The sequence below is a fragment of the Pseudomonas sp. 58 R 3 genome (assembly GCF_900006605.1).
GTDB lineage: Bacteria > Pseudomonadota > Gammaproteobacteria > Pseudomonadales > Pseudomonadaceae > Aquipseudomonas > Aquipseudomonas salomonii.
This window is the reverse complement of record NZ_CVTT01000087.1, coordinates 120,733-171,002: the sequence shown is the minus strand read 5'-3', so window position 1 is coordinate 171,002 and position 50,270 is coordinate 120,733. Positions and strand designations below refer to the sequence as shown.

Genomic DNA, 50,270 nt, shown 5'->3' with positions numbered 1-50,270 from the left:
AGTCGGGCAGCCGATGCTCCCATAGAAATCCAAAAACCAGCGCCGCTAACGTCTCAATCACGAGCACTTGTCCGCTTAGTGCCAGTGGTAGAAGTCGGCTCGCCTGATTCCAGCACGCATTACCCACAACCGAAGATAAAAACGCTACGCCACCGGCTACCATGACAAAGTGTAGCCATTCGGAGTTGTCATGCGTTCCGACCTGCCAGCCCAGGACAGGTACCGCCAAAAGCAGTGACTGAGCGCCAGTCATGACCCCTGTCAGCAGTGCCCAGTCATGGGCGGAAACGCTGGTTACCTGAGCCAGCCGCCGAGCGTTGCTCACTGCGAACCAACTCCATGTCACTAACGCGCCCGCTGCGCATAGAATTCCGGCCACGTTTGTCAGTATATCTGGCTTGTCGCCGTTGATCAGTGCGTGCCAGCTGATGAGTACGACCCCGCCCACAGCGCAGAACAGCGAGGGAGTTAGCTTGCGCAAAGAAATTGCGTTGACGTCATGACGACCTGCCAGCGTGACGAACACGGGAATGAGTCCGACGATCAGAGACGTTGTGGCAATGCCAACCAACTGCACACCGGTGCCCACTAGCGTGTAGTAAATGAGGTTCCCAATCAGGCTAAGCCAGAAGAGTGACTTCCAGTCGGCGATAGTGAGATTGGCGCAAACGCGCCTCCAGCGGGGCATAAGCAAGGCCACCGAAATCGCGCCGTAGCAGAGAAATCTCAGAACGGCGAATTGCAGTCCGCTCAGCCCCGGGGTGAGCTGGGGGCCGAGGAAGATCACTCCCCAACACAGGCCCGCGCAAACTCCGTAGACAATGCCCTTTAGCAGTAATCGGTCAGCAAACATTTCATCCGCGCTCCAAAGCGTTATGGGTAAAGTCTGGAGCAACTGATTCGGGGAGTATTGTCGGTAACTACGGGATTTTTTACCCAGACTGTTTTTGCGTTTTACGATAAACCGCCGGGGTCGTGGCCCTCACGCGCTGCATGGCACGGGTCAGCGATGCCTGGTCGCTAAAGCCGGCACGCAAGGCAATCTCGGATATGGTCAATGAGGTTCCACGCAACCATCGTTGAGCTTCTTGCAGGCGTAAATCAGTCAACCAAACTTGCGGACTCATCTCGAACATTAGCCGGAAACGTTGGTGCATCTGACTCATGCTCATTTTTGCTACTTGAGCCATGCGTTCATTGCTCCAGTTCGCTCCAGGATCCGCCTGAATACGAGCGATCAACTGCTTCATGGGGTCTGGAAAGCGGGAGATATCCGGATTTAGAGACGATAAAAGCAGAGGCCCCAATTGGGAGGCCGCGATGGACAATTGTGCATTGCCGATTAGCTCAGCGAACTCTATAAGCCGACGAGTAGCGGGGGAAATGGGCACATATATTTTTTGAGCAAGACGCTCGATCTGGAGCGTTTCCATAATCGTCGGCGCACAGTCCAAAACTAAAAAACGGCTATCGAGGTTAGTCTGCTGCGAATGGATCGAGCCAGGTGTCACAAGCGCTGCCAATGACTGATCAATGCAGCCGCCGCGACCGTTTACGTCAATTTCCATTTCGCCACGAATCGGCAGTACCAATTGAGCATGCTCGTGGTGGTGGTGACGGTCTTCCCTCTCATAGCTGCGAACTTCAAGACTAAGAAACATTACTGCACCTTCCGGCCCGTCTGGTTATCCAAGGTTGACGTCCCAAAACGCCCAATGCGCGCCCGCGTTAGGTCAGACTTGCCACTGATTCTAACATCTACGGATCAGACCGTTGATCGCACAACCTGTATTGGCCATACACTTACGGAACAACAGCGTATCAGGCCGGCATACAGGCAAATCATGTAAAGAAGGTTACTTAAGCCACGATGATTATGTGGGATTAATCGCAGAGTCGATTCGACCCAATGATTTCAAGTACAAAGATACGACTGTTCCCTTGTCGGGTGCATTATCAACCATGACGGTGCCCCCAGCGTTCTCTGCGAACTTACGGACTTGCGATAAGCCCAAGCCCGTACCTTTTCCTCTTTCCTTTGTGGTGAAAAAAGGATCAAAAATTTTAGCCGCCAGGTCATCTGGTATACCTGGCCCGGTATCAGTGACGCTGAGCACGACGTAATTGCCTCCAGCCAGTGTTACGTCATCATCAACCCGCATCAGTCGCGTTGAAATGCAGATACTTCCTGCTGACCCGAGCGCATCCCTGGCATTTGTGAGAAGGTTCAAGACAGCTGCATTCAACTGGGCTTCTTCACACATCACTGCGGTGTCGGGGGCTGACAGGTCGAAAGTCAGCTCAACACTTTCGGTCGCGGTGTGAAACAACAAATCGCGCATTGCATCAAGTCGAGCATTAACGTCAACGCACACCAAATTTGGGCTGTCGAGTCGAACACAAGAAAGCAGATGATTGACCAACTGCCGTCCCTGTTCGACCGCCTGCAATCCGGTATCACTAAATTGCTCGACGGCTTTTGGTCGTCTGGCGCGCAAGCGGATCATCTGCAAACTTGCGCTTAGCGCTTGAAGAATATTGTTGAAGTCGTGCGCAATACTGGCCGTGACCATTCCCAAGGAGGAGATACGCTTGGCGTGACGCAGTGACTCTTCGGCCACTTGATTAAGTGCATTCGCCTGAGCCAGTTCTTGTTCAAGCATTTCTGCTCGACGCTCTATTTGATGTCTGAGCAGGCGCAATTGCAACAACGAAGCGGTCTGTCTCGCCAATGCCAACAATGCCGTGCGCTGTGGTGCTGTCAGGGTTCGCGGCTTGGTATCAATCACGCACACCGTACCCAGAGCGTGCCCCGTATCGTCAATGATAGGAGCTCCCGCGTAAAAGCGAATGTAGGGCGGGCCAAGCACCAGCGCGCTGTGTTCAAAGCGCGGGTCGAGTCTGGCATCTTCGACAGTCAACACATCGGCGGGAGCCAGGATCGCGTGCGCGCAAAACGCCAGATCCCGATGCGTCTCCCTCACGTCCAGCCCGACGCACGCCTTGAACCACTGACGTTCTCTATCCACCAGAGAAACCAGCGCGACCGGTACTTCACACAAGGTGCTCGCGAGCACGACGATATCGTCGAATTCTTTCTCCGGAGCTGAGTCCAGCACCCCGAGATGCTCTAGCGACAGGGCTCTTTCATCCTCGTTCGGAGGAAAGGGGGCAGGAATGTGGGGCATCTGATTATGCATCGCTGAGGGCAGTAGGGCGATCATGCTGTTTTGATAGCTTGGACAGCAAGAAATTGTTTCTCCATCCGAACAGCCATGTATCTGTTTCCAGATAGCACTCGAAGGGCCGGCGACGAGTGGTAGTCGTCAACCGTGGAACTCCCGGTCGCAGTCGCCAGTCAATTTTTCTGTCCAGATAGGACACCTATTCCTAACCGGGAGACAACCATGAGTGGTACTTCAGACAAAATCAAAGGCCTGGCCAACGAAGCTATCGGTAACGTGAAGCAAGGTGTCGGCAAGGTCACAGGCAATGAGAAGCTACAGGTCGAAGGTGCCATCCAAGAAAAGAAAGGTGAAGCACAGCAAGTGGCTGGCAAGGTCAAAGACGCCGTAGACAAAAAGTAGTTCTAGGCGGTAACACCGTTTCGCTGCGATGGCTATCGGATGGTAGCCATCGCAGTTCACTCATTCTGAGCTTCCAACTTATACGAAGGTTTAATCAATCATGAGAAGTGAGCAGGTAGAAGGTGTTGTAGAAAAGGTTGCCGGTAAAGCCCAAAGCGCAGTCGGAAAACTGCTTGGTGATTCGAAGCTGGAAGCCGAAGGTGCGGGACGCCAAGCTGCCGGTCAGCTGACTCAAACCTATGGCGATGCCCTGGACAGCGTATCCACGTTCGTTAAAGAGAAACCAGTTGCTGCAATCGCGATTGGTGCAATTGCTCTGCTGGTTCTAGACCGTCTCTTTCGCCGCTGAGTAAGGAAAGGACGTTTCGACAGGGGGGCTCCCTTTAACGTTTATCGCCTCCGTCCCCTAGAACTGTCCATCAGCGGGCTGCGGGGGTACGAGGGCAGGTATGCACAACTCACTTCCATCCTAGCAGCACGTCCAAATTACGACGAGGCTATTGGGCCACAAATCTTTTGGATGGGTGACTTGGGGTCAGTAGCAAGCGGAGCGCGCAAGCCGGATGATGGAAGCCCACAGGGCCAAGACTCGGCAACATCGAGGCTTGTTTTACGACAGCCGTCTTCGTAGAGGCCCGTTCGAACTTGGCTCCCTAGAGCGCTTTCAGGAGACGCTCAAGCGTCTGATGTTCCCAAGTGCTGAGCAACGCTATTGGGTCAGTACCAAAGCGATCTCCAGAGTCAAACGACCAGCGTCGCCCATCAGAGCTGATGCACTCTTCGCAGTAGTCGAGCGTGTCACATTCGTTGTAGATCGATATCCGCCAGCCCTCGACGCTCACCACGAAATAGCCCGCATAAATCTCATCCCAAGATTCCTGGCTCACCTTGGTCATCATCCGTCGCTCGAAGGTGACCTCCCGCAATACTTGGCATACCTCTCTCGCTGACAGCTCAGCCGCAGTGCTATTGCTGACGCTACTTACCTGGGATGAACGAGCTGCCGCTCTGGCCTCTTCCAGCCTTTGCTCAGCGTACATAGCCGGATCATCAACTGGCAGCGGATAGCCTGCAGCTGAGAGAGCTTCGGCGCGCTCTTCAATGAGCAAACGCTCGGGATTGCGAACTGCTTGGTAGGCTCTGTCTGGCACGCGCTGAGTTACGTCAATTAGCGGCTCCCCAGGACTCACTTTCCAGCCGGCGTCGTCTGGGTATTTGGTTAGCTTGTAGCCACAGCAGTTAGGCACGTGGTTGGTGATCTCATACTCGCGCCACTCTGTCATTGCCTGGCCATCGATTGTCAGCGGGTTGCGCTCGATCAGCCACGCTACGGCATTGATAAGTTGCCCATGCGAAAACACTACGATGTCATGAGCAGGATGCTCTGCAAGTCGATCCAAGAAAGACTGAGCCCGAGATATAAAGTCCAGGAAAGACTCGGCACCTTCACCATCCGTGAATGCGGGGTCTGCTTTGGCCCAATATGCTTCCACCCAATCTCGCCTCTGAGCAATGGTCGTGTTGATACACCGTGCGGGCTCAAGGTAGGTGAACTCTTGGATAGGCCATATTTCAAACGGCACTGAAGGGAAAGCAGCCACTGTCTGCATCGCAGTTGCTTGAGCTCTGGAAAATGGAGACGCAACAATCAGATCTGGGGCCTGGGCGAATGACCCTGCCACTAGGCTCGCTTGTCCCACGCCCTTTGGCGTAAGAGGGATGGTCGCGTGATCCAGGCTTGCTTCGCCGGCGTTAGCCGCACTTTCCCCGTGTCGGATTAACCTGACATGCTTCATCGAATTCTCTCACGGCCTGGTACGCATAGCGTTCTATCCATTGCTGATCTTCAGGACTGAAGTAGAGCCAAGGATTATTGCTGCAACGATATCAGAACGCTCTGATCAGTAATGCTGCACGGGTAAATCAGGATGGGGTGATGCGCAAAGCCGCTGCGGATCTTACTGCGCTTTAGTGAGGAAATTATTCTTTGTGCCAGTACCTTTGCACGGTGGAAGCAGGTAAACCGAGCTTCACGACTGTCTCACGCTGAGTCATGCCCGCAACCTTGCACTCTCCTACAGCAGCCAATTTTTTCTGGGAAAGGCGATACCCCAGTCGCTGTTGCGACAAATATGAATCAGCTGTTTTCAGGCCACGTGCTTTGCAGCGACTCACCTCAAGACAGTTTTTGGTTCGATGTGCTTTTCGAGGCCGCATATCTGATGCCCACCTTCGAGTTGAAGCCTTTGGAGGCATTTGTAGGCCGGGAGGCTGCCAGTGAAATCTACAGGCGACTGCCGACAATTAGGCCCCATCGAGCTCTGCATGACGCGACTGCTCTGATGAACGCCTGCCGTGCTTTTTTCGAAGCTTGAACTACTTTGCTGGACGGTTATCTGAAACCGCCCGGCCAAGTTATCTATTCGTAGATCCAGAGGTGACACACGTGCTCGATATTCTCGAGCGAGACATCCTGCCCTCCCGTGGACGGCTTTAGCTCATTAATCAATCGGCTGGTGAGCCTGATGCCAGATTTGCCTGCGCCCACTCCTGAGCGGTCGTGACTTGAATCGAATGCTGCGCATTGAAGGTGTTGGCTTTTGGCCAAGCCACACCTCTGCCTTGGGCGAATACAGCGCGATACTTCTTGATGTGATGCGTTTGATCTTTCTCCAACTCTTTGAGCAAGTACGGAACAGTCCACACGTTACGTTTGAATGGACGGCCCAGTACGCGTTCGAGGAGGCTCGCCACCTCTCCATATGTCACTGTGTCTCCCGATAGATAAACGATTTCATTGCGAAAGCGAGGTTCGAAGAAAACGATTTCCGCTGTCAATGCACCGATGTCGTCTGGAGTCGTGAGCGTCACGCTGGTCTCGAGACTACCAAGCGCGTTCACGGTATTGTTTTCGAAATCAACCACCTCGAATACAGGCTCGAACAGGAAACTGGTGAACATACCAGTCGAGATGATTACCCATTCAGTTTTATCCTGGGCACGAAGCAATTCGCGAACATCAAGCTGAGCATCGAACAGATCCTGAGGACTGCCCCGACCGATTACTTCGAAGTCGACACCAAATTGCCACGGGAAGTAGCGCTTCACACCGGACTTGAGAGCGGCAGTAGCCAACTTCATCGGTGTTTCCCGGCCCGCAACCATGCCTGCACAGCCTATTACGGTATCGAAGCGTGCGAATACTTCAGCCAGTTGATCGATTGAGTCGTTCACAAGGTCTGCGGCCACCATCTGGATGCCTAGGCCCCGAAGCCCATCGATTTCGGCCTTTTTCTCAGGCACTTGAGTGTTGATGGTCGAGTCCCTGAGAAGGACGCTGATTGTGGAACCGGGCGCGCGCGCTGCCACGCTCGCGAGATTGCGCAAGACCGGGAGCCCAAGCTCACCGGCGCCTAGAACCAGAATGGATTGCGGGGAAAATTGGGTCACTTCGGTCATGATTTCTCCTGAGACCTGTTGCCTGTAAGATGAACCAATGCTTGCACGATTAGGCAACGCTCGTAAGAAGGCACACCTGTGATACCAGACAAAGAAATGACCGATCAGGAGGCTCTTAGTCAGGCAGAGACAATCTGCCGAACCTTGAGAGAAGATGATGATGGTGTCAGGCGGGAAGTGCTTGCTCACGCAGGCAGCCGCTGGTCGTTGGGCATCCTGCACGCCTTGGGTGTGTACGGCACCATGCGTCATGCCGAAATAAAAAGGCAGATGACTGGTGTAACTCAGCGGATGTTGACCAAGACGCTACGCTCCATGGAGCGAGATGGCCTAGTGGTTCGCCGCGAGTTCGCTGAGGTTCCGCCACGTGTCGAGTATGAGCTGACTCCGCTCGGTATGGGGCTGTTGGTTCGTATGTCCCCTATCTGGACTTGGGTAGTCTCGAACGTCGAGGATTTCCGCAAGGCACGGCAGATTTTCGACAGCCAGGTTGATAAAAAACCTGAATGGCAAATACCCACGTCGATTCCATTGGATTGAGAGCCGCCTCGATAATCATTGCTCACACCGCCCGTAACCGGGGCAAGCAACTCAACCCGAACCAGAGTGGCCGCAAGGACTCCTGACTGTCTCTTCTTTACTACTGCCATCAGCCTTCGGTGCGTTTGGTAAGATCTATCCCGATCACCTGGACATCTTCGATGCTCGGGTACGACGCCGCCAAGTGTTCCCAGCGTTGTTGGAGCTTCGCGACGAGTTCGTTGAAGCTCCGAGCCAGAGTGCCGTCGCTCATCCGCCAGCTTTTTCTAGGTTTGATGCCATGGAAGACCAGCAGAAAAATACCGTAGTGAGATCTCGTGTCGCGCATGTAATCACCGCAAAGCTGATTTTCCAGGCGCTCCTCTAGATTGGGGCCTGTCCATTTATCTGCCAGCTTCAACTCAGTAGGTACTTGCCCGTCAAAAACTGCTCCGTGGAAGCGCAAGTCTGCACGCTTGGCATCTGCGAACTCTTCTTCCTGAGGAATCGAGTAACGGCTTTTCGCTCGATCTCTACACCAACCACCTATGAACTTGCGGATCTCGGTTTCTTGGCTCCTCGGCTTCAAGATAGAAGAAATACTCGAATCTCCGTCTTCCAGGTCATGTTTCAAATCCTTCAATTGCGAGACCGCAAGCTCCCAGAGATCTCGATGAGTTCTGGGCGTGCGTTCCTGACGATCATTGAAGTCTCTTACATCCTGCGGCGACCACGGAGGCATATCTGCATCAAGGGTGGCTTTCTCTTTCGCATGTGAGGCCAGCCATGGGCGAGACTTTGAGTTGGGATGGGAAACAGATATTTCCATGAGGGCCAGAAATGCCTCTTTTCCAGGAATCTCCCGAATCAATGCGAGAAGAGAGTTGCGGGCGTCTTGGGCATCGTCTCTAAGCTCCGGTGAGTACACCCCGGTATTTGCCCGGTCAATGTCGTCTCGCTCATGAATGTAGGTGTTCATAAGTAAGTACAAGGCCTTCAGGTGTTCTACTGTCCGGAATGCACCGCGTCCTGAACGGCGTTGTCGGCGGCTTCCCATCAGTGCCGTGATGAACAGCATTGCGAAGCGAGAACTGTCCCCCTCATTTGTGGAACTTAATTTCTTTGATAGGGCAGGAATAGCTTTCTGAGGGGCTACACCTGCCCACATAGCAAACCACACCGACGCGACTTCGGGATTCTTGGCCGAGGGGGCTTTTCTCGACCCGAGTGCTGCCAGAGTGGAGTCATCGAGCGCTGATCCTTGCAGAATGGTGGCGACTTGGCGAAGTCGGGCGACGTTCTTGGATGGAGATTTTAACCGCTTAATCAGGTGAGGTGAGATCCCGTCCCAGATCCACTGCCCGCTCCAGCTGATGTCGTACAGAACGTAATGACTATTTTCTGCAAGGGGCATTCTGGCCAGCTCGAAATCTATTTCTCCCAATAAGATACCGATTACCGGGTCTGGGTGCGCGCTGTAAATGCCCGGCAGCCAGCCCGGAAATCCATTGAGTTCATGCAACGCATATCGGGTCGCAAGCGCAGCACTCGTAGGGGATAAATCGTTTAGCCAATCAGGATTCGATCTGGCTTCAAATGATAGGCCTACCAAGCCGAGAATCACTGCGTACAGTGTTGAATTGGTCGCAGCACCTTCCGAGCGTAGCTGGGGTGTGTACTGCCTCCAATGCTTTACGGCGCCATCTCGAAATGCTGATGCGACCGACTCACCAAACTCAGGGACGAGGTCTTCCCAGTTCCGCTCATTCCAGTTGCCAGAGTGATTAGACACGTCCTGAAGCCTCTGGAGCAGGTAGAGCTGCTGGTTGGTGAGCTGCCCCGGTTCGGGCGGTGACCGCAGCAAGTCAACGTCTTTCTGCAGGCCTGCTGACCATTGTCGCTTGCGACCCTCGCGAACCATTTTATGGCGAGCAGACTTGAGCGCCCACTTCGCCTGCTGGGCTTTCCACTCGGGATCGTCTGGAGGAGGGTTGAGTAAAAAACCTAACATGATTGCCAACTCTGCTTGCTCTGAGCAGGCCTTGGTCATCTGCTCCAACATATAGGCGGGGGATTCGCTATCCCGATACAGGTTGAAGGCAAGACTGAGAGCGACCTTCCTGTTGTCGAGCGACTCTTTGGAGAAGACCCATTCACAGGCCACTCCAAAATCGGCTTCAGAGAAAGACCAAAGGTGACCGGAAACGTCGACTTGGTGGTGCAGCGTCAGCCCGTGTTTCAAGTATCCCTTGGAGCACATGTAATCGCGACTACGCTCAACACCGTACCAGAATAGCTTTTGATTCAGTTCCCCCCATTTGCTGATCTCGCTGCGCAAGTCAGCGGTGAGGTCTTTTGCGTCCAGCTCACCGGCGTCCCGCAAAATTGGTAGTTTCCGTAGCAGTGAAAGTGCCACGCAATCAATGGCGGACAAGTCTCGACATCTGATTAATGCGAGCAATAGAGCCGAAGCTGGAGTCGTAAGCCAACCGAAACGCTTTGATAATGTGCTTGGATATACCTCTTTGACAGGCGGAGTATCCATCAGCACGCTGAACTCTGTGAGCAAGCGAGTGAGCAGGTTTACCGGCCATTGGGCGACGAGGCCACTTAACGCCTGTGTCAGCGAGTCCACGTTGTACTTTTGTGCTGGGGCAACGCGCTTGATCGCCCCGATCAGCCAAGTGAAGGACTCATCAGTTGGCTCCAGCCATTCGATGAGTGCTGCAATCCAGTTTCGATCTGGCTCTTCATCCTCCTGAAGGATTGCAGAACGAATCTCCAGTCGATCCCGTGCAGATCCTATAGCTTTCAGTGCCCTGAAAGCGGCCATTCTTGAGTATTTCGACCTGGAAGTCAGAGCAAATCTCTTGGTCTGCTCAAGCGCTCCGACTACCTGGCCATGCCACACCATGATGAGCAGAAGCCAAGTGACATCTTCGTTATCGCTGTACTCGACAAGCAAACTATTGATTTCAGCTGCCAGCTCAGGCGAGGCAAACCGCTTAGCCGAATCAAAGCTGATAAGTGATCGGCCCTGGCCCGGCTCTTCTAACTGCTCACAGGCTTGACGTAGAATTTTGCTACGGGCATCTACAGGCAAACGGCTTGGATCACCCCCTTCGAAGATTACCTCGGGCGCTATTCGGCAAACACGTTCGAGTATAGGGGCATCAAGAATCGCCAGCCATGCGAGCACAGGGCGCATGAGCGGAACAATTACTTCCATCCCGTATTGGTTTCGGAAGAACAGCTCCTCAATTTGGCGACGTGATCCGTCGTGCGTCAACAGGTCGTGCAGCCATCTCGCAGTTAGATATTCCCTTACGGAGCGATGATGAAACCGGACTGTCCCGTAGTGAGCCTCATCAAAAAGCGGTCGCTCCAAAAGTGTCTGGCGTTCAGAGGTGCTCCATTCCGGAAGCACCTGTTCCAATGGAATCCCTTGATGATTGTACGCCCCGTCCGGGGTCTGGATTTTCGGCTCGTGACACAGCGTTGCTGCGGCTGCGACTAGCTTTGCGCCGTTAAATAGCATTGCTGGGGAGACAGTATTCCCGGCCAGTCGATCTTGATGGTGTTCCACTAAGCGCCGCTCGACGCTATTGACCATCAGCTCGTAGCGCGTACCGATTCTGTGATTGGCTTCCCAGTAGTCGATCAGCTCTTCAAGATCGAGTGGGCGCACCGTTAGAAACCAAGCGTCCATTTGATCGACCTGATCGAGGAATCTCTGATGGTCAGCGACGCCTCTTATGCGGACGAATTCGGCAACTTGCTGTTCGCTGAGATCTTCAATCGCCACGAATCGAAACGCCAGCAGTTCTTGATCCGCTGGCTTGGACGTGGTGAGTGCTTGGGCTGGAGTTTCCCCCTGGGACTCCCCAGCTTGATTTGTTGGGGGGCTATAAGGAAACGCTTCCTGACATAGCTGCAGGTCAGTTTTCACTTTCCACGCGCTTGTTCTGGCTGTGAGCGTGATATGCACCAGTTGTAAAGCAGGTTTCAGCTTCAGGCTCATCTTCTTGATGGCGCGCTCGAAATCCTTCGGATGTCGCAAGCGCGCTTCATCAATCGAATCAAGGAACAGCCAGCCTTCTTGACCGCTACCTACCCAAGCAAGAAATTCCCCATGAGTTCCCACCTCGAACGCAATGTCCATATCGTCCGATATGTATTCGATCCTTACAAAAAACGCGCACTTGCCTGCAGCCCTCATTTGTCGGGCTTTTTGTAGGATTTCTGTCGTTTTACCTGATCCAGCTTCCGATAGCAGGATCACTCTGTGCTCGTCTAGAACCTCAGGCCAGTGAAGGGGCTTCTTCCTTGCATCGAGGTGGAGGAGCTCTGAGTCGGCCTCATGTGCTGAGGTTCCTTTCAATTCAACAAACGTTCGCTCGATGGGAACGTAGTTATTACTGTGCGAGCGCATCAAAAATCCTTTTCCAAATTTGTGGTCGCGAGATGTGCTCAAATGTCGTCTTATTTACCAGTTGAAATCAATTGCTCTGAGGCCGTCTCTCATTTTCCGTGCTTGAACATTTTTCAGGGCGAGTATCTTTTGGGGAGTGCCGTCGGCTTGTAGTCAAATGTCCGTGAGGCTTGAAGCCTTCAGGTTCAAGCGAAGCGCGCAGGCGCGCGGATGGAAGCCCGGAGGGCTAAGACGCCGAATCTCAGCGTCTTAATTCACGACAGCCGGCCCCGGTAGCACGCGCACTCACTTTCCATAACTATTCAAAGGTATTTTAGCATCCGCTCCATAGTGTGATGCTCCCACATGCTAAGCAGAGCTACAGGGTCAGTACCGTATCGATCTCCCGAGTCGAACGACCAACGCAGTCCATCCGGGCTCACGCACCCTTCGCAGCATCACAGTCGTTGAAGATTGTAATACTCCACCCCTCAATGTCGACCACGAACATCCCTGCGTAGACCTCTTCCCTGACCGTCTTGAGGCGCTGCTTCCTCGGTAGCCTAGGCTAGTGATACGTATCATATAAGGTCACGTTTACCTCTGTGCTGGCCAGATGGTATTGTCAGACGGTTGTCGCCCTCCGCGACTTGCCGGCACGAGGAGAAGCCAGCTTGGGAGCTTTAGAAAATTTCTCTGGAACCTCGCCGTATCTCTCGAGATTCGCCACTCCAAGGACTGGGGAAGACAAAATCCCTGGTTATTACTCTTCAGAGCTCAATATGTGGGCGATTGACTCGCCAGCTGGGGCAATCCCCATCATCGCTGATGGAGCTCTGAATGAGCTCATGACCAAGACCAAAGTAAATGCCGAGCAAGATGATGAAGCCCCTTGGCAGGTCGAGTTGTTGACCAAAACCTATCAAAAGGTTGAGAGCGATGATGACGACCACATTCGCTTTCGAGGGCAATCTTCCGCTGATAGCTTTAGCCAGCCACTTAGTTTGGACTCCAGCAACAACCTGCTGCAGCTTGTGACCAAGACCGATGCGAATACAGAACGCGACGACCGGTGTGAGGCCAATCAAATTCTCGAGTTGATCACCAAGACGAATGTCGAGTTGGAGCGTGACGACAACGGCGATCCTACCTTCGGGCTTGATACTCGTTACTACACCGACTGACCTGGAAGAGTCTCATGTTGCTGCTGGTTACCAACCGTCGTGACATCACGATGGATTATGTTGTGTCAGAGCTCCGTCGACGTGGCCAGCCTTTCATGCGCTTGAATACAGAGATGCTCCCGCAGGCATTATGCTCGATGGCAGGATATCCGCGCGATGCATGGTCTATATCACTGGACGGTGAAACTGCCCACGGCGCGCAGATATCAGGAGCCTATTTTCGCAGGCCGGGAGCGCCGACTGTATCTGACCAAATAATTGATGCAGGAGAGCGGGCCTATATCGAGGCGGAGTGGAGTAGCTTTCTAAAAAGCTTGTATTCACGTTTGGAGGGGCGCTGGCTTAACTCACCTACCAAGATCTTCATGGCTGAAGACAAGCCAATGCAACTTCTCCTGGCTCAAGAAATTGGCTTCGATGTCCCTCAGGCATCTATAACGAACGACATCTCCTCGGCACGAGCCATTGCGGCAATCAGTCAGGCCATTGGTAAGCCGCTTCGCCAGGCTGTACTAACGGGTGAGACAGAGCGGGTTATCTTCACTTCTCGACTGGGTACGTTTGAGGATGATCAAGCCGAAGCTATCGCAATGACTCCCTTCATAGTCCAGTCTGAGGTGCTCAAGCAATACGATGTGCGGGTCACGGTAGTCGGTGAGCGTGTCTTTGCTACCGCAATCTGGTCTCAAGAGAATCCTGAAACCGAGATCGATTGGCGGCAGGGAAGTCGTCCTGACCTTCGTCATGAGAAAATCAGTCTTCCGGAATTGGTACGGAAACAGTGCGTAGAACTGGTACGTCGTCTTGGCTTGCGTTATGGGGCTATTGATTTGATAAGTGATCGGAAAGGAAAACTGTGGTTTTTGGAGATTAATCCTAATGGTCAGTGGGCTTGGATAGAAAACCTGACCGGGTATCCAATCGCCTCGGCAATCGTGGATGAGTTGATGGTGAATGCGATTGCCGAAATTTAAGGAGCGCCTCCAATGGTTGTGGCCGAGCCTCACCCCTCTGACATCAGAAGAGCAGGTCGAGGATGATGAGTGGGCGCGTCGGCTAGCTTCATCTGTCCAGGCGAGCAATTGGTCTAAGGACTGCGAGGTAGTGCTGGAAGAATCGCGTCGTCTGTTCGACGCAGAGGTTGACCGTCGTAAAGGAGCTGATGCTAAGGCGGGTATCTACCTGGCTGCGATCACTGCGCTGATTCCTGTTTTGGTCTCTCTACTGCCTACGCTGTGGAGTGACAAATCCAGCAAATGGTTGGGATGTCTTGGGTTACTCATTTTCGCCTGGGCTATAGCCTATTTGTTAAGGGCTGGAGCGTGGGCTTTCCGGACGTTACAGGTCGCGGGATTTGCTCAGCTGAGCCCTGGGGATTTGGTAAGGAGCTGGAACAAAAAGTCACCGAAGGCTGCCCTCGCGAAGCAGCTATCAAGCGCTGTGCTCTACAACTATCCTCTGGTGAACAGGAAGGTGACCGGTATCAAAATGACTCATGAATACCTTCTTCGGGCATTCTTGAGTTTCACCATCCTGTTGGTGTTACAAGTGATGTGGCCGGTAGGGGTATGGATTTCTGACGAGATACAGAAACTGATGAGCCCGACCCCGTCATCCTCATTGATCATGTGTTTTTCCTAAGTGACGGATCGCTCTGTTCACAAACATTATGTGAACCCACCATTTCAGACGGCGCTGGGTACATAGCCTAAAGGAGAGCAAGCAAAATGGATTTTTATGTGATTGGTAGGGATACGAAATTCCCTGATCGGGCTATGAATGCAACTTACCTGAAAATGGATCGATGGAACGACTTCCACTTCGTCACCATGTTTTACGCTGTGGCCTTCGACGAGGAAGGCGTACGCTATGAGCTTGAAAATCTAAAAATCGGATTCAAGGGGCAGGATACATCTACTTCCACGTACTCAAAGCTTCCCACGCACTTCACAGAGTTGCCAGATGATTTTTTCTCTCTAGGTAACAATGTCGAGTATTACACCAAAATCGCCCATATTCAGTCACCGTCTTTCAAATATGCTTATTTGACAGGTTTGAGAGATATCGTTGCCAACCCTGAGCTTGTTGAGCAAATCACAGGTGAGCCTGTTTTTTCGACGTCTTTACTGCGGGATGTAAGTCTTAGCAGCGTTAAAGAGCAGTTTGCCCGTGTACTGCAGGGAGGGGCTGTTCGTACGAACTACTCCTTCACGTTTGTTAAACAGAGTGATAGTGCTACTGCGGGCATAGAACTCGATTTTCAGGTTATAGCGGGCTCTACGCCACTTACCAACGTACATGCCTTGATTGGACGCAATGGTATCGGCAAAACTACCATTTTGAATGGCATGATAAACGCTATTAGTAATGGTCACTCTGGACTGGATGCTATTTTCCGGGTGAACCCTTGGGGCGGAGCAAAAGCGCCAATTGGTCAGGATTTTTTCAGTAGCGTTGTGCTTGTTTCTTTCAGCGCATTTGATCCATTCGACCCTCCGCCTGAACAGCCTGATCCGGCACTTGGCACCTGCTTCTACTACATTGGGCTAAAAGCGAAAGCCACGGACGGGCATGACCTGAAGCGACGTGAGGCACTGAAAGCTGAGTTTCTCGCCGGATTAAAGGCTTGCCTCAAAGATGCCTACAAGCGAAATCGCTGGAAACGAGCTATTGAAACTTTACAGTCTGATGAAAACTTTGCAGGTATGGGGTTTCTGGGGCTTCTATCGTTAAGCGGCGAGGAGTTTATTGCTACTTCAGAGTATCTTTTTTCAAATTTGAGCTCTGGGCACTCTATCGTTTTGCTGACAATCACAAAACTGGTTGAGCGGGTTGAGGAGAAGACGCTTGTGCTTCTGGACGAGCCGGAAAGTCATCTTCATCCGCCACTTTTGTCCGCTTTCATTAGAGCTTTGAGCGAGTTGCTATTGGAGCGGAACGGGGTCGCGATCATCGCAACTCATTCACCTGTTGTTCTCCAAGAAATTCCCTCCTCGTGCGTGTGGAAGATTAACCGCTCACATCTCGTCGCTGCAGCCCATCGCCCATCCATCGAAACCTTTGGTGAAAATGTAGGGATATTGACCCGAGAGGTCTTCGGACTGGAAGTTACAGCGTCTGGCTTTCACACCTTGTTAGCTTCTGCGGTAGACCAAGGTAAGGATTTTGACCAAATCTTTCTAGAGTTCAACCGGCAGTTAGGTTTGGAGGCTCAGGCGATACTCCGAGCGCTTCTTGCCGACCGAGACAATGGGGTCAAGTCATGAAGCGGCTACCTTGCCCGGACTACGCTCCAGAATACTCTTATGCCACCTGTGTATCGGCGATCCTCGACGAGCCGGAACGAACCCGGATGATGGCGGGGGTGAACGATATACGAGAAACGGCCATCGACTTCGTCGAGCGGGCCGCCGCCGGGGCAACCTGGGAACTGCCTCCTCTCGTTGTTGCGAAAGGTGAAGATCCGATTGTGGTCGGCGATATTCGCAAGAGCGAACTGGTCGCACTATATGAGTATTACATGGTGAGACGCCCCCTAGGTCGCGTCATTTACGATTCGATCTTAGTTGGAGCGGGGGATGAATGCCCAACCTGTGGGGGCATAGGTCATCCACGTACACTAGATCACTACCTCCCGAAAGCTAACTACCCAAAATTGGCGGTGCTTCCTCAAAATCTCATTCCCGCATGCCGGGATTGCAACACCGACAAGGGCAATCCGCTGATCGACCACGCTCACAAACAGCTAATCCACCCGTATTTTGATCAGCCTTGCTTCTTTGATCAAACGTGGATTAGCGCATCAGTCACGCATAGCCAGCCCAATGTAATCAGCTATGCAGCAACTCCTCCAGACACGTGGTCTGAAGTGGATCGTGAACGTGCCATAAATCATTTTGAGTTTTTCGGGATCGCGAAGCGCTACAGCATCGCCGCGAGTAGCGAGCTTATTTTTTTGCTGGATATGCACAGGAGCTATTTCCGCAACAGACCGGCTGAGGAGTTCTCGCAATATCTACGTTCGGCGGCTGAAAGCTCGAGTGTGTTCCCTAATCACTGGCGGAAGGTAATGTATTCCGCTTTGGCAGAGGATCCTTTGTTCTGCGCTCCCTAGATGTCAAGTTGTGCAATAGGGGGCGAATAGATTCCTTTTCAGACTGCTCTGCTGACTAGAACAGTTAAGGCTCCCTAATCCATTTCAAGCACGTACTGACAATGGGCACACAGCCTTTGCGATTGCATTTCATCAGTATCGTCATAAAGCTGGGTACCGCATTGCAGGCACTCGGGAGCTTTCGGGCCGTCCCCACAGATAGCGCAACATTGTTCCTCTACAACGTATGAATCACGTTCACAACGATCACAGAGATCCAAAGGGCCTTCACCGCCCTGGGTGGCGGCAATGTATAGGTCTGCGAAATATTTTCCAGTGAGCATGGAGTCAACCACGTCACCAAACTCAGAGGTGGCTTCGCACCTGGTGCAGTGAAAGGATGTTAGCGAGAGTGTTTCGACGTTGCCTGAAGCTTTCATGAGCTTTGCTCTGCACTCAGGGCAGCTCAAATGCTCTATTGCGCTTGCAAGAATGTCAGATGGCCAAGTGATCTGGCTGAGAGACTCCAGGCATGCCTTTCGCTCCCGCTCGTAGAAAGCTTCCTGCTCGGTCAGAAATGTCCAGGTGTCTGTGCCAAGCAGAGTCCCCGGGCTGATGCCTAAATGAGTGGGGACGAATTGCTGTATCAGGTGAAAGCAGTTGGCAACGGTTTCTAGCAATACCGACGTCGGACGGCTGCTGAAATAGTGCTCTATATCATTCCTGATGGTGGTGAGTGCTTCCAGCAGGTTCCACTCTACTCCATCAATCCCCAGGCTCTTGAGTCGCGTAATTATCGTGTGAACATCGACGGTCTTTTTACCGCTGCCAACCCAAACGACTTGGCCTGCAGTGCCCAAGGTAGGTGTCACTTTCTCTTTAAGGAGTGCCTCACCTGAACCGGGCGAGCTCATGGCCTGCAACTTGACCTTGAAGAGCAACAGGAGACCCGACGTCAAATTTCGAATGGATGAAAGGGCTCGGGCTTCATCGTGCTCCGCCGCCTTGAAGTCTTCTACCCCGAGTCGGATCGAAGCGACCGCGTTATCCTGCATTGACATCCTTTTCTCCCAGTTAATGCTTACCTGCTGACGGCAGATCGAAGCTACTTTTCCCTAGTCTCCGCTACTCATGTGTCGAGAAGCCATAAAATTTTATGGTCGTGAGGAGAAGCGCTGATGTGACAGACAGCGCTCAATCATCTTCCGGGGGCACCCCCTCGAAATGACGCTTTGAGCCCGTCCCTTGCTGTGAGTGCAGGCATAGACTCGTCAACGCAATCGGTTAAAGTCATAAAAGTAACCAGCCGGCTTTGATCGTTCTACCAAAGGTACACTGGCACGCATGAACCAGGTACTTACAGGGGAGGAGGGGATGAAGGTATTTTTGGACTGCGAATTCACTCAGCTTAACCGCGACACGAAGTTGATTTCGCTGGCACTCGTGTCCGAGGCCGGCCACGAATTCTACGTCGAGATCACAGATACCTACCAAGTGGCAGACTGCAGCGACTTCGTGATCCAGAACGTCCTGCCTCAGCTCAACCTCCCTGACCATGGGCAACCCCTGGTCGAAGCTCAAACCTCACTGCTCGCTTTCCTGAGCAACCTTGAAGGCCCGCTTGAGATTTGCTCGGACGCTCCGGACTGGGACTGGGATCTCTTCTGCCAATTGGCCTACGTAAATCATCGTTGGCCAGCTAACGTTGCCAATCGCGCGATCAACCTGATCCTGCTATTCAGACATCTCGAAGCGGATGATATCGGCAACGTGACGCTCCCGGAACTTCCCCATCACGCGCTGCTGGATGCTCGCCTCTTAGCCGACCTTTATCGTCGACTAACTGCCGGTTTAAATCGAGGCACTGAACATGGCTGATGATGATCTTCGTACGCGTGAGGCTGTCAGGCGCAAAGCACTCTGGACACTGTCGCACCTGATGCCAGGCGATCCGAAGGCTGCCGCGATTCTGGATGTTCTAGACGAAATTGACGACCAGGAACGGGTCGACTTAAAGCTGAGTCATCCAAGCCTCGATACCGATGCCGTCCGCAAAGCAGTCCAGATTGAGCGCCACCGTTCCAGTATCAACATTGTGGACGAGGCCAGTATTCCACAGCCGTGGCGTGAGCGTTTTCTACAAGCGAGCATCGGCTCGACGCGCCTGATCGATGGCCCATACGCCCATGATTGGGAAAAATTTCTGACTCAATGGCAGTCTGAAATGCTGCACTTGGATGCTCACATGTCTGCTAGCCGAGCGCATAAGCCATAAACATCTGGGGCACCTTCGATGGGCTTGAGGTTGATGGACTGATCGCCGACATCACGGGTCACCAGTTTCCCAAACGACCTGGCATCCATGTCGCCAGGGTAATGGGAGGTACAGAAACTGCGTGGGCAGCCAAGGATGCGTTTTCGATGCCGATGCGCTTTGTCAGGGCAGCGTACTGGTCGCTGATCAGCTTGTCGGCGCTGAAGAGCGCCTCCAGACGGGTCATCTCAGCACTGATCAATGCGAGCTGAGCATTCTCAAGCGGGACGTCCTGGCCGCGCTGCTGGCTTTGCAGATTGAGATGACGCAAAATGGCCACTAATTAGCCACGCTCGCATAGCACATAGCTTTCCCGGCTGTGGGCTGTGCGAAATGAGCACGCCTGGCGTACGTGGAATGGCTTGCGCGGTGATGCTCACGTCTGCGGTTCCTCTGTCGACGATTTGTGCGAATGAACGGGTGTATTTGGTAAATGAAATGGATGTCAGCGTTACTGCTTTGCTTCATGTCGGCCTTTTGTTTGTCCTCTGTATACGGCGCGAATCTCGTCTCAATTTTCGACCAAGAGCATGAAGTTTTCCACTGGCCACTTCCTCACGAGGGTGATGTCACCCTTCATCAATCAGGTGAATACCAGATTGTGGCGGTGTACATCCCAAACGATACCTCCACTCTCTCCGTTCATAAAATCGAGAAAAAGGGAACCGCAGAATCCCTTTACGCCCCGTTGGTGAAGAAGAACACCTTGGTGATCGCGAGTGGCGGTTTCTTTGGTTTCAAGTTAAACGGGAAAGAGCAGCCACTGGGCCTGGTTCGCTCCAATGGTAAGCGCTTGGTTAACCTGATTCCGTGGGATCACGGCGGTGTGCTGGTGTCTGACCAGAACGGACACGCGAAAGTCATACCAGCGTCAAACAGAAACCAAGCTGGCGCCTGGTCAGACGCCCTTCAGTCCAAACCCATCATCATCAACAGCGGCAAAGTCGACGTCGCCAAAAATCTGCGCGACGCAGAGTTCAATCGAGTGGCGATTGGCTTCACCCGCGAGGGAGATATCCTTCTCGTGGGGACATTTCAAACTTTCGGGCAAGCTGCCACGTTGGTCGATTTTGCAGAGGTCTACAAAAGGATCGCTGAAGATCGTGGCCTGCAGATTCACCGAGCGTTGGCTATGGATGGTGGGGCGGGTGCTCAAATTACTCTTCCAACGCTCAAGCGCAGATTCGGCGATACCGGACGCTCATATTTCCCCAACGCGATGAGGATTGATTCGAAGCTGGGTGGGATCAACTAGCATGCAGTGGATAAAAAAGGCTTGGGCAGGCCTATCGAAGACTGCGAAGTGGCTTGTGTTGGGCGTGCCAACCGCGACGGCAGCTATAACGGCGGCTGTACCCGTAATCGAACAAACGTCGAGCCTATGGAAGAGGGCTGAGGCCCGAGTAGAGATCATCGCCCCGGAGTCCGTACATGTCGGGGACGAATTCCCCGTCGACGTGCGTGTAGATTCTGTAGGTTCGGCAAAATCTATACCTGCTGGCACTGTAGAAATTCGTACCGATCAGAAGTACATCAAATTCACCCCATCACCGACGTTGGGTGTTCCTGCGATTGACGGCTCGACCCTGGTGCCTCTGACCACCAAGGTGAAGGCTCTCAAGGTGTCGGATGAGCCGGTGAGCCTCGTTGCTTACTATAGGTCTGGAGATGTCGAGGCGACTTCGGCGATTCGGAAGATTATGATCATCCCAGCGCTGGTGATGAATTATCCTCACTTCAATAAAAGCGACACGAACCGCGTGGATTTGTCCGGTGAGTGGAACATCGACTTTGGCGGCCAATCAGGAACGATGAATATCCGACAGGCAACCAACAGCAAGATATCCGGAACGTTCCGTTTGCCAGGGTACAAATGGAGTGCCGGTAGTGTCGAGGGCTACAAGGATGGTTCGACTTTCCGGGTCGTGTTTGTCCTCCCCAAATCCAAGCCTGAGCAGACGCTGCGGGTCGCTGGTGACTTCAGGCCAAATCCGCAAAATGCCTACATTGAGATTGTCGGCTGCGCTTACCATCTCAAGAAGTCCGGGAAGAGACACGCCAGCGTTGGTGGAGAAGGAGTGGATTGCACCAAACAAGTCTTCTTTGACCAGTGGGAAGTGGTGCAGGTGGCGCATTTCAACGCCAGCGCAAAATTTGTACCTGAGTGATCGCCAGCTAACCCCTAGGCCGGCTTCATGACTCTGCAGCACCTAGCGTATGATCTTGATGCTACCTCTTAACCAGGTCTCTATACCGCTCTCGGGCATCAAGGATCTGATCTCTGAGCTCTTCGGGGTCAATGCGCATGCCACCGCGAGGCGTGACCTGAAGCGTCTTTAAGCGGTTCGCAGCCTTGATGAATTCCCGTTCCTCTGCCTGAACCCACTCTGGGCGCTTGTCTTTCCAAAATAGCCAACCCATTTGCCCGGCCTCGTCTTTGATCGGATGCCAGCAGTATGTGGGAGCTGGAGGCAATGTCCAAGCAAGGAAGTGACCTCGGCTAGTATGCAAGCGGAGCGCGCTGGCCAGGATGGTCGAAGAGCGTAAGGATGGAAGCCCGAAGGGCCGAGACCCAGCGTAGCGGGGCTCGGTTTACGACAGCCGCTCCCGAAGGGATACGCCCGACCGCCTTGATTAAAAGGTTACCGAATAGCTCGTTGATCAAATGACCGAGGCACTACTCCCTGCGCGCAAAGATCGTATGTCCTGCGCAATGCCACCTCCTCACCAGACGAGACCCTGACATGGGTAAAGATCGTCGACAGAAAGCGTTTCCTTTCGCCGTTGCCAAGCTCAGACCAAATCCTTGGTTGTCCTTGTGCATCAGGAATCGCCAAACGGTCGAGGAGATACTCTTCCAGGCTGTGCAGACGTTGCTGGCCATCAATCAAAATTTCACTGTTTTCGGCCAATGCCCTGCCACCGCTCTCTGGCTCGTACCAGTCATTCGTGAGGTAGCTCCCCAGATCCCCGCCCGACCATACTGCAGAGATGAAGCGAGACTTCTGACCGATGTTCCATTCCAGCCCGCGCGACCAGGTTGGCACGGGCATGCCCATAACGAATCGCGCTGCCCATGGACAATGCTCATGAGCGGAGGAGGGATCTACGAGATACTTTTCCCAGTGGCCCACTAAGACCTCGATGGGACAATGACTGACGGTCGTGGGCAGAAGACGCTGCGGCATATGGATGTGTAGGTCTGATGTTCCGCCGTCGGCGTAGCGTTTAAAAAAGGAAGTCATGGTTTTCCTGGGGCGTTCAGATAAGGCGAAGTGTTCGATTCAGTACGGGTGCATCGCCAAGCGTCGACCGTCTCGATGATCAACAGATCTCGTTCGATAGAAACGTGGATCTGGTCGCTATCGACAAGCGCGTGCACATAGCCTTCGATGTAGGATGCTGCCTTATCGAATGCGGAAGGTGAGTCGGATGACTCAATGTAACTAATCAGTCGTTCCCAGGTTCTCCGCTGACGGTTGCCCAGGATCGTCTCGGGAAACGATATCGCTCCCCGCAGAATCTGAATGGATGAAGACATTGATTGGGTCAAGGCAGATTTCTCACCGTGTACATACAGTTGAAAACGGTGTGTTTTGGCGAAACTTGAGCTGAATGGAGGATTTTTGTGCAGATGCTGCAGAGACGCGAATGCTCTCTTCAGCAAAAGAAGGCATTCGTGTTGTATATAAAGCGGAAAACGAAAAGATCATGCGTTCGATCATATATCACCGACCCTGACGCCTGAATCTGACGTCTAGTGAACCACTGCGACGTTTGCTTTCAAAAAGCGCTTATCGTGATCTGCCGCTGGAAGGTGGGTGGAGTCGTACTGATCAAACAACCGATAGCGATTCACCGCGATTTTGTCGTACATCCAATCTCGCATTGCTGCTGGTACAACACGTGCAGCCGTGAGCCAGCGCCACGGGGCATTTAGGCGACCTAAAATCTCGAACATCGCCTCAGAACGTATGGACACCTTGTTGTTTGAGATGAGAACAATGGTGTTGAATTTGTCCTGCGGCAGTCCGGCCCACCTCAAAAGCTCTTGGCCCTCAGGCGACTGAACCGCAGCGAGCTGAATTCGGTGAGCCTTGTCATAGTGGATGATGAACCTAGCCCACCCGTTGCAGAGCTTGCATGTGCCATCGAAGAGAACTGCCGTGTCGCCCGATTGTAGGAACGGGGCAGGGGGTTCGGCTTCCAGAGTCATCGAGCCTGCTGTCTCATTTACAGTTACCCGCCTTTCGGTAGCCCGCAGATTTAGCAGCGGATTCTGAGTCGAAGGTTACCTGGTTCTTCGAGGACACCTTGTCGTAGCTTGGGCAACCTTCAGGTAGATGGTAAACGTGGCTTTTACTATTGCCAATGATGTACCCGGCTGACTCAGAGCGTGATGCGGTTGTTGTTTTTGGTGATTGCGCCGACTTTGCCGTAATGCCGATGACCACTCCGTCACCCACCGGCTTATAGCCTTGAGTCCAACTCCGTTCTTTAGTCACGAAAGGATTGGGATGCCCCATAATCGCGGTGATACGGTTATTTCGCTCCTTTTCCCAAGGCGTAACTGGAAATTGCTTGTCCCATGCCATTAGAAGCCGTTGCTGCTGGCGAGACATATTAAGGTTGTACCGGTCGAACATGTAGAAGGTTGTCCTTGCTACCGATCCTTCACCTTGTCTCGCGGTTCAGTCGCACGCCTTGGCCGACTGGCGCCACGAATCCAAGTCATCATCCAACAGGTCTGGCTCATCTCTCTGCTGCTCTGAGGCGGCGTCCGCTTCCTCGGCAGGAGGCGGCCCGAAGATATTTTCAGGCGACCAGTCATCTTTGAAAAGGAACATATCACGCGTAAATTCAGCGATTCCGACTTCGCTGTCGTCCAGGATGTCACGAGCAAAATGTCTGAAAATCCTGCCTCCATCAAAGCCACGTCCGGCATCCGTATCTTTGATTAGAAGGACAGTCCAATTCTCATACCATGCGCCGGCAGCAATTTTCGCCCAGGCGAGGTGAAACAACTTATAAGTCTCGCCGACAAGCACAGAGTCATACACCACGACAAGCATCCCTTTGGACGCATGCAAAAGCTTCACGGGGGAGAGAACTGCCAAGGTAATAGACTGCTCGATCAAATCGATCACCCTTGTGTCAGGTTGTCCTTCCCAGAGCACTACGAATCTCTGAATGCACACGACCTCGAGTGGCATGCAGTCAACAGCCGAATAACTGCTTTGTAGAAAAAATCGTGTACGCGCCCTCACCATCATCGTTGTGAGGCTGCTCATGTTCTGTATAAAGCCAACGGGAATAAATCATGTCGGATACCGTTTTGGCGAAGGATTTTCAATTTATATGTGGGGCGTCACTGTGGCGCGCCGAGACATCGATTGGTAATGGCTGGAAGTTAGCGGCAGAATTTGCTGTGGCATTTTGATGCTTTATCATTGGTATAGCGTCTAAAGAAACGAGGGAATGGTTTTCCCAGAAGCTACCGATAGTTCGAGGTGCTTGAGTCAAGAAGAGTGCGGCTAGGAACGTCTGCCGTGTCGACGATCCGCAAGATTTCGTTTTATGAAAATATCGATCTAGCCTTCTACAATTCTCAGTCCAAAGCTTTTTCAAATTTAAGGCTTTGAAGTCTCATTGGTAGAACTTCAGTAGGGCACCAATCAAGCGCAGCAGAGATGCATAAATGCCAGATCACCATTTGGATGCGGAGAACATCTTCCGTGGGGTGCCGCCACATCAGCTTGCGTGGTTTCAGAATTGATTGGAGAGTATTGACAACCCCTCTCGGGTAGCGCCCGCGACCGTCTCTGTCCGCAACTACAGCGAATGCGAAACAACCGCAATCTTGGTAGCTGTCCGAAATCTTTCTTAAACGATTTCTAAGCTCTTTCTTGCTAATTCTAGAGGCAACAATCCACCAGATTAACTCAACGTCTTCAAGATCGATCCATTCGGGCGGTATATCACAGTTGTTTTCATATTGCTCAAATGGAAGCAGGTTGGTTGGATTCAGTCTCCCTCGTGACGGCTGTCCGAAAGTTAAATCAACTTGTTGGTTGTTCATTCATTTCTTCTTAGTTAAGGCGTAGGCGTAACAGGGCTATGAGGTGCGAAAGACGCCATTTTTTGGGGTGTGGGCAATTGACTAACTTGTCAGGTGTCTTTCGGCAAGAATTTCGGGTAGGTAAGCCCCACTAAAGACTATTCCTTAAGCTTAAAAGCTTGACCCGGTCTAGCCCTTTCACTGTTCGTATTAGTTTTGCGGCGGGCGCTTGTTGATAGCGTAGTGATGGGTCATGTTCCGGCTGATTGTGCCCATGGCAGGATTGAAACGCTTGAATACCTGCATCGCCGCTTCTGCGTTAGCTATAATTACCGAACGACGTACGACGTGTGGCGAGCGTCCACCATGGCTTACGTTCGCAGCCTTCAGCCAGCTCACAAGCTTCTTACGAAGTTCTTCAGGCTTCATCGGAGAGTTTGAAACTGAGCCGCTGGGAAAAATGTAGTCGTTCTTTGAGCTGTTCCTCAGGTTCAGTATCTCTACTGCAAGATCTATGTCTTGCTTTGGCAGTGAAACTGCTCTGAAGTTTACTGTTTTCTCGACTCCAAGCACTAAGTCTCGCGATTTGATCGGCAAATATTCGCTGGGCCTCATGCCTGTGAGCATTAGGGAGAAAAGTAACCGGTCTGTAAGCGAGCCTTTCTGTTCGAGAGTTTCTTTTATTTGCATCAGCTCACCTCGACTAAAAGGCCTGGTCGCTTTGCTTTGCATATCTTCTTTTGTTTGACTCATCATCAGTAACCGTCATGAGAGGGCTGCCATTTAAGAGGAGTGGCTGCGCTGATGTCAAGGTATTTTTGCACTTTTCTCGGCGTGTGGTAATCTTTTAACAGTATATTAAAAGTAGACTCTTAATTTGATTTTGTAGTTTCTAGAAAGTTTCTGGTACGGCTTTTTTTATTGGCTTTTCGGTATAGTTCTAGTGGCGGGGACTTTATTTTTTTGCTTAAGTTTTAAGTGTTGTTGCTGCTCAGCGATTACCTCGAATGCAATTGATTAAAAGTTTGTTGATGGCTTTTGCTTTTGAATTGAGTGGCGGTCAACAATTTATATTTATAGCGGAGGCCGGTTATCCATTGTGCGAGTTTCCGTAAAAGACCGACGCCGAAATTACAAAATGTGGGGTTAGCGATTGCAGAGCATGAGTGGTGACTTGAGTAGTGTTTCGGTAGATCAAGTCCTTGGTGAGGTTACGATGCGGTGGGCAGCCGGTGAGCATAGAGTTTCACAATGCTGATCCTCCAACTCTGGGAGCCGCCTCCTCATGCGAGCGCGCTCTGAGACTGCAAAGTACCGCAACTGATCGTCAGACCGAACCGGGTGGCGGGCTTGGCTCAGGTATTTTGTCCTGAGTTTCTCCCCTCGTTAAGGTGCAACGCTTAACATGCAACGAGTTGCACCTTTGCAAACTTTGGGGCGACGACGGGCTACGGTAATATTTCATTGGCAGAGGGCCCGGATTCATTGATGTTGACTAAGGTGCAGCTTAAAGCTATCGTAATGGCTCTTGAGGAGGTATTGGGTTGAACCTTATATAAGAGTTCGAATCCCTGGTTTCCCGCCAAGATTTACACAAAAGCCCCGCGATTGCGGGGCTTTTGCGTTTCTGGGGTTTGGCTGGACGTCGGCTCAGAGACTGAACGTTTCTGCATCATTCCGGGCGGATATCATCGAGCTGGATCTGGCGAGTGCTGGCTGGCAGCACCCCATCGCCTTTCTTTTTGGCGGGCTTCAAGCGAAGACGGTGAGCGGCGCCTATCCCGCCACATGCAAATCTCCACGATGAGCGATGTGCACCTTGTTGCCATCTGGATCACGCAGGTACGCACCGTAGTAGCCGTCACCATAGTGGGGGCGTTGGCCAGGCTCACCTTCATCGGATCCACCTGCAAGAAGCCCAGCTGCATAGGCGCTATCTACCGCACTTGTAGAGGGTGCAGTGAAAGCCACCATGCTGCCATTCCCTGCTTCGGCCTCATTGCGGTCATAGGGGTTGTACACATAAAAGCGAGGGAGAGCGTTATCTGGCTTGATCCAGCATGCCGAAGGTGGCCCGCCATCAGGGGTTACAGGCCGACGGCAGAGCCCCAAGGGGATCAGCACCGCGTCATAGAAGCTAGACGCCTTATCAAGATCGTTTGTCCCAACGGTTACGTGACTGAACATCCTGTATTCCTGCTTACGAAGGCGAGGCGTTATCGTGTCATTTTGACGGTGGGCGTGTATAGCGGTCGTCGGATAAGACGTCGAGGGTGAGTCTCGGCTCTCCAAATCGCAGACAAAGAAAAGCCCGCGATGGGGATTAGCGGGCTTAAAGGGATGTTCTCTAGGAGCTGGGGTAACCCTAAGCGCCCGAGTGTGAAAGGGATGTGAAAGGTTGCGCTCAGTAGGACGCCGCGATGGCCTTGGCCAGTTGCATATCGGACATGAGCGGTGACCTGTAACTCAATCGATAGTGTCGGCAGGCTTGCTCAAACTGTGCTCCGCGAATCTCGCCGTCCGAACCTATGAACGTCAGTGCGTCAGTCTTGGCTGACTTGAATATCTTTGGCGGCTCGGTGGTGAGGGATGTGGTTGCCCCAATTAAAATGGTTGGCAAGGAGATGGTGATGAATATTCCTGCAGCGACAGGGTTGACGTTGTCGCCTGATACGGCCTGTGTGCTGACCGATGCCAGTAAGGCGATTGCCAGAGTCTTCCATGAATTCATACTTCGATGCTTCCACTGCGATCAGAGCGGGCCACGATAGCAGAGCAGGGCGCCTGCCATAAACAAGAAGCCCGGCGCTGGGCCGGGCTTCGATGAAACAGCGTCAGAACCTAACGATGCTTGTTCTTGTGTTTATGCTTGTTGTTGCCTTTGTGCTTTCTGCCATCGGATCGATGATTGCTTTCATCGTCCGCCAGGTTGTTTCCCAGCGCGCCACCCGCCGCGCCGCCGAGACCTGCACCGATCGTCGAGCCGGTTGTACCGCCGAGGCGATTACCAATCAATGAGCCACCCGCGCCGCCGATTCCTCCACCCAATGCAGCTTCCGCTCTATTGCCTCTTTGAGCACCGACAGCACTGCCGGCAGCACCACCTACGCCTGCGCCTACCGCCGCACCCGTCGAGCCGCCAAGCTGTTGACCTACGATGTTGCCAAGTGCACCACCAACGCCGCCTCCAAGGCCGGCTGTGCCATCTCCGGCAGCCATCGCTCCTTGCGCAATGAGAACGCCCAAAAACAGGACGGGCAGTGTCATTTTCATTTTGTGAACCTCTATGGGTTGTCAGCAGGCGCTCACGGTTTAAAGCACGCCTGGCATTGGGACTAGGACAAAAGTTTGAAGTTCTTTGCGGGCGGTGCCTGCAGGTGAATAGTTGTAACAAGATATAAGCGTACCGCCTTCACCTCATCCTCGCACCCCATAGAAGTGGTTCAGCACTGTCAGCTCAACCACCACCACAATGGCGCACAACGCAATGAAGCCAGGGCTGAAGACTCGCTTACGATTGGACGCGCCTGCATCCAACCAGCCTGTGTCGCCAGCGTCAGGAATGGCCATAAGCAGCGTCAGCCAGGCAATGACCCCAACCCTGCTCCAAAAGCTCTGATTTCGCCATGCTGTCATGCGTTAAGTGTTATCCCTGAATGCCACCGCCAGTCCACTTTGGGCGTCTACGGCTCGTGATACAAGAACATTCCCTTCTCGTTACTTTCATCGGCAGCGCTGAGCGCTCGAGCCGCCAAGGCCATCGTTTCACGGTATTTAAAGTGATACCGGGGAGGGAGCACAAGCACGCTTGTCCACGAGGGGTCGCCTTCTATCGCCAGCGGTAGATTATGGCAAATCAGCTGATTCTCATCAGATCTACTGCCCAGCGCGGCTCTTAATTCCGTGGTCAGCTCCGATGCGCCGGGGCGGGTGTAGTAGTTAGCCAGCACCAGACCATAGGCCTTCAGCGCGCCTAAAATCTCACCTTGGTCTGACTCATCATTCAGCACAGCTACCACTGGCATATCGCACTCCTTGCAATGTAGATTTAAGACTCTCGACCGCCGAATGGGTGTCGGCGTTACTGGAACGCCATCCATGCTGGATGGGCCCACAAGCCAATGACAAGTTTTCTGACGCAGAGATCACACTTACATACCAAGAGTCGGCATGATTACCCGGCCACACTCTATGAGTTGGCCGGCTGTTACTTGAAGTTCACGGGTTGGTTTCGCTGCATACCCGGCAAGGAAGCCGGCGGCGACAAGCGCAATGCACAGTAAGGTGTTTCTCAGGATCATGCTGGGCGCTCGCTAACTGATTGATGTAAAAGCAAGCAGCACTGCTTCCGGATTTTGCAAAAGGTTCCTGATGTTCCCGCTCATTGAGCTAGGGTAATCACCAGCACTGTCGACCAGGGACTGATCGCCAGGTACAGGCCATTGCACACTGAGAGCACTGAACTACTCTGATTAGAGCCGTCTGATTAGAGCCGTCTGATTCGAGGCGTTCGTATTGCGTTCATCTGACTTTTGATAGGGCACCATGGATAAGCGGCTCGCAGGTCTATCATTTCTGCTTACCCTCGGATGGGTTGCCACTGTGATAGCGGTAATGTGGTACTTCTACGACAATTAGTCTAAAGGCCAGAATCCACTTCTGGCTCCTCAGAACGCGGCGCCGAAGCGCCGCGCTTTACATCACGCCACGATGTCGCTGATGGCCGCCTGGCCCACGGTGGTGACGAGGAAATCGGCCACGCCGTGCCCGGAGAAGTCCACCGCCAAGGTGCCCAGGTTGGTATCCGAGGCATAGCTCAGCACCGCATCGCCGGTATGCCCGGTGAATGCATTGACGAAGCTCAAGCCTGCACCTTTGGTAATGCCCGACAGGTCGATCTTGTCCGAACCCGAGGTAAAGTCAAAAATCCTGTCTGCAGCCCCTGGCCTGGAGTCGGAACTGGCACCATACACAAAGGTGTCGTTGCCGGCGCCGCCCCGCAGTTGGTCCGCACCGCCACCGCCGTAGATGATGTCGTCGCCGGCACCGCCTTTGATGATGTTGGCTGTGTTGTTGCCGATAATCAGGTCGTTGCCTGCGCCACCCAAAGCGTTCTCGAGGGTAACGCCCTTGGCGATGGACACGTTACCCACAAGGCCGCCGACGTCGGAGAACGCGCCCTCAGTCAGGTTGATCTTCTGGTTCTGGGTAAAACCGGAGAAGTCCAGGGTGTCGTTGCCGCCACCGTCCCATACCGAGAACACCAGCTTGTCGGCATTGGAGGTGGCGCTGTAGAAATCCCGCCCGGTATTGGAGTTGAACCCGTAAGTAGTGTCGCCGGCGCGGGTGGCGTAGTTGGCGCCGTAGAGCTTCTGGATCGCAGCAATGTCGTCGATCAGCGGGCCCGCTGCATAGGCTTCGCCACCGCCTTTACTGAAGTTTTGATGGGTGTTGCTCTCGTTCCAGTAACTCATCACGGAGTAGCCGTGTGTATCTTCGGCATATTTCGCATCCGAATAGGACGGCTGACCCACGCTGGCATCGTAGGCGCCTGGGTGTTGCAGGCCAAGCGTGTGGCCCATTTCATGGGTTAGCGTTTGACGGCCGTAATTGCCATTCGCTGGCGTTAAATTTTCCTGGTAGCTTTTATTGGTATAAAACAGTGCGTCACTGTTTCCGCTATTGTTTGGGTAGAACGCGAAAGCCGACCGGGCACCGCCATGCTGCAGATCATTACTATAGTTGCCCAAGGATATATGGGCGTCGCCTCCGCTGTTAGATTCACGGAATGAGATATTGGCGACGTCTGACCAGGATTGAAACGAAAGGGCTGCCTGGGACTTTTGTTGTGCGTTGAAAGCGGCGAAGCCGGAAACTTTCTCGGCGGCGTAAGATTTACTTTCTGAGGTCAGAAAGCTGTAGGTGAAATTGTATTTGCCGTTATGGTCATTGTCGCCCCAATAGTAACCACCTCGGGTTATTTCATCCGCTGCCTGCGTAATGGTGTAAGACGGCTTTCCATTTATATAAAAACCTCCTCGATCATAAGCGTGTGAAAAACTCTGGAGGCTTTGGTAATCTTCACTTGTTTGGAAGCTTGCCGAAGAGGTAGTTGGATTAACAAGATTTTTCGTTGAGACAGTCATAAGTTTACATTCCTTCGTGTCCATTGAGCGTGGAGTGCTATAGGCTTATCACGTGTTCGCTGTTTTCTTGTTGTGTTGGTCTTTATAAAGGAGTTATGCGTTTAGTGTTATTTAAAATTAAATAGAATATATAACGTATTGAAATATCCTTAAATATTTTGAGAGCCTCAGTTTTGTGAGAGGTCGACGACCCTGGAGTGGACGCTCCATTAGATAAATATGAGCGGGTGGCAATAACTTCCAGCGCTTACTTGTAAGCCTCAGGAAACCAGCGTTGTGCCAACTTCACCTTGATTACCAGGTTCTCTTTGGACTTCTGGCATTCGAGTGCTCGCTGCTCAGCGCTCGGGATAGCCGGCCAATTGCGTTCCCCTCGGGAGACGACTTGTTCATAGCCTTCATCGTATTCCGCGCTAGGCCCAGCAATCAGCTTGGATGCCTTTACGTAATCGGCAACAAGATCGGCGGGCAGCGTCCCGCAGGTAAATTGCGCCCGGGAGTACATCAGGCCATCGCTGGCCCCAAGTACCTTCCCGTCACCAGGTTGGGTGGCTGCAAAGGATAGCGTGGGGTGGGCAAGCAACATAACGACCAGCAAGGTGCGTCCGTTCATTTGAAATATCCTTAGCCATCAACAATCACCGGTTTATAACCGCGTGGCGATTCAACTCAGCAGTTGAACACCGGCGCATAACGCTCTTCACGCTTTTTAAAGTAAATCGGCGCCATGGGGACTTTTTCGCCATTGACGAAGATGTCCGGCAAGGTCAGCGTAAAGTCGTCCATGTCACCTTTACCCAGGGGTGTGCCTTGGGTGTCGGAGCTGGATATTTGCGCGGGGTCGAACCCTGTTTTCAACTGCTCGACGCTGACCCGGTAAGTCCGCCCGGATGCCAATTGCACGCTCACTTCAGGCGATGCGGCACTTACCCAAAGCGGCGTTTTCGTGTAGCCCTGGCTCGGTTTATAGAGGCGCCCGAACAGACGAAGTTCGCTGTCGGTTGACTTCACATTGCCTGGCCAACTGCGCGTGCCCGGTGGCGCTACATACACCAGCACGCGAACCCAGTTGAGTTTTTCTGGTTGTGCCGTAAAGCTCATGGCCGCGTGTGCACCGGGGCAGGTACGTGAGAGCAGGGCATTCTGGCCCACAGACGACTCCGGATGCAGATAAGGCCCCGTGCTGCAGCCCGCAACCAGTGCCAATAGCGAGCACAGGAGATATTTGTTCATCGGGCAATTCCTTTGCTGTGGTGATATGGCGCCCATTAAAGCATGTCTATCGTATCGGGCTGCACGCAGCAGGCAGCCAAAGAGCAGGCATAAAAAAGCCCGCAACCGCGGGCTCTTCTCACATCACTTTTCGACTTACTTGAACAAACCACCGATGGCATTGATCGCATCCGCAGCCTTGTTCACGTTTTGCTGGTGTTGTGGGTTGGTATCCACCTGCGCCTGGGTGTTGTAGCGCGCGTTACTGCAGCTTTTATTGGTTTGCGTCAGGGCCGCCTGAAAGGCTGTCGCGCGCAAGGTGTCGCCTTTGGCGTTGGCTGCATTGATGTTGGCCTGCAGGTCGCGGATCTGCTGCTGGCAGGAGGTGTTGTTGCCAGTGGTGTTGACGGTGTTGTTGTTGCTGCCACCCAGGGCGGAGGACAGGGCGCCCGTCAGGGCCGTCAGGTCGGCGGCGTGGGCGGGCAGGGCAAACAGGCTGAACAGGGCGGCGGCGGGTGCGAGTTGGGTAAGACGCATGGCAAACCTCAATGTTTGATTGCCTGCACACGTGCCAGCGCCCGAGCTGGCGCAGAGCAATATCCGTATAAGAGTGAGCGCTCGGGTGGAGGGAAATACTATTGGGGCTTTTTTTGTGCCTCAACACTGGCGTTGCAGAAGTGTGAATGCCTTCACGTTGTTGGCGGGTCATGATCTGGGCTGTCTACACCTCTAACCGCTCGGCCCGCACGGACATCAGACAAAGAAAAGCCCACGATGGGGGCGCGGGCTTAAAAGGTGTTCACTTAGGAGCTGAGTTCAGGCTAGGCGCGCCACTGTGAAAACCGCGTGAAAACCGTGTGTGTATTATGTTTTTTGCACCCAGGCATCATGCTCACGCACTGAGCACAATCCATCGTTTCGTGCCTGGCCTGCGACCGTTTTGCTGTTGGGGGACGCGGTATAAGGTCGCTTTCAGAGCGGCACCCGCCTTATCTTGCCGCTTAATGGCACCACCCTGTCGGTAGGCATTGGGATGTGCCGACCGCTCAATCCCATGCCTTCGCTGACCAGTACGGCGCCCGGCACCACGCATAAGTTGGACGGCGTATCCAGGCCGCGCACCAGCACTTCGACTTCCCGGGTGTGCAGGTTGCAACGCAGCAAACGCCCGCTGAACCGGGTGAAACCGCCGTGCAGCGGCTCGCCGCTCCAGTCCGGCAGCAGCGGTTGCTGCAGGTGGCTGCACAGCTCCAGCACCAGCAGCCTGCCGCGCGGGCACAACGCCAGGCCCGTGGGCAATTGCAGGCCGCGTATCACGCCTTCTATTTGCCCGCTGGCCGGGTGCACGCGGATCACTTGACCGGCAAAATCGGCAAAGTCGATGCCCTTGCGCGCCGGGTCGCCGTGCAGCTCGCCGGAGAACAGGCTGATCAGCACGGCGTCCGTCTGCGGTTCGTACACCAATGTCACGGGCACGGCGTCCTGGCCCTGATCGAGTTCCGGCAATTGCGCCAGCACCCGTTCGTCCCGGCCTTCAGTGAATTCCACCAGTTGGTTGGCATCCGGTTTTACCGCCAGCCAGCTGTGGCGCGTTGGGTGGTAGCACAGCGCATTCAAATTGCCTCGACTGTGGAACACCGGTTCAGGTGGGCTGTATTGCAGATCGAGCAGTTGCGAGCCGCCGACATAGTCGGTCAGGCTGGCCAGGCAACGCCCCTCACCGCAGGCAATGTCCGACACGCCCATGATTTCATCGCGCAGCATGCGCGCCTGCATGTTCATGCTGCGAAAGCCGTGGGCGATGACGTCGCCGGGCACGTACTCGCCAGGCCGTGCAGGGTTGGGTTGCAGGTGGCTGATGCGGCCGCTGAACGGCTGGTCCGCCAGGCCGGAGCCGGCTTCGGCCAGCAGCAGGCTGCCGTCGTCTTGCAGGCACAGGCCGCGCGGGTTGAGCAGGCCTTCGGCGATCAGTGTACTGGGGCGCAGCGCCTCAATGGGCTGCGCCGGGATATGCAAGGTCATGGGCTGTGCTCCTATTGCGGTGGCTGCCATGGGCTGCCGGTGAGGTAGGCGCGCAACAATGCCCGTTGGGCCGGCGACATCGAGCGCACGACCGGCATGAACAGCGTGGTGCCTTTATAGGCGTCCGAGGTGCGCGCCAAAATCGCGTTCTTGGCGGCCATGATCGCGTCGGGCTGGTTGAGCGGCACATAGCGGGACATGGCGGGGAAGGCCAGGTAGTGAAAGCGCAACACGTTCGGGTAAACCTGGGCCCAGGTGATGGTGCTGCCCTTGGCTATGCCGAAATCGGTCTGGGCGTATTTGCGCAGGTTGGTGAAGAAGGCGCCATCGCCCACGCCATTGGCCGTGCAGGTCAGCGCGACAAAACCGGCCTGGCCGGCGCTGCCGCTTTTGAGCGTGACCGGAAAACTTACCGTCTGTTGCCCTGCATTCACGGTCAGCGAAGGGGGGAAGTTGAGAAAGTCGACGTACTGCTTTTGACCGTAAACCCCCGGCGCGCTGGCTGCAAGGTTCACCTGGGTGGCGTTGGGCACCGGCCCGCCCAGGTAGCTGACCCGCAAGGTGATGGTCAGGCCATTGGGGTAGTCCTCCAGGTACACATTGCGCTGGTCGGCAGACACCCGGTAAGCGGCCTCGGTGGCGTTGAGTTTTTTACCGTTCACTGCATTGGGCGCAGTGATGTTCAACGCGGTGGTTCGCACGGCTTGCTGTTGGCTGGTACTCAGGGGCAGGTCGACGATACCGCCGTACACATAGTAATTGACCAGCGGGCTGGCGACGGGGTTGAGCGTCGTCAGCGGCGCCGCACCGGCGGCAATGGTCACCGGCCCGTAATTGGCATTCGGCCCGATGGGGCTGGTGATGTCATCGCGCACGGCGCGGAAGGTCTGCTTGGGGATGACATTGACCATATCCAGGCTCAGCAAGCCGTTGTTGCCCAGCGCCGCGTAGGCGGCGTTGCCCGTGGCCTGGTTGACGATCTGGCGGCCCGGTTGGCAGCCCGGCAGTTCGCCGGCAAACGCCGGGGCCAGGGTGCCGATCACCCGGCCGATGCTCGGGTTCGGCGTGTATTTACCGGCGGCGTAATCAGCATCCAACTGCGCCGTGGTCATCTGCGGGCACATCTCGAACATCACAAACCGCAAGACAATGCCCGTCGCCCCCGGCGCCTGAATAATTGCCCTGAGGCCGGCGCTGTTCTGGTTCCAGCTGACGATGCTGCTCAGCGGGAAGGTCAACTGGAACGTGCCACTGGCATGGAACGAGCCCGGTGCGTCCATTTTTGCCGGGTCGAGCACGCGGCCGGTCACGTCGTAACTGCTGCATACCGCATTGTTGCGGATCAGCAACTGGATGTTGTCGTTGCCACCAATTTGCAGGCCACCCACAAATATCTGCGTGGTGGTCGAGGCGCTGGGGTCCAGGTCCACCATCATCGGGCCGGAGACCGGGCCCTGGCCGGTCACCGGGTCCACCGAACCGAGCAGGTACACCGGCTGGCCAATCATGTCGCCGGTGGTGCTGATGTTGCCCGGCACACCCTGGGAGCTGATCAAGGCATTCTGCATGTCCACCACGTGCTGGCCGTAGTGGTTCCAGCCGCCGGCCGTGTAGTAATTGCCTGCCGGCGCGTTGATCATGTTGTTCAACTGGTCATCGGTATAAGACTGCGCACCCGGCGCCAGGGTCGAGGTGGTCAGGTCGAACAGCGGCCAGTTCGGGTTGCCATTGAACGGAATGGTCGGTGAGTTGTTCGGCAAGCTCACGTCCGTGCGGATGCCGCCCCAGAAATTCAGTCGTGGTCCATTGAGGATGCTCATGGTCTATTCCTTGTCCGTGGCGTGTGGGGTGACGGGCGGGTTGGCAAATTTGAACAGGTACGAGAAGTCAGACTTGAACGGGCTCTTCACCGGCGTCGCCATGGAGTGGCAATTCATGCAGCTGCTGTTGGGCTGGATATAGCTCTCCATGGTCACGTTGGCCGACAGTGCCGGCGTCGGCTGGCCCAGCGGGTTGCTCGGGTTGTTGGGCATCAGCGGACGCTGGGTGGTGATGAGCTGGTAGTACTTCAAGACGCTGCGTTGCAGGCCGGGGCTGGCCTGGTAGTTGGCATTCACCCAGCCTGTGGCGTCGGCAATCGGTGTGACGCGGTTGAGCGGGTTCGGCGTCTTGAACGTGGTGCCGGGCTTGGGCACGCAGACCAGTTGCGTGCCCTGGGTTTGCCAGTTGCACGGCGACTGGTTGAGCGTGGCAGCCGGGGCCACAGGGTTGTAGTAGGAATACGCCGTACCGGACACCGGTTGATCGACCCACTGGCCATTGACCCTGGCCTTGGGCGGCACGTTTTCGATCTGCTCGAAGGTCGACCAGATCCACTGCGGGTAGCCATTGACCTTGGTGATGATATGCAGGCCCACCAGCCCCAGATACGCCTCGGTCACGCCGGTGCGCTGGCCCTGGTTGTTGAAGGTGGCCACGCGCGCAATCTGGGTCAGGTAATGGCTGGCGTTGTCCCTGGGCGTGAGGATGCGCCAGCTCGATTTGATCTCGATCACCCCGTTGGGAAAGCTGATGTTGCTGGCCTTGGACACCACATTCGCGTTGTAGAAGCGGTTGCCGACAATGTAGTTATAGGACGCCTGGTTGGCCGAGATGTCGTAGTAGGTCGGGTTGCCCGCCTGGTCGATCAACCAGCCACCGACCGCCTGGTCGATGGAGTTGACCAATGAACTGTTCTTCAACGCGGCAATATTGATAATGCCCAGGCTGCGGGCCGTCAGTGGGCTGTTCCACGGCCCAGGGTTGGCGGCGCCGGGCAGGAAGATCTCACTGACGGTCTTGTAGGTTTGCCACACGGTGTAGCCCGAATCCCCAGGCTGTTTGTTGCAATTGGGCGTGCCGCGCTGCCCGTCCTGGGCCGGCCAGTTCAGGGCGACGAACATCTGCCAGCTGTATTGATCGAACTGGTCCTGCGGCGCATTGGCGGCCGGGGCGCTGGTGGGTGGCTGGCAATTGAGCTGGGTGGCCAGCAGCGACGGCTGCGGTGCTTCGCGCGCCAGGGCCGGCAGGCTGACCAGCCCCAGCAGCATCACACTCAGTAGGGTTTTCATGATGATTATCCTCAAGGCTTGCGCTGCATCAGTTGGTTCCATTGCGCCTTATGGCCGTTGCTCCGGGACGCCGGCGGCTCGAACAACTGGCACGGCGGCGGGTTGGACGGGCACATGGCGGCCACTTGGTCCCAGGTCTGTTTCGGGTCGGGTTTGGCGATACGGAAGTTGGTGTAGTTCTGGCTCACGATCGGCGCATTGGCCACGCTGGTGTCCCCGGAGAAGAAGAACGACTGCGGCGAGCGGTAGGGCGGTGCGCCGGTCTGGCGCTTGTTAAAGGCATACCCAAACAGGATCGGCCCCGCCGGTGATTGCAGGTCGAGGGCATAGGCCTGCACGCTGGCGTTGAGGTTTTTGCTGCGCTCGGCGCTGTAGGGCAGATGCTCGATAAAGTCCTGGCGCGGCGGGTGGTTCATCGGCGAAAACATGCAGCACGCCGGCATGTCTTTCGGGCGGTCCTGCGGGTAAGTCAAAAAGTACGCCTTGTTGCCCAGGGACACGAACGAGCAGGTGTAGTTGTTGTTCTTGATCGGAAAGATCGGCAGGCAGTACTTCTCGTAGTGCTCCATCATCGCGCCGAAACCGTCGCCATCCGGCGGGATGTACGTGGTGTCGTAATAGCTCGTCCCGCGCGAGACCGTGTAGTCGGCAGGTGTGAGGGTTGAGGGTGGATTGCTATAGGGCGGCGGGTTTTTCGCGTAGTTGTTGGTGACCCGGTACATGGTCCAGTCGCTGATCCATTGCGCCGGGAAAAACGGATCGGAAGGCTCGCCGGGCATGCGTTTGGCGATGCAGTTGCCGTTCTGCGCATTACATCCTTCGCTGTTGTGCACACCATTGGTGAAGTACACGGCGCCGCTGTCGTCGGCGGCAAACACGGCGGGGCTGAGCAACACAAGCAGCAGCAACAGTCGGCTCAAAAGGCGGGTGTTCATGGGGCACTCCTGTGGGGTGCCGGGCAGCCGTCAGGCTACCCGCGCTCCTGTGTGTGGCTTAGTGGTAGTCGCTCATGCTCAATTGCACGGGCGGGTAGTTGCATTTCACCAGGGCGTTCGCCCACAGCTCCAGCACGGCTCGACGGCTTTGCGGCATGTCCCGCGTGATGGGCATCGCCAGGGTGCTTTCTTCCTGATAGGGCTTGCTGATCAACACAATCAGCTGGTCCACCGCGCCCTCAATGCGCGACAAGGAATTGAGCGGCATGAACTTGCTCATGATCGGGTACAGGTAATAGAACGGCTGGAGGATGTAGGGATAGATGAAGGTCTCCCAGATCAGCTGGCCGGCGTTTTCGCGCTGATAAATCAGGTTCCAGGCGTCGACGAAGTTCTGCTGCAACTGCGGCTCCAGCGGCAGCACGCGCAGGGGGGCGAGGAAGTCGGTGAAGGCCGTGGGCAGCGGGAAGCTGAACGGGATCGCCGGGGCCTGCTGACCTTCCTGCACAAAGAAACGCAAGGTCGGAAAACCCGGCGCCTGGGCCGTAACGGTCAGGTTGGCGATGCCGTTGGCGTCGGTCTGGATCTTCGCCAGGCTGTATTGCACCGTGCTGTTGAGCGGGTCTTGCAAAGTGCCCTGCATGGCGATTGGGTTGGCGAACGTGAGCGTTGGGCTTAAGGCGACGGCGGCAGGTGTCGGTAAGAACTCCTGATAGGTCACCGGCGTCATTTGATCGGCCGACACCGCCAGCCGCGTGGCCATCAATTGGCGGCCGGTGCCCTCGGTCACGTGACTGCGCAGCGGGGTTGCGCCCTGGAATTGCGGCCAATTGGCGCTGTTTTTAGTCAGGTTGGCCGGGTCGTTGTTAAACAGCGTGAAGTTCGCCGCGTTGCTGAAAGCCAGGTAATAATCGGTGGTACACAGCATGTAGGCATTGCCGTATTCGGCCACCCACAAGGTGGTGCCGGCGGGCGCGGGCAGGCCGTCGTATTGCACCATCACCTGCAGGGTTCTGGTATCGCCCACGTCGATAAAGCTGGCGCTCTCGACCACTTCGGCGGTCCACATCTGCTGGGTCGCGGCGATCACGGGCGTGGTGCCGGGCTGTTGCAATTCCAGGGTGCCGGTTTGCAGGAGTGCCTGGGCGTCCACGCCCAGCGGCAGGTCGAGGATGCCCGCGCGTTTGTCGAAGGCCGCCTGTTGATAATCGTCATAACCAAAACTGGCCAGCGGGCTGAATTGTGTGCCCTGGCGGATGCCGATCTGGTAATTGCCCGCCTGGAATTTGGCCGCGACCGGGATGTCCGCCGTCTTGTCGATCGGGTAGAACGGGAAGGCATTGCCCAGGTCCAGCGACAAGGTGTCGTCGTGGGCCTGCGCCGAGATTACCCCGAGCTGCGCCTGGGTGGCCGTGCCTGGCGAGGTCTTGTAGATGGGCACTGCGCCCGCCGGCACCAGGCGCCGGCCGGCGGGGGCGGTGGGGAACTCATCGTCGAGCCACAGGCCCAGGGTGCCGACCGTGCGGCTATAGGCCGGGTTGAAGAAAATATCGCCGACGTTATCCAGCCCCTGTTGGTACATGGCCTGCACTTGGGCCTGGGCTGCGGCGCTGGAAGAGTGGGTGTCGATCGGCGGGTAGTTGTTGAGGATGCCGTTCTTGTCGTAGCACGTCAGGTAGGTTGAAAAACGGAACATCAAGCCCTTGGCATTTTGCTGCGCCATCTGGGTTTGCAGGTTTTGCAGCAAGGCCGAATTGCCGATCACCCATTCCAGGTTTTCTTTGGGGAAACAGGTTTGCCAGGTGGTGGTCACGTAGGCCAGGCCGCCGAGGTTGGCCCAGTTGAAGTTGAGGAAACGGTCGAGCATGCGGAACTGGCGATTGAGCGTCAGGCCGCACGCGGCATTGCCCAGCACCAGCTTGTCGAAGTACAGCGCGGTAAAAGTGTTCTGCCACGGGCTCACGTCGACAAACCTCGCCGGCGAGCTCGGCGCACCGCCGAAGGGGTTGCCGAGCAGCTGGAAGCTCTGGTTGATCAGCGGGTCCTGGCTCACATAACCACCGCCCGGCAACTCGCCGCCGGTGATCACCGACTGGGTCTGGTTGTAGCTCACGGTGCCGCAGGCATTGTCGCCAAACAGGTTCCACTCGCCAGGGATCATCGGCGTGGTCAACTGCGCGGCGTTGCCCGGCACCTGCATCACGTAATCGGGCACGCTGGCGGGCGGCAGCGGGGCGATGGTCCAGGGCAGCAAGGTGCTGGCGGCGTTCAACGGGGTGATGTCGAAGGCCTTCAGGAACGGCCAGTTCATCTGCATTTTTACCGCATCGTACAGCGGGTACATGTCATTGTTGTTGGCGGTCGGCGGGTTCCAGAACATATGGCCGCCCAGGTAGATACGCGGGAAATTCAAGACGCTCATGTGAGGCTCCTTAGCGTTGCCACTGGGCGCGTTTGAGCGACCAGACAAAGTCCAGTTTGTGGTAGCCGACAAAGTCGGAGGCGGGTAGCGGCGCGGTGGGGTAGACGATGCCGCCGTCTTTGTTCAAGGCGAAATTGAAATAGCCCTGCTTGGGCGAGTAAGCGGCGGTGCCATGGCAGGCGAAGCACGAAGACTGGCTCTGGAAGGCCGATTCCAGCTGGGAGTTGGCCAGTAACGTTGGCGTGGTGTTGGATTGCACGCCGATCAGTTCGTACTGCGCCAGCGCCGGGTATTGGGCCTGGAAGGTGGTGTTCACCGGCTGCGCCGCCGCTGTTGGCCCGGTGCTGTTGGTCATGGGCGCGGCGGGGGCGGCGTTGGTCACCGTGTACTGGCTGTTGTTACGGTTTTCGAAGGTGGTCCACACCCAATCGGGGTTCAGCTTGTTGATCACATGCAAGCCGCTCAGCGCCGCATAGCCGACCTGATACTGCTTGCCCTGTTGGTAATAGGCCTGGGCGATGTAATAACCCTGGCTGGCCAATTGTTGCTGGTAGGCCGTGTCGTTACCGATCCACAGCCACGCGGCTTTGAGCTCCCAGGCGGTGGAGGGGAAGTTCAGGTCGCTGGTGAGTGCGGCCTGGCCATTCACGTTGTAAACCTTCTGCTGCAGGATGTAGTTGAAGGTGTCCTGGCCCATCAGCAGTTGGAAGCGCACTGCCTGGCCTTTTTCGGCCGCCGGCACCTGGCCGCCCATTTGCAGGATCAACCCGTCCACCTGTTGCGTGGCGTTGAGGTTATGCAAGATGCGGTTGGGGTTCATGCCCATCGCCTGGGCCTGGGTCAGCACGGCGGCGGGTGGTGGCACGCTTTGGCCGTAGGGCAGCGGTTGGGCGCCGTTAGGCAGGTAGACCTGGTCCGACGGTTTCAGGGTTTCCCAGACCCGGTCAGGGCTTTGCGCGCCGGCGGGCTGGTTCAGGCAGGCGAACCAGTTCCAGGCGAGGGTGTCGGGGCCTTGGGTGAAGGCGGCCCGGGTGGCGTCGAGATTGCCTCCAAACTGCAAAAAGTTGCTGCAGTCGAAGGGGTTGGTGTCCTGTGCCTGGGCCAATCCGGCCAGGGCACTCAGGACCGTTATCGATAAGGCTCGCCGCATGAAAGCTCCTTGGCATTCGCCAGTTCGAGGTGAGGGCGCCCCAGGAAGTGCTCCAGGAGCAGTTGCTTGACTGCCGTCGCCGCCAGTTGCTGCGGCAACGCCAGGTCGCAATTGGTGATCAGCAGCGGGCCGGTCTGCGTGCTGGTGGGCAGGCGGCCATGGCTGCCACGGACTAGCCCCGTGTCCAGTGGGATCAGGTCCATGTAGTAGCGAAAACCGAGCTTTTTTTGCAGCAGGCGGCGCGCCACTTTGAGCCTGGGCAAGCGAATGGCCGGGTCGATAAACAGCTCCACCGGGTCGTAGCCGGGCTTGCGGTGAATGTCCACGGTGCGCGCAAAATCCGGCGCTTTGCGCTCATCCAGCCAGTAGTAGTAATCGAACCAGAACCCGGCAGCGGCCACGGCCACCAACTCGCCGCTGCGGGGGTGGTCGAGCTGCCAGGCGCGTTGCTCGGCCTTGTCCAGCACCTGCTCGATGCCGGGCTGGCACTGCAACAAGGCTTTAACGCGAGGGATGTCTTGCACGTGCTTTACATAGACATGCGCGACCTGATGGTCCGCCACCGCAAACGCCGCGCTGGCGCCGGGGTCGAGCAGTTCCCAGCTCAAGGATTGGCGCACCTGCAACAGGCCTTCGGCGCGCAGCACGCGGTTGATCGACACCGACTGCGCGACGGCTTCGATGCCGTACTCAGACAGCAGCATCACCGCCGCGCCCTGGGCCTCGGCGAAGGCCAGCAAACGCCCGACTTCGTGGTCGATGGCGCGCACTTCATCAGCAATCGACGGGTGCTCAGGCCCCACGCGCTGCAAGCTGTAATCAAGGTGGGGCAGGTAGATCAATTGCAGGTGCGGCCGGCTGATCTGGAACTCGGCCATGGCGCACTCGACGATCCAGCGGCTCGACGCGATGCCCGCCGCCGGCCCCCAAAAACCGTGGAAGGGGAACTCGCCAATCTGCGCCTCGATCTGCTCATGCAAACCGGGCGGCGACGAATACAGGCCAAATTGCTTGCGCCCATCGGCCGGGTAATGCGGGCGCGGGGTGATGGAGGCGTCCACATCGGCGTACATGTTGTACCACCAGAACAACTGGCTGCAGCGAAAGCCCGGCATTTCACGCTTAAGGGTGTGCCAGACCTTTTCGCCCTGGATCAGCGCATTGGGTTGCAGCCAGAAACGCACTTCGGCCTGGTCGCGAACGTACCAGCCATTGCCGACAATCCCATGCTGCGACGGCGGCGCTCCGGTAAGGATCGAGGCCTGCACCGTGGACGTCACGGCGGGGAACACCGGTTGCAGGCTGGCCAGCTTGGCGGTCTTGAGCAGCGCGTTGATCTGCGGCGTCGCCTCGCCCAGCAGCGACGGCGTCAGCCCGACCACATTGATCAGCAGCAGCGGTTGCTCAGAGCGCATCGGCATACGCCTCCTGCACCAAGGATTGCAGCAGGTTGCGCTGGCGCAATTGGCCCTCGACCCAACGCAACTCAGCGGCGATACCTTCCAACTGCGCCTGTTGCGTGGTGGGCCGCAGTTGCGCGGGCAGCACGCCCCAGCTGTAGGTTTCCACCTCCAGCACCGGGCGAAACTCGGTGTGGGCGGCCAGGTAGTCGAAGGTCTGGGCCAGGGCCACCTGGCTGCCGCGCAGTTCGGGCAACAGCAGGTGTTCGCTGAACAGCGGGATATGGAAGTGAATGCGCAGCTCGTTGAACCCGGCGCACGCCTGCAGGGCCGCCGGCAGGTCGGGCCAGGCCACACGGCCGCCCTGTGCATCGAGTGCCTTGACCTGGTGCAGGTAGGTGGCTTCGGCAAAGCTTGCGAGGGTGTCGAGCACGGCTTCGCGCCGCGTGGCATCGTCGGGCGGTAAGTGGCAGATCATCGCGTTGGACAGCTGCACCTTGCCCACCGGCACGCCGGCCGCACGCAGCCGGTCCAGGGATTGATAACAATCCTCGTACATCACTGCTTGGTGGCACACATCAAAACACAGCGCCAGGTAGGCATGGTTCGGGTCCATGGCCTGCCGGCGCTGGAAGAAGGCGAGGGTCTGCTCGGTGTTTTCCAGCACACAGTCGGGCTCCATCTCCAGGCAAAACACAATGTTCTTGCCGGTTTTGCGCTGCAGATCGGCAAGTGCCTCCGTGAGTTGGCTGAGGTGTTCATCGGCGCGCAGTTGCCGCGCTTTGCTCCAGGTTGCGGCATAGCCCAGCGGCACCGTGGAAATCACTCCTTGGCGGCAATCGTCGGGCAGGGCGTGGGCAAGGATGTGCGCCAGGTCCAGGCTGTAAGCCAGCCGTTGCGGGTCGGCCCAGCTGGGCAAATACACCTCGGCTTTCACCGCGCCTTTGTGGAAGTCGCCGTAGGGGAAACCGTTCAGTGAAGTCAGGCGCACGCCGCTTTGCTTTAGCAACTGCACAAACTGCGTGCGTGCCGAGGCGTGCTGTAATTGCGCCGCCGCCTGGGCGCAGATCCACAGGCCGCTGTCTTGTTGCTCCAGCCCGCGCAAGGTGCGCACACCCTGAAAATGCTCGGTGATGGAGGCGCGCAGCGCGGCCAGGTCGCGGGCCGGGTGCACATTGCTGCAATAGCCGATCTGGCTGGCCGTCCAGCCCTTGGCGGCGCTCATTTGACCACCGGGTCCTGGCCACGCAAGGCCGAGTTTTCCTGCCATTGCTTGCGCTGGTCGATGGGCAGCGGCGTGCTCACCAGGGCTTTGTCGAGCTGGCCGCTCTGGGCAAAAAAGTCCACCGGGTTATGGAACAGCACCTGTTCGACCTGGGCTTCACTGAACCCGGCCGCGAGCATCGCCTGGCCGGTCTTGGGCACCTTGAGCGGGTCGCTGATGCCCCAGTCCGCCGCGCTGTTGACCACCATTTTTTCGGTGCCGTATTCCTGCAGCAACGCGACCATGCGCTGCTCCGACATCTTGGTGTTGGGGTAGATCGAATGGCCGCGCCAGCAGTCGCTGTCGAGCACCAGCGGCAAGGTCAGCTCATTGAGGTGGTCGATGATCACCAGGTGCTCGGCAATCCCCACTTCGCGGATCACGGCGAGGGTGCGTTTGGTGCCGCCGATCTTGTCGCGATGCGGCGTGTGTACCAGCACCGGCAGGTTGAATTGCTTGGCCAGTTCCAGTTGCGCGGCGAGGAAGCGGTCCTCTTCGGGGGTGATGTCGTCGTAGCCGATTTCACCCACCGCCACCACGCCGTCCTTGACCAGATAACGCGGCAGAATCTCCAGCACTTCATTGGCAATCGACAGGTCATTGGCCTCCTTGGGGTTCAGGCCGATGGTGCAGAAGTGGTGGATGCCGAACATGCTCGCGCGAAAGCGTTCCCAACCCAGCAGCGTGTCGAAATAATCGACGAAACTGCCCAGGCTGGTGCGCGCCTGGCCTTGCCAGAACGCCGGCTCGATCACCCCGGTGATGCCGGCGGCGGCCATGTTCTGGTAGTCGTCGGTGGTGCGGCTGACCATATGGATATGCGGATCGAAATACTTGAGCATGGTGAATCCTCGTCAAGGGAAGGCGATGTGCATCAGTTCAGGTAGGCGTGCCATTCGGGCGGCAGGCGCAGGCCGCGCAGGCGCTGTAATTGCGCCGGGCTGAGCAGGTCAAAGGCGATCGCTTTGGGCAAGCCTGGGGATACGGTGCGCGAGGCCGCGAGCTGTTCGTCGAGCAGGTCGAGGGCCAGTTGGTTGAGGTTCACGCTATGGTGCTGGGCCAGGTTCGCCAGGCGCCCGATGTCGAGGCCCATGCCGAGTGCCTTGAGCACTAGCTGGTGAAAGGCGCGTTCCGGGTAATGACGTGATGGGTAGGCGGTGTCGAGGGCCAGCGCGGCAAATACCTGCGGGTTGCTGGTGCGCCCGGCCTGCAACGCCAGCTCCAGGCACAGCCCGTCGCGGTCGAGCCAGTCGAGGGCGCTGAGCAGGGCGATTTTTTCCTGATCGTCGCCCCACCGGAACAGTTGGCGCAGCAGCGGCAGGTGATCGTCTGTTGGCGTGTGTTCCAGTGCCTTGGCTATCAGCAGTGCCCGGGCTGGCGCGACAACAGCGGCGGGCAACTGGCGCTTGCACTGGCCGCTCAGCAGCGCCACGGTGGACGCAAGCGGCTGCGCTTCTAGCTGTGCATGCGCCTGCAGCCACCACTGCAGTTGCGTGGCATCCAGCTGTTGAGTGAGGCTCAAGCGAAGGTCGGCGAGAGAGTCCGGGCGCATGTTCATGTCGGCTTGATCCAGCGCTGAAAGTGGGGAAGCAGGAAAAACACCAGCACACACACCAGGCTGCCCAACGGCTGGTTCGCCACCGCCAGCACCAGCGCATCGAACAACGGCAGCGCGGCCAAACCTGCGCCGATAAACGCGCGCACCTGGCGCTGTTGCGGGTGGGCCAGGTGTTTCCAGTAATGCCAGCCCAACCAGCCCAGCCACAGCAGCAATACCGGCCAGAACCACAGGTTGCTGGAGTAGAACGCCAGCGCCAGCGGGCTGAGCATCAACAGCAGTGGCAGGCGGCTGATCAGTTGGTTGCGATGCTCCTGGCGGGCCAGGTAGGTCAGGCCGCTGATGTACGCGCCAAGCAGCATCGCGCACAGCCAGATCGGCTCCGGCGGCACCGCCAGGCTGGCGGCGGCGGTGAGGTACAGCGCCGAGCGGCAGGCGCCCATCAGCCACACGCTGTGGGCATATTTTTTATGCAGCAGGTTGTAGCCGAAAATGCAGCCCACCAGCAGCACCACGCCGCCAAGCAGCCAATGCGGCGTGTCGATCAAACGGCTCAGGCCCAGCACCGCCGCTGCCGCGAACACCAGCAGCAAGGCTGTGGCTACGCCGACTTGCTGGCGGCTGGCAAGTCCCAGGGTGATGGGGCGCGGGTTGTGGTGTTGCGCGTCCCAGTCGGCATCGAGCAGGTCATTCAAGAACATCCCGGCCAGGTACAGCAGCGACAGTGTGATCAACAGCAGCCCCCACACCAGCGACGACGGCGGCGCCAGGGCGCCGGCGCTGCTGGCGAGCAGGGCGGCGGCCAGGGTATTGGTCCACACCGTGGGCAGGTTGGACACGCGGCCGAGGGTCATCCAGGTTTTCATCGGGCTCATCGCGCGTAGCCCTCGGTGGCAGGCAGTGCCGGGTTGCTGTGGGCCGCCAGCCGTTGCAGCGCCGCGTGCATTTTTGCGCTGTCGATTGCATGCAGGTCCACCGATTGGCCGATGCCGGTGAGCATGGGGATCGACAGTTGCCCGCCCAGGTGCTGGCGAAATTCCTCCAGGCCGAGCAACAGCGGCGAGCGGCCCTGGGCATCGGTCACACTCAACTCCGGCGGGCACAGGTTGAAGCCCAGCGTGTGCAGCAGGCTCATCACCCGCTCTGTTTCGGAATCGCTCAACAGGCCCAGTGCGTTCGCGTAAAGCCCATCCAGCGCCATGCCCACGGCGACGGCTTCGCCATGGCGCAGCCGGTGGTGGCTGAGGTTTTCCAGTTTGTGCGCGGCCCAGTGCCCGTAATCCAGCGGGCGACCGTTGCCGCGCTCGAACGGGTCACCGGCGCCGGTGATATGCCCCAGGTGCAGTTCGGCGCAACGGCGAATCGCATAGCGGCTGGCCGCGTGGTCGAAGTGGGCGAGGGCGCTGGCGTTGGCTTCCATCCACTGGAAGAACGCGGCGTCCTTGATCAGCGCCACTTTCACCGCCTCGGCCAGCCCGGCGATCTGGTCGCGGCGGGTGAGGCTGGTGAGCAGTTGGAAGTCGTTGATCACGGCGGTGGCGGGGTAGAACGCGCCGAGCAGGTTCTTCTGGCCGAAGGCATTGATGCCGTTTTTGACGCCGATACCGGCATCGTTCTGGGCCAGCACTGTGCTGGGAATACGGATCAGCCGGATACCCCGGTGGAAAGTCGCGCAGGCGTAACCCACCGCATCCAGCACTGCACCGCCGCCCAGGGCCAGCACGTAGCAATGCCGGTCCAGGCCGTGTTGCAGCATGTCGCTGTAGAGTTGCTGCAACACCTCTGAGGTTTTACTCAGTTCACCGGCGGGCACGGCGATAGGCGCGGCGAGCAACCGCAGATCGGCATGGGCCGCGAAGTAAGCGTCGATCTGGTCGCGCAACGCAGGCGCGCTGTGCAGCAGTTGCTCATCGGCGAACACCATTACCGTGACCGGCGCAGGGTGCTGGGTGATGAGCTGGTGGTGCAGGCACGGGTTGAGCGGGTCGAACAGGTGGTCGGTGAAGATCACCGGGTAGTCATAGGCGACCGTGAACCGCCCACGCAGGGGCTGGTCCTCACTGGGCTTGCGTTTGAGCAGGCTGTAAATCGCCACAAACACCAGCGGCAACACCATGCTGGCCAGCACCGTGACCAGCAATGAATTCTGCTCGATCAGGAAGGTGCCGATGGCCGTGTAGGCCAGCGCCAGGCCGGCATTGGCCAAGGTGGTGATCAGCAAAAAGGCCCGCAGCGGGTAGCGTTGCATTCCGGCGGCCACCACCGAGGTTTCCGCCAGCACCGGCACACCGCGCAGGCAAATCAACGACAGCGTGCCCAAGCGGTACGCCAACTGCCCGGGCGAGCGCTGATGCAAGCCAAGGCGGCCGGACAGCAAACGAAAATAACCGGCGCCCAACGCATACCCCAAGCCTGCACCCAGGCACAGCCCGATAAAGATCACCAGGTAACCGCCGACACTGCCGAGCATGGCCACCCCCAGCAACGCCACCATGCTCGACGGCACGGGCAGCACCACATCCAGCGCCAGCAGGGCGATCAGCAGCAGCGCCAGGTTGAATACCTGGGCAGGCGTGGACGGTTGGTAGAGGTTGAGGTGAATCAGGAAGTCTTGGATCTGTTGTTCAAACAACAGAAAGCTGGCAATCACCAGTACAGAAAAGCACACCAATGACAGCCAAAAATGTTCGGCTGGGCCCTTTTTCGTGAACGCACGATACCACCGGCTGCGCTTCATCAAAGCATCCCTTTTGAGTGTTGAGACTTGAGTTCCGTGTCTGTGTCAGGCGCTGTTTTTAGAGCAATAAAACCCCTCACCTGGCGGGCAGGTTTTGTGCGTAATGGCTGATGGCTTTCACGGTATTCATGAACGTAGCCGGTTGTGGTTGTTTTGCAAGTTTGTGCGCAAGGGAGTTTGAAAAGGGCGTTTTAGAGGAGAAGGTTTAGCGGTGATTATTCAATATTTACAATTAGTTGTATGGCTTTTATGGCGGCGTCAAGAAGCTGTTGGTGATGACCGTTGCAAGTAACAAGTTGAGTTCAACAACGTGAAGTTTGTTTGGTGAATTATTGCGGCTGGCTATAACAAGTTTATGTGGGCGTAGTTGTCGAGAACTGTTCCGTTTAATGCGATGTGCTTCCAAAGAACTCAAATACTCAGCAGGTCCATTGTGGGAGCGGGCTTGCTCGCGAAAGCGCAGTGTCAGTCAGCACATATGTGGCTGACCCACCGCATTCGCGAGCAAGCCCGCTCCCACATTTTTTACCGCGTTTATGCCATTGCCTTGGTGGGTTTCAGGCACTCTATTGAGCGATCCACCGTGGTGCGGGCAAGCTCCAGCAAATGCCACACCGCCAGAATCTTCGCGCGTTCGGGGCTGGCGAGCATTTCACTGCAATTGAGCGTGGTGGCCGAAGCGCTGTCGA

At 56.1% G+C, this 50,270-nt stretch carries 45 protein-coding genes and 2 pseudogenes; 12 read left to right on the top strand and 35 right to left on the bottom strand.

Annotated elements, in window-relative coordinates; all coding sequences use genetic code 11:
• From BFP92_RS29545 to BFP92_RS29535, 3 genes are all read right to left on the bottom strand, one after another.
• Positions 1-853: DMT family transporter (locus tag BFP92_RS29545; protein ID WP_065931535.1), on the bottom strand; the 853-nt coding region annotated here is incomplete at its 3' end.
• Between the two features lie 79 nt (positions 854-932).
• Entirely contained in the window at positions 933-1,661 is a 729-nt protein-coding gene (locus BFP92_RS29540) for a helix-turn-helix domain-containing protein (RefSeq protein ID WP_003191427.1), read from the bottom strand.
• A gap of 213 nt (positions 1,662-1,874) precedes the next feature.
• Entirely contained in the window at positions 1,875-3,188 is a 1,314-nt protein-coding gene (locus BFP92_RS29535) for a sensor histidine kinase (protein ID WP_032901073.1), read from the bottom strand.
• Positions 3,189-3,407: 219 nt separating this feature from the next.
• On the opposite strand from BFP92_RS29535, the gene BFP92_RS29530 reads away from it, so the two are divergent.
• Complete coding sequence (locus BFP92_RS29530) at positions 3,408-3,587, top strand: CsbD family protein (protein ID WP_003191424.1); 180 nt, start codon at positions 3,408-3,410, stop codon at positions 3,585-3,587.
• Between the two features lie 100 nt (positions 3,588-3,687).
• A complete protein-coding gene (locus tag BFP92_RS30930; protein ID WP_083221824.1) occupies positions 3,688-3,936 on the top strand; it encodes a CsbD family protein in 249 nt (82 codons plus the stop codon).
• Between the two features lie 838 nt (positions 3,937-4,774).
• Here BFP92_RS30930 and BFP92_RS32265 read toward each other — a convergent pair.
• Together BFP92_RS32265 and BFP92_RS29515 are read right to left on the bottom strand one after the other, a co-directional pair.
• Positions 4,775-5,383 (bottom strand): annotated as a pseudogene (locus BFP92_RS32265) (histidine phosphatase family protein); the annotation flags it as partial.
• Between the two features lie 709 nt (positions 5,384-6,092).
• Positions 6,093-7,046 carry an aromatic alcohol reductase gene (locus tag BFP92_RS29515; RefSeq protein WP_065932193.1) on the bottom strand — a complete coding sequence of 318 codons (954 nt, stop codon included), beginning with the start codon at positions 7,044-7,046 and terminating at the stop codon, positions 6,093-6,095.
• 96 nt (positions 7,047-7,142) lie between these two features.
• Between BFP92_RS29515 and BFP92_RS29510 the strand changes: the two genes are divergently transcribed.
• Complete coding sequence (locus BFP92_RS29510; RefSeq protein WP_065932192.1) at positions 7,143-7,586, top strand: winged helix-turn-helix transcriptional regulator; 444 nt, start codon at positions 7,143-7,145, stop codon at positions 7,584-7,586.
• A 109-nt stretch (positions 7,587-7,695) separates the two neighbouring features.
• On the opposite strand, the gene BFP92_RS29505 is transcribed toward BFP92_RS29510, so the two are convergent.
• Entirely contained in the window at positions 7,696-11,997 is a 4,302-nt protein-coding gene (locus BFP92_RS29505) for an NACHT domain-containing protein (RefSeq protein WP_065932191.1), read from the bottom strand.
• 653 nt (positions 11,998-12,650) lie between these two features.
• On the opposite strand from BFP92_RS29505, the gene BFP92_RS29500 reads away from it, so the two are divergent.
• The 5 genes from BFP92_RS29500 to BFP92_RS29480 all read left to right on the top strand — a co-directional run bounded on the left by BFP92_RS29500 (position 12,651) and on the right by BFP92_RS29480 (position 17,274).
• A complete protein-coding gene (locus BFP92_RS29500; protein WP_056789418.1) occupies positions 12,651-13,160 on the top strand; it encodes a hypothetical protein in 510 nt (169 codons plus the stop codon).
• 14 nt (positions 13,161-13,174) lie between these two features.
• Positions 13,175-14,134, top strand: a complete 960-nt coding sequence (locus BFP92_RS29495) for an MvdC/MvdD family ATP grasp protein (protein WP_056789421.1) — start codon at positions 13,175-13,177, stop codon at positions 14,132-14,134.
• On the top strand, positions 14,115-14,801 hold the full coding sequence (locus tag BFP92_RS29490) for a hypothetical protein (protein WP_056789424.1): 687 nt from the start codon (positions 14,115-14,117) through the stop codon (positions 14,799-14,801). Before BFP92_RS29495 ends, BFP92_RS29490 begins: the two co-directional genes overlap by 20 nt.
• Positions 14,802-14,887: 86 nt before the next feature.
• Positions 14,888-16,426 (top strand): AAA family ATPase, encoded by a 1,539-nt coding sequence (locus tag BFP92_RS29485; protein WP_065932190.1) that lies wholly within the window; start codon positions 14,888-14,890, stop codon positions 16,424-16,426.
• Positions 16,423-17,274: an HNH endonuclease gene (locus BFP92_RS29480; RefSeq protein WP_223816869.1), complete on the top strand. Its 852-nt coding sequence runs from the start codon at positions 16,423-16,425 to the stop codon at positions 17,272-17,274. The genes BFP92_RS29485 and BFP92_RS29480 overlap by 4 nt, the downstream gene beginning before the upstream one ends.
• 74 nt (positions 17,275-17,348) lie before the next feature.
• On the opposite strand, the gene BFP92_RS29475 is transcribed toward BFP92_RS29480, so the two are convergent.
• Positions 17,349-18,314 carry a hypothetical protein gene (locus BFP92_RS29475; RefSeq protein WP_230962027.1) on the bottom strand — a complete coding sequence of 322 codons (966 nt, stop codon included), beginning with the start codon at positions 18,312-18,314 and terminating at the stop codon, positions 17,349-17,351.
• Positions 18,315-18,597: 283 nt separating this feature from the next.
• On the opposite strand from BFP92_RS29475, the gene BFP92_RS29470 reads away from it, so the two are divergent.
• On the top strand, positions 18,598-19,131 hold the full coding sequence (locus BFP92_RS29470; RefSeq protein WP_139114135.1) for a 3'-5' exoribonuclease: 534 nt from the start codon (positions 18,598-18,600) through the stop codon (positions 19,129-19,131).
• Positions 19,124-19,528 (top strand): hypothetical protein, encoded by a 405-nt coding sequence (locus tag BFP92_RS29465; RefSeq protein ID WP_056787054.1) that lies wholly within the window; start codon positions 19,124-19,126, stop codon positions 19,526-19,528. The genes BFP92_RS29470 and BFP92_RS29465 overlap by 8 nt, the downstream gene beginning before the upstream one ends.
• Before the next feature lie 58 nt (positions 19,529-19,586).
• Here the strand turns inward: BFP92_RS29465 and BFP92_RS29460 are convergent, their stop codons facing one another.
• On the bottom strand, positions 19,587-19,847 hold the full coding sequence (locus BFP92_RS29460) for a hypothetical protein (protein WP_065932189.1): 261 nt from the start codon (positions 19,845-19,847) through the stop codon (positions 19,587-19,589).
• A 153-nt stretch (positions 19,848-20,000) separates the two neighbouring features.
• Between BFP92_RS29460 and BFP92_RS29455 the strand changes: the two genes are divergently transcribed.
• Entirely contained in the window at positions 20,001-20,822 is an 822-nt protein-coding gene (locus BFP92_RS29455) for a phosphodiester glycosidase family protein (protein WP_065932188.1), read from the top strand.
• A gap of 1 nt (position 20,823) precedes the next feature.
• Positions 20,824-21,735: a hypothetical protein gene (locus BFP92_RS29450; protein WP_056787061.1), complete on the top strand. Its 912-nt coding sequence runs from the start codon at positions 20,824-20,826 to the stop codon at positions 21,733-21,735.
• Between the two features lie 474 nt (positions 21,736-22,209).
• Here the strand turns inward: BFP92_RS29450 and BFP92_RS29440 are convergent, their stop codons facing one another.
• From BFP92_RS29440 to BFP92_RS29320, 27 genes and pseudogenes are all read right to left on the bottom strand, one after another.
• Complete coding sequence (locus BFP92_RS29440; RefSeq protein ID WP_065932187.1) at positions 22,210-22,812, bottom strand: DUF262 domain-containing protein; 603 nt, start codon at positions 22,810-22,812, stop codon at positions 22,210-22,212.
• Between the two features lie 512 nt (positions 22,813-23,324).
• Positions 23,325-23,783 (bottom strand): thiol-disulfide oxidoreductase DCC family protein, encoded by a 459-nt coding sequence (locus tag BFP92_RS29435; protein ID WP_065932186.1) that lies wholly within the window; start codon positions 23,781-23,783, stop codon positions 23,325-23,327.
• Between the two features lie 13 nt (positions 23,784-23,796).
• Positions 23,797-24,260: pseudogene (locus tag BFP92_RS30915) on the bottom strand (endonuclease); the annotation flags it as partial.
• Positions 24,259-24,714, bottom strand: coding sequence for a hypothetical protein (locus BFP92_RS29430; protein WP_239694335.1), 456 nt, complete (start codon positions 24,712-24,714; stop codon positions 24,259-24,261). The gene BFP92_RS29430 and the pseudogene BFP92_RS30915, both read right to left, overlap by 2 nt.
• A 461-nt stretch (positions 24,715-25,175) precedes the next feature.
• Positions 25,176-25,646, bottom strand: coding sequence for a hypothetical protein (locus BFP92_RS31620; protein ID WP_139114134.1), 471 nt, complete (start codon positions 25,644-25,646; stop codon positions 25,176-25,178).
• A 189-nt stretch (positions 25,647-25,835) separates the two neighbouring features.
• Entirely contained in the window at positions 25,836-26,381 is a 546-nt protein-coding gene (locus BFP92_RS29425) for a tyrosine-type recombinase/integrase (protein ID WP_065932185.1), read from the bottom strand.
• A 1,020-nt stretch (positions 26,382-27,401) separates the two neighbouring features.
• Positions 27,402-27,812, bottom strand: a complete 411-nt coding sequence (locus tag BFP92_RS30910; protein ID WP_083221822.1) for a VOC family protein — start codon at positions 27,810-27,812, stop codon at positions 27,402-27,404.
• A 217-nt stretch (positions 27,813-28,029) separates the two neighbouring features.
• The gene (locus BFP92_RS29420; protein ID WP_065932184.1) at positions 28,030-28,356 is read right to left on the bottom strand and encodes a DUF2388 domain-containing protein; all 327 of its coding nucleotides are present in this window, start codon (positions 28,354-28,356) and stop codon (positions 28,030-28,032) included.
• A 110-nt stretch (positions 28,357-28,466) separates the two neighbouring features.
• Entirely contained in the window at positions 28,467-28,898 is a 432-nt protein-coding gene (locus BFP92_RS30905; protein WP_083221821.1) for a hypothetical protein, read from the bottom strand.
• Between the two features lie 144 nt (positions 28,899-29,042).
• A complete protein-coding gene (locus BFP92_RS32255) occupies positions 29,043-29,261 on the bottom strand; it encodes a hypothetical protein (protein ID WP_065932181.1) in 219 nt (72 codons plus the stop codon).
• 47 nt (positions 29,262-29,308) lie between these two features.
• Positions 29,309-29,650, bottom strand: coding sequence for a hypothetical protein (locus BFP92_RS29400; protein ID WP_065932180.1), 342 nt, complete (start codon positions 29,648-29,650; stop codon positions 29,309-29,311).
• Positions 29,651-30,325: 675 nt separating this feature from the next.
• Positions 30,326-31,795 (bottom strand): serralysin family metalloprotease, encoded by a 1,470-nt coding sequence (locus BFP92_RS29395; protein ID WP_275656410.1) that lies wholly within the window; start codon positions 31,793-31,795, stop codon positions 30,326-30,328.
• Positions 31,796-32,018: 223 nt separating this feature from the next.
• A complete protein-coding gene (locus BFP92_RS29390) occupies positions 32,019-32,384 on the bottom strand; it encodes a hypothetical protein (RefSeq protein ID WP_065932178.1) in 366 nt (121 codons plus the stop codon).
• A 56-nt stretch (positions 32,385-32,440) separates the two neighbouring features.
• Positions 32,441-33,004, bottom strand: coding sequence for a hypothetical protein (locus tag BFP92_RS29385; protein ID WP_065932177.1), 564 nt, complete (start codon positions 33,002-33,004; stop codon positions 32,441-32,443).
• Positions 33,005-33,139: 135 nt separating this feature from the next.
• Positions 33,140-33,520 carry a DUF1090 family protein gene (locus BFP92_RS29380; RefSeq protein WP_065932176.1) on the bottom strand — a complete coding sequence of 127 codons (381 nt, stop codon included), beginning with the start codon at positions 33,518-33,520 and terminating at the stop codon, positions 33,140-33,142.
• 435 nt (positions 33,521-33,955) lie between these two features.
• Positions 33,956-35,005: a hypothetical protein gene (locus BFP92_RS29375; protein ID WP_065932175.1), complete on the bottom strand. Its 1,050-nt coding sequence runs from the start codon at positions 35,003-35,005 to the stop codon at positions 33,956-33,958.
• An 11-nt stretch (positions 35,006-35,016) separates the two neighbouring features.
• Entirely contained in the window at positions 35,017-36,825 is a 1,809-nt protein-coding gene (locus BFP92_RS29370) for a hypothetical protein (protein WP_065932174.1), read from the bottom strand.
• A gap of 3 nt (positions 36,826-36,828) precedes the next feature.
• Positions 36,829-38,115 (bottom strand): hypothetical protein, encoded by a 1,287-nt coding sequence (locus BFP92_RS29365; RefSeq protein WP_065932173.1) that lies wholly within the window; start codon positions 38,113-38,115, stop codon positions 36,829-36,831.
• A gap of 11 nt (positions 38,116-38,126) precedes the next feature.
• On the bottom strand, positions 38,127-39,050 hold the full coding sequence (locus BFP92_RS29360) for a hypothetical protein (RefSeq protein WP_065932172.1): 924 nt from the start codon (positions 39,048-39,050) through the stop codon (positions 38,127-38,129).
• A 58-nt stretch (positions 39,051-39,108) separates the two neighbouring features.
• Positions 39,109-41,472 (bottom strand): hypothetical protein, encoded by a 2,364-nt coding sequence (locus BFP92_RS29355; protein ID WP_065932171.1) that lies wholly within the window; start codon positions 41,470-41,472, stop codon positions 39,109-39,111.
• 10 nt (positions 41,473-41,482) lie between these two features.
• Positions 41,483-42,622 carry a hypothetical protein gene (locus BFP92_RS29350; RefSeq protein ID WP_065932170.1) on the bottom strand — a complete coding sequence of 380 codons (1,140 nt, stop codon included), beginning with the start codon at positions 42,620-42,622 and terminating at the stop codon, positions 41,483-41,485.
• A complete protein-coding gene (locus tag BFP92_RS29345) occupies positions 42,601-44,037 on the bottom strand; it encodes an alkaline phosphatase family protein (RefSeq protein ID WP_122528399.1) in 1,437 nt (478 codons plus the stop codon). The genes BFP92_RS29350 and BFP92_RS29345 overlap by 22 nt, the downstream gene beginning before the upstream one ends.
• A complete protein-coding gene (gene eboE / locus BFP92_RS29340; protein WP_065932168.1) occupies positions 44,027-45,247 on the bottom strand; it encodes a metabolite traffic protein EboE in 1,221 nt (406 codons plus the stop codon). The genes BFP92_RS29345 and eboE overlap by 11 nt, the downstream gene beginning before the upstream one ends.
• Complete coding sequence (locus tag BFP92_RS29335; protein WP_017136539.1) at positions 45,244-46,128, bottom strand: TatD family hydrolase; 885 nt, start codon at positions 46,126-46,128, stop codon at positions 45,244-45,246. The genes eboE and BFP92_RS29335 overlap by 4 nt, the downstream gene beginning before the upstream one ends.
• A gap of 32 nt (positions 46,129-46,160) precedes the next feature.
• Entirely contained in the window at positions 46,161-46,844 is a 684-nt protein-coding gene (locus tag BFP92_RS29330) for an EboA domain-containing protein (protein WP_065932167.1), read from the bottom strand.
• The gene (locus BFP92_RS29325) at positions 46,841-47,710 is read right to left on the bottom strand and encodes a UbiA family prenyltransferase (protein ID WP_065932166.1); all 870 of its coding nucleotides are present in this window, start codon (positions 47,708-47,710) and stop codon (positions 46,841-46,843) included. Before BFP92_RS29325 ends, BFP92_RS29330 begins: the two co-directional genes overlap by 4 nt.
• 5 nt (positions 47,711-47,715) lie before the next feature.
• The gene (locus BFP92_RS29320) at positions 47,716-49,581 is read right to left on the bottom strand and encodes a 3-dehydroquinate synthase (RefSeq protein WP_065932165.1); all 1,866 of its coding nucleotides are present in this window, start codon (positions 49,579-49,581) and stop codon (positions 47,716-47,718) included.
• Positions 49,582-50,270: the final 689 nt, after the last annotated feature.

Coding starts and splice junctions, on each gene's coding strand:
- BFP92_RS29540 (WP_003191427.1), bottom strand. CDS start 1,661: ATGTTTCTTAGTCTTGAAGTTCGCAGCTATGAGAGGGAAGACCGTCAC.
- BFP92_RS29535 (WP_032901073.1), bottom strand. CDS start 3,188: ATGCCCCACATTCCTGCCCCCTTTCCTCCGAACGAGGATGAAAGAGCC.
- BFP92_RS29530 (WP_003191424.1), top strand. CDS start 3,408: ATGAGTGGTACTTCAGACAAAATCAAAGGCCTGGCCAACGAAGCTATC.
- BFP92_RS30930 (WP_083221824.1), top strand. CDS start 3,688: ATGAGAAGTGAGCAGGTAGAAGGTGTTGTAGAAAAGGTTGCCGGTAAA.
- BFP92_RS29515 (WP_065932193.1), bottom strand. CDS start 7,046: ATGACCGAAGTGACCCAATTTTCCCCGCAATCCATTCTGGTTCTAGGC.
- BFP92_RS29510 (WP_065932192.1), top strand. CDS start 7,143: ATGACCGATCAGGAGGCTCTTAGTCAGGCAGAGACAATCTGCCGAACC.
- BFP92_RS29505 (WP_065932191.1), bottom strand. CDS start 11,997: ATGCGCTCGCACAGTAATAACTACGTTCCCATCGAGCGAACGTTTGTT.
- BFP92_RS29495 (WP_056789421.1), top strand. CDS start 13,175: ATGTTGCTGCTGGTTACCAACCGTCGTGACATCACGATGGATTATGTT.
- BFP92_RS29490 (WP_056789424.1), top strand. CDS start 14,115: ATGCGATTGCCGAAATTTAAGGAGCGCCTCCAATGGTTGTGGCCGAGC.
- BFP92_RS29485 (WP_065932190.1), top strand. CDS start 14,888: ATGGATTTTTATGTGATTGGTAGGGATACGAAATTCCCTGATCGGGCT.
- BFP92_RS29480 (WP_223816869.1), top strand. CDS start 16,423: ATGAAGCGGCTACCTTGCCCGGACTACGCTCCAGAATACTCTTATGCC.
- BFP92_RS29475 (WP_230962027.1), bottom strand. CDS start 18,314: ATGTCAATGCAGGATAACGCGGTCGCTTCGATCCGACTCGGGGTAGAA.
- BFP92_RS29470 (WP_139114135.1), top strand. CDS start 18,598: ATGAACCAGGTACTTACAGGGGAGGAGGGGATGAAGGTATTTTTGGAC.
- BFP92_RS29465 (WP_056787054.1), top strand. CDS start 19,124: ATGGCTGATGATGATCTTCGTACGCGTGAGGCTGTCAGGCGCAAAGCA.
- BFP92_RS29455 (WP_065932188.1), top strand. CDS start 20,001: ATGAAATGGATGTCAGCGTTACTGCTTTGCTTCATGTCGGCCTTTTGT.
- BFP92_RS29450 (WP_056787061.1), top strand. CDS start 20,824: ATGCAGTGGATAAAAAAGGCTTGGGCAGGCCTATCGAAGACTGCGAAG.
- BFP92_RS29440 (WP_065932187.1), bottom strand. CDS start 22,812: ATGACTTCCTTTTTTAAACGCTACGCCGACGGCGGAACATCAGACCTA.
- BFP92_RS29435 (WP_065932186.1), bottom strand. CDS start 23,783: ATGACTCTGGAAGCCGAACCCCCTGCCCCGTTCCTACAATCGGGCGAC.
- BFP92_RS31620 (WP_139114134.1), bottom strand. CDS start 25,646: ATGAACAACCAACAAGTTGATTTAACTTTCGGACAGCCGTCACGAGGG.
- BFP92_RS29425 (WP_065932185.1), bottom strand. CDS start 26,381: ATGATGAGTCAAACAAAAGAAGATATGCAAAGCAAAGCGACCAGGCCT.
- BFP92_RS30910 (WP_083221822.1), bottom strand. CDS start 27,812: ATGTTCAGTCACGTAACCGTTGGGACAAACGATCTTGATAAGGCGTCT.
- BFP92_RS29420 (WP_065932184.1), bottom strand. CDS start 28,356: ATGAATTCATGGAAGACTCTGGCAATCGCCTTACTGGCATCGGTCAGC.
- BFP92_RS30905 (WP_083221821.1), bottom strand. CDS start 28,898: ATGAAAATGACACTGCCCGTCCTGTTTTTGGGCGTTCTCATTGCGCAA.
- BFP92_RS32255 (WP_065932181.1), bottom strand. CDS start 29,261: ATGACAGCATGGCGAAATCAGAGCTTTTGGAGCAGGGTTGGGGTCATT.
- BFP92_RS29400 (WP_065932180.1), bottom strand. CDS start 29,650: ATGCCAGTGGTAGCTGTGCTGAATGATGAGTCAGACCAAGGTGAGATT.
- BFP92_RS29395 (WP_275656410.1), bottom strand. CDS start 31,795: ATGGACACGAAGGAATGTAAACTTATGACTGTCTCAACGAAAAATCTT.
- BFP92_RS29390 (WP_065932178.1), bottom strand. CDS start 32,384: ATGAACGGACGCACCTTGCTGGTCGTTATGTTGCTTGCCCACCCCACG.
- BFP92_RS29385 (WP_065932177.1), bottom strand. CDS start 33,004: ATGAACAAATATCTCCTGTGCTCGCTATTGGCACTGGTTGCGGGCTGC.
- BFP92_RS29380 (WP_065932176.1), bottom strand. CDS start 33,520: ATGCGTCTTACCCAACTCGCACCCGCCGCCGCCCTGTTCAGCCTGTTT.
- BFP92_RS29375 (WP_065932175.1), bottom strand. CDS start 35,005: ATGACCTTGCATATCCCGGCGCAGCCCATTGAGGCGCTGCGCCCCAGT.
- BFP92_RS29370 (WP_065932174.1), bottom strand. CDS start 36,825: ATGAGCATCCTCAATGGACCACGACTGAATTTCTGGGGCGGCATCCGC.
- BFP92_RS29365 (WP_065932173.1), bottom strand. CDS start 38,115: ATGAAAACCCTACTGAGTGTGATGCTGCTGGGGCTGGTCAGCCTGCCG.
- BFP92_RS29360 (WP_065932172.1), bottom strand. CDS start 39,050: ATGAACACCCGCCTTTTGAGCCGACTGTTGCTGCTGCTTGTGTTGCTC.
- BFP92_RS29355 (WP_065932171.1), bottom strand. CDS start 41,472: ATGAGCGTCTTGAATTTCCCGCGTATCTACCTGGGCGGCCATATGTTC.
- BFP92_RS29350 (WP_065932170.1), bottom strand. CDS start 42,622: ATGCGGCGAGCCTTATCGATAACGGTCCTGAGTGCCCTGGCCGGATTG.
- BFP92_RS29345 (WP_122528399.1), bottom strand. CDS start 44,037: ATGCGCTCTGAGCAACCGCTGCTGCTGATCAATGTGGTCGGGCTGACG.
- eboE (WP_065932168.1), bottom strand. CDS start 45,247: ATGAGCGCCGCCAAGGGCTGGACGGCCAGCCAGATCGGCTATTGCAGC.
- BFP92_RS29335 (WP_017136539.1), bottom strand. CDS start 46,128: ATGCTCAAGTATTTCGATCCGCATATCCATATGGTCAGCCGCACCACC.
- BFP92_RS29330 (WP_065932167.1), bottom strand. CDS start 46,844: ATGAACATGCGCCCGGACTCTCTCGCCGACCTTCGCTTGAGCCTCACT.
- BFP92_RS29325 (WP_065932166.1), bottom strand. CDS start 47,710: ATGAAAACCTGGATGACCCTCGGCCGCGTGTCCAACCTGCCCACGGTG.
- BFP92_RS29320 (WP_065932165.1), bottom strand. CDS start 49,581: ATGAAGCGCAGCCGGTGGTATCGTGCGTTCACGAAAAAGGGCCCAGCC.